The sequence below is a fragment of the Rhodococcus sp. NPDC003382 genome, assembly GCF_053589135.1.
On the sequence record NZ_JBSFRH010000014.1, the window covers coordinates 57085 to 114457 of the forward strand.

Annotated in this window: 53 protein-coding genes (2 of these 53 running past the window's edge); 30 read left to right on the forward strand and 23 right to left on the reverse strand. The window is 69.2% G+C overall.

Features of this window, described 5'->3' with window-relative positions; genetic code table 11:
* The 11 genes from ACWDUD_RS12130 to ACWDUD_RS12180 form a co-directional block, all read right to left on the reverse strand.
* Nucleotides 1–143: the 5' end (the start) of an FMN-binding glutamate synthase family protein gene (locus tag ACWDUD_RS12130; protein WP_197250793.1), read on the reverse strand. 1186 nt of this gene lie to the left of the window's left edge; only the first 143 of its 1329 coding nucleotides appear in the window; its start codon is at nt 141–143; the stop codon falls past the left edge of the window.
* A gap of 46 nt (nt 144–189) precedes the next feature.
* On the reverse strand, nt 190–888 hold the full coding sequence (locus ACWDUD_RS12135) for a GltB/FmdC/FwdC-like GXGXG domain-containing protein (protein ID WP_450109476.1): 699 nt from the start codon (nt 886–888) through the stop codon (nt 190–192).
* A gap of 74 nt (nt 889–962) precedes the next feature.
* Entirely contained in the window at nt 963–1850 is an 888-nt protein-coding gene (locus ACWDUD_RS12140; protein ID WP_450109477.1) for a glutamine amidotransferase, read from the reverse strand.
* 58 nt (nt 1851–1908) lie between these two features.
* Nucleotides 1909–3288, reverse strand: coding sequence for a type III glutamate--ammonia ligase (gene glnT / locus ACWDUD_RS12145; protein WP_450109478.1), 1380 nt, complete (start codon nt 3286–3288; stop codon nt 1909–1911).
* Nucleotides 3289–3489: 201 nt separating this feature from the next.
* On the reverse strand, nt 3490–4638 hold the full coding sequence (locus ACWDUD_RS12150; protein ID WP_450109479.1) for an acyl-CoA dehydrogenase family protein: 1149 nt from the start codon (nt 4636–4638) through the stop codon (nt 3490–3492).
* Between the two features lie 34 nt (nt 4639–4672).
* Nucleotides 4673–6028 carry an MFS transporter gene (locus tag ACWDUD_RS12155; protein ID WP_450109480.1) on the reverse strand — a complete coding sequence of 452 codons (1356 nt, stop codon included), beginning with the start codon at nt 6026–6028 and terminating at the stop codon, nt 4673–4675.
* Between the two features lie 96 nt (nt 6029–6124).
* Nucleotides 6125–6919: a MaoC/PaaZ C-terminal domain-containing protein gene (locus ACWDUD_RS12160; protein ID WP_450109481.1), complete on the reverse strand. Its 795-nt coding sequence runs from the start codon at nt 6917–6919 to the stop codon at nt 6125–6127.
* A gap of 26 nt (nt 6920–6945) precedes the next feature.
* On the reverse strand, nt 6946–7695 hold the full coding sequence (locus ACWDUD_RS12165; protein ID WP_450109482.1) for an enoyl-CoA hydratase/isomerase family protein: 750 nt from the start codon (nt 7693–7695) through the stop codon (nt 6946–6948).
* Complete coding sequence (locus ACWDUD_RS12170) at nt 7692–9077, reverse strand: amidase (protein ID WP_450109483.1); 1386 nt, start codon at nt 9075–9077, stop codon at nt 7692–7694. Before ACWDUD_RS12170 ends, ACWDUD_RS12165 begins: the two co-directional genes overlap by 4 nt.
* The gene (locus tag ACWDUD_RS12175; protein WP_450109484.1) at nt 9070–9831 is read right to left on the reverse strand and encodes an SDR family NAD(P)-dependent oxidoreductase; all 762 of its coding nucleotides are present in this window, start codon (nt 9829–9831) and stop codon (nt 9070–9072) included. The genes ACWDUD_RS12170 and ACWDUD_RS12175 overlap by 8 nt, the downstream gene beginning before the upstream one ends.
* A gap of 51 nt (nt 9832–9882) precedes the next feature.
* Nucleotides 9883–12282 (reverse strand): alpha/beta fold hydrolase, encoded by a 2400-nt coding sequence (locus tag ACWDUD_RS12180; protein WP_450109485.1) that lies wholly within the window; start codon nt 12280–12282, stop codon nt 9883–9885.
* Between the two features lie 186 nt (nt 12283–12468).
* Here ACWDUD_RS12180 and ACWDUD_RS12185 point away from each other — a divergent pair, with 186 nt between their 5' ends.
* The 5 genes from ACWDUD_RS12185 (at nt 12469) to ACWDUD_RS12205 (ending at nt 16197) form a co-directional block, all read left to right on the forward strand.
* Nucleotides 12469–13086, forward strand: a complete 618-nt coding sequence (locus tag ACWDUD_RS12185) for a TetR/AcrR family transcriptional regulator (RefSeq protein ID WP_197250145.1) — start codon at nt 12469–12471, stop codon at nt 13084–13086.
* A gap of 192 nt (nt 13087–13278) precedes the next feature.
* On the forward strand, nt 13279–13659 hold the full coding sequence (locus ACWDUD_RS12190; protein ID WP_197250125.1) for a cupin domain-containing protein: 381 nt from the start codon (nt 13279–13281) through the stop codon (nt 13657–13659).
* A gap of 20 nt (nt 13660–13679) precedes the next feature.
* On the forward strand, nt 13680–14180 hold the full coding sequence (locus ACWDUD_RS12195; protein WP_450109486.1) for a dimethylamine monooxygenase subunit DmmA family protein: 501 nt from the start codon (nt 13680–13682) through the stop codon (nt 14178–14180).
* The gene (locus tag ACWDUD_RS12200) at nt 14180–15175 is read left to right on the forward strand and encodes a PDR/VanB family oxidoreductase (protein ID WP_450109487.1); all 996 of its coding nucleotides are present in this window, start codon (nt 14180–14182) and stop codon (nt 15173–15175) included. The genes ACWDUD_RS12195 and ACWDUD_RS12200 overlap by 1 nt, the downstream gene beginning before the upstream one ends.
* Nucleotides 15172–16197: a heme-dependent oxidative N-demethylase family protein gene (locus ACWDUD_RS12205; RefSeq protein WP_450109488.1), complete on the forward strand. Its 1026-nt coding sequence runs from the start codon at nt 15172–15174 to the stop codon at nt 16195–16197. The genes ACWDUD_RS12200 and ACWDUD_RS12205 overlap by 4 nt, the downstream gene beginning before the upstream one ends.
* Before the next feature lie 68 nt (nt 16198–16265).
* Here ACWDUD_RS12205 and thiD read toward each other — a convergent pair whose 3' ends face one another.
* Complete coding sequence (gene thiD, locus ACWDUD_RS12210; protein WP_450109489.1) at nt 16266–17057, reverse strand: bifunctional hydroxymethylpyrimidine kinase/phosphomethylpyrimidine kinase; 792 nt, start codon at nt 17055–17057, stop codon at nt 16266–16268.
* Between the two features lie 126 nt (nt 17058–17183).
* Between thiD and ACWDUD_RS12215 the strand changes: the two genes are divergently transcribed.
* On the forward strand, nt 17184–19175 hold the full coding sequence (locus ACWDUD_RS12215) for a S9 family peptidase (RefSeq protein ID WP_450109490.1): 1992 nt from the start codon (nt 17184–17186) through the stop codon (nt 19173–19175).
* Between the two features lie 28 nt (nt 19176–19203).
* Here the strand turns inward: ACWDUD_RS12215 and ACWDUD_RS12220 are convergent, their stop codons facing one another.
* Complete coding sequence (locus ACWDUD_RS12220) at nt 19204–19467, reverse strand: hypothetical protein (RefSeq protein ID WP_450109491.1); 264 nt, start codon at nt 19465–19467, stop codon at nt 19204–19206.
* A 76-nt stretch (nt 19468–19543) separates the two neighbouring features.
* Nucleotides 19544–19984 (reverse strand): MarR family winged helix-turn-helix transcriptional regulator, encoded by a 441-nt coding sequence (locus ACWDUD_RS12225; protein ID WP_450109492.1) that lies wholly within the window; start codon nt 19982–19984, stop codon nt 19544–19546.
* 73 nt (nt 19985–20057) lie between these two features.
* Between ACWDUD_RS12225 and ACWDUD_RS12230 the strand changes: the two genes are divergently transcribed.
* From ACWDUD_RS12230 to proB, 10 genes are all read left to right on the forward strand, one after another.
* Entirely contained in the window at nt 20058–20426 is a 369-nt protein-coding gene (locus tag ACWDUD_RS12230) for a cupin domain-containing protein (protein WP_248673546.1), read from the forward strand.
* A 71-nt stretch (nt 20427–20497) separates the two neighbouring features.
* Nucleotides 20498–23188, forward strand: coding sequence for a valine--tRNA ligase (locus tag ACWDUD_RS12235; protein WP_450109516.1), 2691 nt, complete (start codon nt 20498–20500; stop codon nt 23186–23188).
* Nucleotides 23185–24606 (forward strand): bifunctional tetrahydrofolate synthase/dihydrofolate synthase, encoded by a 1422-nt coding sequence (gene folC, locus ACWDUD_RS12240; protein WP_450109493.1) that lies wholly within the window; start codon nt 23185–23187, stop codon nt 24604–24606. The genes ACWDUD_RS12235 and folC overlap by 4 nt, the downstream gene beginning before the upstream one ends.
* Nucleotides 24603–25013 carry a DUF4233 domain-containing protein gene (locus ACWDUD_RS12245; protein ID WP_450109494.1) on the forward strand — a complete coding sequence of 137 codons (411 nt, stop codon included), beginning with the start codon at nt 24603–24605 and terminating at the stop codon, nt 25011–25013. Before folC ends, ACWDUD_RS12245 begins: the two co-directional genes overlap by 4 nt.
* A gap of 18 nt (nt 25014–25031) precedes the next feature.
* Complete coding sequence (ndk, locus tag ACWDUD_RS12250; protein ID WP_420753510.1) at nt 25032–25451, forward strand: nucleoside-diphosphate kinase; 420 nt, start codon at nt 25032–25034, stop codon at nt 25449–25451.
* A 386-nt stretch (nt 25452–25837) separates the two neighbouring features.
* Nucleotides 25838–28996, forward strand: a complete 3159-nt coding sequence (locus ACWDUD_RS12255) for a translation initiation factor IF-2 N-terminal domain-containing protein (RefSeq protein ID WP_450109495.1) — start codon at nt 25838–25840, stop codon at nt 28994–28996.
* A gap of 313 nt (nt 28997–29309) precedes the next feature.
* On the forward strand, nt 29310–29621 hold the full coding sequence (gene rplU, locus ACWDUD_RS12260) for a 50S ribosomal protein L21 (protein WP_197250141.1): 312 nt from the start codon (nt 29310–29312) through the stop codon (nt 29619–29621).
* Nucleotides 29622–29658: 37 nt separating this feature from the next.
* A complete protein-coding gene (gene rpmA / locus ACWDUD_RS12265) occupies nt 29659–29922 on the forward strand; it encodes a 50S ribosomal protein L27 (protein ID WP_197250142.1) in 264 nt (87 codons plus the stop codon).
* A gap of 172 nt (nt 29923–30094) precedes the next feature.
* Complete coding sequence (obgE, locus tag ACWDUD_RS12270; RefSeq protein WP_248673544.1) at nt 30095–31552, forward strand: GTPase ObgE; 1458 nt, start codon at nt 30095–30097, stop codon at nt 31550–31552.
* A 35-nt stretch (nt 31553–31587) separates the two neighbouring features.
* Nucleotides 31588–32688, forward strand: a complete 1101-nt coding sequence (proB, locus tag ACWDUD_RS12275; RefSeq protein WP_450109496.1) for a glutamate 5-kinase — start codon at nt 31588–31590, stop codon at nt 32686–32688.
* Nucleotide 32689: 1 nt separating this feature from the next.
* Here the strand turns inward: proB and ACWDUD_RS12280 are convergent, their stop codons facing one another.
* Nucleotides 32690–33517, reverse strand: coding sequence for an NAD-dependent protein deacetylase (locus ACWDUD_RS12280; protein ID WP_450109497.1), 828 nt, complete (start codon nt 33515–33517; stop codon nt 32690–32692).
* 71 nt (nt 33518–33588) lie between these two features.
* On the opposite strand from ACWDUD_RS12280, the gene ligD reads away from it, so the two are divergent.
* Nucleotides 33589–34551 carry a non-homologous end-joining DNA ligase gene (gene ligD, locus ACWDUD_RS12285; RefSeq protein WP_450109498.1) on the forward strand — a complete coding sequence of 321 codons (963 nt, stop codon included), beginning with the start codon at nt 33589–33591 and terminating at the stop codon, nt 34549–34551.
* Here the strand turns inward: ligD and ACWDUD_RS12290 are convergent.
* From ACWDUD_RS12290 to ACWDUD_RS12310, 5 genes are all read right to left on the reverse strand, one after another.
* Nucleotides 34545–35480 carry a D-isomer specific 2-hydroxyacid dehydrogenase family protein gene (locus tag ACWDUD_RS12290; protein ID WP_450109499.1) on the reverse strand — a complete coding sequence of 312 codons (936 nt, stop codon included), beginning with the start codon at nt 35478–35480 and terminating at the stop codon, nt 34545–34547. The two genes, ligD and ACWDUD_RS12290, sit on opposite strands and share 7 nt — an antisense overlap.
* A 50-nt stretch (nt 35481–35530) precedes the next feature.
* Nucleotides 35531–35926 carry an ectoine synthase gene (locus tag ACWDUD_RS12295; protein ID WP_197256180.1) on the reverse strand — a complete coding sequence of 132 codons (396 nt, stop codon included), beginning with the start codon at nt 35924–35926 and terminating at the stop codon, nt 35531–35533.
* 49 nt (nt 35927–35975) lie between these two features.
* A complete protein-coding gene (ectB, locus tag ACWDUD_RS12300; RefSeq protein WP_197256178.1) occupies nt 35976–37253 on the reverse strand; it encodes a diaminobutyrate--2-oxoglutarate transaminase in 1278 nt (425 codons plus the stop codon).
* A 46-nt stretch (nt 37254–37299) separates the two neighbouring features.
* Nucleotides 37300–37842, reverse strand: a complete 543-nt coding sequence (gene ectA / locus ACWDUD_RS12305; RefSeq protein ID WP_450109517.1) for a diaminobutyrate acetyltransferase — start codon at nt 37840–37842, stop codon at nt 37300–37302.
* A gap of 141 nt (nt 37843–37983) precedes the next feature.
* On the reverse strand, nt 37984–40086 hold the full coding sequence (locus tag ACWDUD_RS12310; RefSeq protein WP_450109500.1) for a RecQ family ATP-dependent DNA helicase: 2103 nt from the start codon (nt 40084–40086) through the stop codon (nt 37984–37986).
* 331 nt (nt 40087–40417) lie between these two features.
* On the opposite strand from ACWDUD_RS12310, the gene ACWDUD_RS12315 reads away from it, so the two are divergent.
* Nucleotides 40418–41965, forward strand: coding sequence for an acetyl-CoA hydrolase/transferase family protein (locus tag ACWDUD_RS12315; protein ID WP_450109501.1), 1548 nt, complete (start codon nt 40418–40420; stop codon nt 41963–41965).
* A 25-nt stretch (nt 41966–41990) separates the two neighbouring features.
* On the opposite strand, the gene ACWDUD_RS12320 is transcribed toward ACWDUD_RS12315, so the two are convergent.
* A complete protein-coding gene (locus ACWDUD_RS12320; RefSeq protein WP_450109502.1) occupies nt 41991–42599 on the reverse strand; it encodes a DUF3515 domain-containing protein in 609 nt (202 codons plus the stop codon).
* 99 nt (nt 42600–42698) lie between these two features.
* Between ACWDUD_RS12320 and ACWDUD_RS12325 the strand changes: the two genes are divergently transcribed.
* Genes ACWDUD_RS12325 through ACWDUD_RS12335 form a run of 3 tightly spaced genes read left to right on the forward strand, consistent with a single transcriptional unit; the run spans nt 42699 to nt 44910 of the window.
* Nucleotides 42699–43658: a thiamine-phosphate kinase gene (locus ACWDUD_RS12325; protein WP_450109503.1), complete on the forward strand. Its 960-nt coding sequence runs from the start codon at nt 42699–42701 to the stop codon at nt 43656–43658.
* A gap of 10 nt (nt 43659–43668) precedes the next feature.
* Nucleotides 43669–44190, forward strand: a complete 522-nt coding sequence (locus ACWDUD_RS12330; RefSeq protein WP_197256170.1) for a gamma carbonic anhydrase family protein — start codon at nt 43669–43671, stop codon at nt 44188–44190.
* 9 nt (nt 44191–44199) lie between these two features.
* Nucleotides 44200–44910, forward strand: coding sequence for a uracil-DNA glycosylase (locus ACWDUD_RS12335; RefSeq protein WP_450109504.1), 711 nt, complete (start codon nt 44200–44202; stop codon nt 44908–44910).
* Between the two features lie 29 nt (nt 44911–44939).
* Here ACWDUD_RS12335 and ACWDUD_RS12340 read toward each other — a convergent pair whose 3' ends face one another.
* Nucleotides 44940–45749: an enoyl-CoA hydratase-related protein gene (locus tag ACWDUD_RS12340; protein ID WP_450109505.1), complete on the reverse strand. Its 810-nt coding sequence runs from the start codon at nt 45747–45749 to the stop codon at nt 44940–44942.
* 89 nt (nt 45750–45838) lie between these two features.
* Complete coding sequence (gene rpmB / locus ACWDUD_RS12345) at nt 45839–46030, reverse strand: 50S ribosomal protein L28 (protein WP_197256166.1); 192 nt, start codon at nt 46028–46030, stop codon at nt 45839–45841.
* Nucleotides 46031–46223: 193 nt separating this feature from the next.
* Between rpmB and ACWDUD_RS12350 the strand changes: the two genes are divergently transcribed.
* The 9 genes from ACWDUD_RS12350 to rnc form a co-directional block, all read left to right on the forward strand.
* On the forward strand, nt 46224–47900 hold the full coding sequence (locus tag ACWDUD_RS12350; protein ID WP_450109506.1) for a DAK2 domain-containing protein: 1677 nt from the start codon (nt 46224–46226) through the stop codon (nt 47898–47900).
* A gap of 41 nt (nt 47901–47941) precedes the next feature.
* Complete coding sequence (gene recG, locus ACWDUD_RS12355) at nt 47942–50281, forward strand: ATP-dependent DNA helicase RecG (protein ID WP_197256162.1); 2340 nt, start codon at nt 47942–47944, stop codon at nt 50279–50281.
* A gap of 215 nt (nt 50282–50496) precedes the next feature.
* Nucleotides 50497–53898, forward strand: coding sequence for a pyruvate carboxylase (locus tag ACWDUD_RS12360; RefSeq protein WP_248673536.1), 3402 nt, complete (start codon nt 50497–50499; stop codon nt 53896–53898).
* Nucleotides 53895–54461: a 16S rRNA (guanine(966)-N(2))-methyltransferase RsmD gene (gene rsmD, locus ACWDUD_RS12365; RefSeq protein WP_450109507.1), complete on the forward strand. Its 567-nt coding sequence runs from the start codon at nt 53895–53897 to the stop codon at nt 54459–54461. The genes ACWDUD_RS12360 and rsmD overlap by 4 nt, the downstream gene beginning before the upstream one ends.
* Entirely contained in the window at nt 54458–54949 is a 492-nt protein-coding gene (gene coaD / locus ACWDUD_RS12370) for a pantetheine-phosphate adenylyltransferase (RefSeq protein ID WP_197256156.1), read from the forward strand. The genes rsmD and coaD overlap by 4 nt, the downstream gene beginning before the upstream one ends.
* Nucleotides 54950–55102: 153 nt before the next feature.
* Complete coding sequence (locus ACWDUD_RS12375; RefSeq protein WP_450109508.1) at nt 55103–55861, forward strand: DivIVA domain-containing protein; 759 nt, start codon at nt 55103–55105, stop codon at nt 55859–55861.
* 107 nt (nt 55862–55968) lie between these two features.
* Nucleotides 55969–56583, forward strand: coding sequence for a YceD family protein (locus ACWDUD_RS12380; RefSeq protein ID WP_450109509.1), 615 nt, complete (start codon nt 55969–55971; stop codon nt 56581–56583).
* A 2-nt stretch (nt 56584–56585) separates the two neighbouring features.
* A complete protein-coding gene (gene rpmF / locus ACWDUD_RS12385; RefSeq protein WP_003939052.1) occupies nt 56586–56768 on the forward strand; it encodes a 50S ribosomal protein L32 in 183 nt (60 codons plus the stop codon).
* A gap of 28 nt (nt 56769–56796) precedes the next feature.
* Nucleotides 56797–57373: the 5' portion of a ribonuclease III gene (gene rnc / locus ACWDUD_RS12390; protein WP_197256191.1), read on the forward strand. Its footprint extends 197 nt past the window's final position; 577 of the gene's 774 nt are visible here — the first part of the coding sequence; it begins with the start codon at nt 56797–56799; its stop codon lies beyond the right edge, outside the window.

Sequence of the window (57373 nt, forward strand, 5' to 3'; positions counted from 1 at the left end):
AGCAGGTCGTCGAAGTGGGGGACCTTGCGCTTGGCACCCCAGCCGCGGATGTCGTAGATGCCGGTCGCGGCGGCGCGCTGGATCTCGTGGATGACGTTGCGGTCGAAGGTGGCCGACTCACGCAGTCCGGGCTGGAAGGTCATGGAAGTCTCCTCGGGGGGTCGAGCGGGCGGAAGTACGTCGGGGTCGTCAGTACGCCGAAGCGTTGTCGACGTGGAAGTGGTAGAGCTGCCGGGCCGAGCCGTAGCGGGTGAACTCGGCCGGGTCGGCGTCGAAGCCGGCCGCGTCGAGCAGTTCCTGCAGTTCGGCGATGTGCTCGGGGCGCATCTCCTTCTTGACGCAGTCCGCGCCGAGCGAGGCGACGCTGCCCCGCACGTAGATCCGCACTTCGTACAGCGAATCGCCCAGGGCCTCACCGGCATCGCCGAGAACGACGAGGCGGCCGGCCTGGCCCATGAAGGCGCTCATGTGACCGATGTTGCCGCCGACGACGATGTCGACGCCCTTCATCGAGATTCCGCAACGGGCCGCGGCGTTGCCTTCGATCACCAGCAGTCCGCCGTGGGCGGTGGCGCCGGCCGACTGTGACGCGTCGCCGGTGACGTGCACGGTGCCGGACATCATGTTCTCGGCGACCCCGACGCCGGCGTTGCCGTCGATGGTCACGTTCGCGTGCTGGTTCATGCCGGCCGCGTAGTAGCCGACGTGGCCGTCGATGCGGACGTCGATCGGCCGGTTCAGTCCGCACGCGAGCGCGTGGGCGCCCTGCGGATTGACGACCTCGACCGAGGCGGGGGCCTCCGTCGCGTGCAGTGCCGCGTTGAGTTCGCGGGTGGTGGTCACCGCCAGGTCGTAGGTGGCGGTCGGGAGCAGTGTGTCGGTGGTCATGGTTGCCTCCGGGGACGAGGTGGGGACGGCGGGGTCGGTGGTCGTTGCGACGGAGTCGGTGGTCACGGCGCCGGTCAGCGTTGCCACACGTAGACCCGGTCCGGTTCGGGTTCGAAGATGTGGGCGTCGGCGATGCCGGGAAGGCCTGCCAGAGCGCGGAATTCCGAGGCCATGGCGACGTAGGCGTCGCACTCGGCGACGATCGCGGGCTTGCAGGCGATCGGATCACGGACCACGGCGAAGGAATCGGAGGTGGAGACGAGCAGGGTGTAGAACCCGTCGAAGCGCTCGCCGAGAAGTCGCAGTGCCTTCTCGAGATCCGCGCCCTCCGCCAGGTGCTTCGCGACGAAGCGCGCGCCGACCTCGGTGTCGTTCCGGCTGTCGAACACCACGCCCTCGTCCTCGAGTTCGCGCTTGATCGACAGGTGGTTGGAGAACGATCCGTTGTGGACGAGGCACTGGTCCGGGCCGACGGCGAAGGGGTGGGAACCCGCTGCGGTGACAGCGGATTCGGTGGCCATGCGGGTATGGCCCACTCCCTGCCAGCCGGACGCGGCCGGCAGGCCGAAATTCTCTGCGAGGACGCGCGGGTCGCCGATTCCCTTGAGGACGGTCACGTCGTCACCGAAGCCGATGACGGTCGCCGTGGGGGCCACGCTGCGGACGGTGTCGGCGAGCAGGGCCGCGGGGACGGGGGCGTGCAGCACGGTGGTCGGTGCCAGGTCGAGCGCACCGACGGTCACACCCAGTGCGTCGCCGACGACCGTGGCGAGATCCGAGGGCGCATCGAGCACCGAGACCGACGATTCGCCGGCGGGGGAGAAGGCCGGGTTGCCGTAGACGGCGACGCCCGCCGAATCCGGTCCGCGGTCCACCATCTGCCCGAGCATTCCGGTCAGCAGGCTGCCGAGTCGGGGTTCGAGCGAGGCGTCCCGCAGATGAAGTCCGACGATTCCGCACATGGTCGTCTCTCCTGTTCGATGGTTCTGTTCGATGAATCCGGAAGAAGCCGAAGGGTTTTCAGAAGGCGGTCAGGTAGCTGTCGATCTCCCACGGAGTGACCGTGTTGTGCCAGTGGAAGAACTCCTCGCGCTTGAGGGAGGCGAAGTAGTCGGAGACATTCGCGCCGGCCGCGTCGAGGGCGCCGGAGACGACCGGGTCGGCCTCGAGTGCGTCCATCGCGTGCAGCAGCGTCATCGGCAGCGTGTCGGTGGATCCTCCGACACCCGGAGTGCCCGGGTCGAGGTTGCGCTCGATGCCGTCGAGGCCGGCGGCGACGGTTGCGGCCGTGGCGAGATAGGGATTCGCAGAGCCGTCACCGCCGCGCAGTTCGACGCGGTTGTGGTCGGGGACGCGCAGGTAGTGCGTGCGATCGTTGCCGCCGTAGGTCGCGTACCGCGGCGACCAGGTTGCGCCGGAGGAGGTGCTGGTCGCGCCGGTGCGCTTGTAGGAGTTGACCGTCGGCGCGATGACGCCCTGCAGTGCGCAGGCGTGCTCGAGGATCCCGGCGATGAAGGAGTAGGCGGTCTTCGACAGGCCCAGGCCGCGCGGGTCGGAGGCGTCGGGGAATGCCGAGGCGCCGTCGCTCCACAGGGACAGGTGCATGTGCATGCCCGATCCCGTGCGGTCGGCGAACGGCTTGGGCATGAACGTGGCGGTCATGCCGCGCTGTTCGGCGAGCACCGAGATCAGGTAGCGCAGGGTCACCACCCGGTCGGCGGTGGTCAGCGCGTCGGCGTACTGGAAGTTCTGCTCGAACTGGCCGTTGCCGTCCTCGTGGTCGTTGGCGTAGTTGCCCCACCCGAGGGTGTTCATCGCCTCCGAGATCGACGTCAGGTGCTCGTACATGCGGGTCACGTCGCGGGCGTCGTAGCAGGGCTGGCGGGAGATGTCGAGCGCGTCGGCAGTGCGCAGCGTCCCGTTCTCGTCCTTGTTGACCAGGAAGTATTCGATCTCGGCGCCGACGTTGACCTCGAGGCCCAGCTCGGCGGCTCGTGCAAGCACGGACTTGAGGATCACACGCGGTGCGTACGGCCACGGCTTGCCCTCGACGTGCGGGTCACAGTGCACCAGCGCGAGACCCGGGCGGACGAACGGGATCGGAGTGAAGGAGGAGGCGTCGGGAATGGCGACGAGGTCGGGATCCTTCGGAACCTGGCCCATCGAGCCGGCAGCGTAGCCGGCGAAGCCGACGCCCTCGGTCTCGAGCTCCTCGACGGATTCGACGGGAACGAGCTTGGCACAAGGCTTTCCGGACAGGGTGGTGAAGACGGCGAGGATGAAACGGGTGCCGGCCGCGTGGGCGAGCTCGGTCAGGCTCGGGGACTCGGATGCCGTGGGGACATGGCCGTTCGTGGACGGGAGGCGCAGCACGGACGTGTCGGTGGCTTCCAGCGTCATGGGGGCTCCTCGGATTCGACTGATGGTTTCACTATAGGAATCGGTGTCGAATACAAGGAAACATGGTACCCATGACGGGAGTGTTACACGAGGGTGAGATTGCCGTGACGGTTGTCGCGACGGGCGTGTGGAGAGCGAAAGAACAACGGCGGGACGGCCGAATGGCCGTCCCGCCGTTGCGGTGTTCGGAAAAGGGGTGCTCTACCGGAGACCGAACGAATTCCCGATGATGTCGCGCTGGATCTCGTTGGTGCCGCCGTAGATCGTGGCGCCGAGAGCGGCTCGTACGTGCTGTGCCATGTCGAACTCGGTGGAGTAGCCGTAGCCGCCCATCATCTGCATGCCTTCGAGGGCAGTGTTCTTCGCGACCTCCGTCGCCTTGAGCTTCGCCATCGACGACGCGCGGGCCAGGCCCTGCGGATCGTCACCGGCATCGGCGCGGTGAGCGACGCTGTAGACGAGCAGACGGGTGCACTCGAGTTCCGTGGCGAGATCGGCGATGCGGTGCTTGATCGCCTGATACGAGCCGACCCGATTGCCGAACTGGATGCGCTCGGAGACGAACGCCAGAGCGTCGTCGAAGGCGCGTTCGGCGACGCCGAGCATCTGCGCGGCGAGGATCAGCCGTTCGGTCGCCAGGCCGGGCATGAGCTGGGCCCATCCCTGGCCGACCTCCCCGACCACCGAGTCGGCGGGCAGCACGCAGTCGGTGAAGTAGAGGTCGTTGACCTCGGTGCCGCCCAGCGTGTCGATGCCCTTGATCGTCAGCCCCGGCGTGTCGGCCGGAACGTGGAACATGGTGAGCCCGTGGTGCTTCTTCTCGCCCCGCTCGGTGCGGGCGACCAGCAGGATGCTGTCGGCCTGATGAGCATTGGTGATCCACGTCTTCTGGCCGTTGATCACCCAGCCGTCCGCGGTGCGCTCGGCGCGGCAGGACAGCGCTGCGACATCGGATCCGGCCTCCGGCTCGGACATTGCGATCGCCAGCGCCGCACCCTCGGCGAGCCGGCCCAGCACCGTCCGCTTGAGCTCTTCGCTCGCGAACTTGGTGTAGATCCCGGCGGTGATGAGGGTCGTGCCGTGCCACGGAACCGGGGCCAGGCCGCGGTGGAGCTCCTCGAGCAGGACGCACAGATCGACGTGGTTGCCGCCGGCTCCGCCGTACTCCTCGGGGATGTTGATCGCAGCCCAGCCGAGTTCGGCGATTCGCCGGTTCAGCTCGAGGCTGTGCCCTTCCCGCCCGCAGTCGGTGAGTTTGTCGCGCTGTTCGCGCGTGCCCACCTCACGGCGGCAGAATTCGCGGACGGCAGCCCCGAACTCGCGCTGCTCCTCGCTGAGCATCACAGTCATGGAAATCTCCTGGTCGAAATGGAAAGGGTGCCGATCAGGCGGGTTCGCCGACGCGGACTCGGGTGTCCCGGGACTCGTCGTCGTGATCGCCCGCCGTTCCGGAGGTGAAATGGCGGCGCATGGAAGCCGCTGCGACGAAGGAGATCACGGCGGTGACGACGAGGATCGCGGCGAGCGGCCACCAGTGCTTCGATCCGTCCGTCGGCACCAGGGCGGCGGCGACGAGCGGCGTGGGTGCCGCCCAGGCGACGCCCGAGAACGCACTGCACAGGGCGACACCACTGTACCGGACCTCGGTGGGGAACAGGTCGGCGGTCATGCTCGACACCACGGCATAGGTGGTGGCGTGACCGAGGACGAGGGCCGCCGAGAACGCGACGATCATCAGCCCCATGTTTCCCGTGTTGAACAGCAGGAAGAGGGGGAAGGCGAACAGGCCCGTGAACACCACGCCGCCGATGAAGACGGTCCACGCCGACAGGCGGTCGCACAGGATGCCGACGCCGACCATCGCGAACAGGTCGATGGTCGCGGCGACCAGCAGGATCATCAGGGTGTCGCTCTTGGAGAACCCGTGGACGTTCGTCGCCATCGTGAGCATGTACGTGGTGATCAGATAGAACAGCACGATCACGCTGGCCTGCAGGCCGATGCCGGCGAGGACTCGACCCGGCAGCGTCCGCAGAACCGTGAGGATGGGGCGGTCCGTGACCGAACCCGTCTCCTTCACCTCGGTGAACTCGCTCGACTCCTCGACACCGAGCCGGATGATCAGGCCGATGACCACGAGAACGAAGCCGGCGAGGACCGGAATCCGCCATCCCCAGGACATCAGCTGCTCGTTGGGCATCCGGGCGACGAAGTACATGACGACGGTCGCCAGAACCAGCGCGAGCGGGCTGGCGATCTGCGGAGCGGATCCGTAGAAGCGCTCCCGGGCCTTCGGCGCGTTCTCGACGCTCATGAGCACGGCACCGCCCCACTCGCCGCCGACCGCGACACCCTGCAGGAAGCGGAGGGCGGTGAGCATGACGGGAGCCCAGATGCCGACCTGCTCCCAGGTGGGCAGCAGACCGATGAGGCCGGTGGAGGCACCCATCACGGTCAGCGTCGTGATCAGCGTCGTGCGGCGGCCCAGGCGGTCACCGAGATGGCCGAAGATGAACGCGCCGACGGGGCGGGCGAGGAAGGCGACACCGAGGGTCGCGAAGGAGGCCAGGATGCCGACATTCGATCCCAGCTTCGGGAAGAAGATCGTCGAGAAGACGAGCGTGGCGGCTGTGGCGTAGATGAAGAAGTCGAACCACTCGACGGTGGTGCCGACGAGACTGGCGAGGAACGCGCGTTTTTGCTGCTTGGTTCCGAAGCTGGAAGCGGCGTGTGCGGTCATGGATGTGCCCTTTCGGCGGGACTTTCCTGTGGAGCGGGGGAGTTTCCTTCTGTAGAGCTGGGGGCTGTAGAGCTGGGGGTCGAACGTGGTGTGCGGTCAGAATTCCGCGTGCCCGCCCGAGAGGACACCGATGTCGCCGATGCGTGCGTCGAAGTCGACGTTCGTGCCGGCGGCCTGTGCCCGGACGGTCAGCGTGGCGTCGGGCAGAACCGGCGCCGCGAAGCGGGCTCGGAGCTCCCGGAGTTCCCACGGCTGGGCTCCGGCGGCCTCGGCGACCGTGCGTGCCGCGATGCCCAGCGTGCACAGACCGTGCAGGATGGGTCGTTCGAAGCCGTAGCCCGAAGAGACCTCCGGGTCGATGTGGACGGGATGCAGATCGCCGGTGAGGCGGTACAGGGCCGGCAGGTTCGCGGCGATGTGGGAATCCTGCCGGAACGGAGCGGATTCGAGATCGATCCGCGGCGCGGAGGGTGCGCGTTCACCGCCCCAGCCGCCCGAGCCGGGCAGGTGGATCGCGTAGGTCGCGGTGAACTGCTCGCACTCGACGGCGATGTCGACGGTCGCCGCGGATCCCTTGTCCCAGACGTCGGCGACGCGGGCACGCATCTCGAGCTTGCCCGAGCGAGGGAAGGGCGCATGGACCGTCAGCTGCTGTGCCGCGTGGAGCGACTTCAGCCGGTCGTAGGCGCCGAGCTCGCCGGCCTCCTCGACTGCCCACAGGCCCAGACCCAGGCCGAAGGTCGGCAGCACGTGCAGGTCCCGCTCGTAGACCAGCGGCAGCTGGTCGGGGCGCGCGCCGACGCACAGCGCGTAGAGGATCGCATCGGATTCGCCGTACGAGACGACACGGCTACCGAGGTCGTAGCCCTTCAGGGAGGCAACTGCGTTCATGAGCTTTCCTTGGGGTGGAGAGGGTGTCAGGAGGCGGAGGCGCCGTGCCGCTCGGAGGCCGCGGCGACGGCCTCGTGTCGAGCGGCGCTGTCCATCAAGCGGATTCGAGTGGCCTGCCATGCGGCGTCGTCGTAGTCTCCGTCGTCGAGTCTGCGGAGCAGGTCCCGTGTCGCGGAGAGGGCGTCCTCCGGGAGACCGACGAGCCGCTCCGCAAGCGTCAGAGCGTGCTCGCGCGGATCCCCGTCCGCGGAATGGGTGGCCAGTCCGCTGCGTACGGCGTCGTCGGCGTCGAATCGTTCGGCGAGCACCAGCAGCCGGGTGACCGTCGTGCGGGGCAGCGTGGCGTGGACCCGGCGGATCGACGCCGGGTTGTACAGCAGCCCGAGTTCGACGGCCGGGACCCGGAACCATGCTCGCGGGCCGACGATCCGGACGTCGCACGAGGTGGCGAGCTCGACACCGGCGCCGACGCACGCCCCGTCGACGACGGCGACGACGGGAACCGCGCTGTTGCGGATCGAGGCGCATGCGTCCTCGAGATCCCGGTCGTAGTCGAGGTCGGCGGAAGTGCCTGTCAGATCGGCGAAGTCCGCGCCCGCACAGAACACCCGTCCCGAACTCGTGAGGACCACGGCACGGATTCCGTCCGACAGGTCGGTGAAGACCCGGCGGAGTTCGCGGAGAAGTTCCCGGGAGAGAGCGTTGCGCCGGTCCGGACGGTCGAGGACGATCTCGAGGACGCCCCCGTGGCGCCGGCAGTCGAGCCCGGCGGTCACGACACCGGCTCCGGGACCGGCCGGGACGCCCAGCGCTCGCGCACCGGAGCGTAGTCGAAACCGAGTGCCGACTCCAGGGACTCCGCGAGGTTCAGCAGGTCGGCGTCGCGGCCGCGAGCGGTGACCAGCTGGACACCGATCGGCAGTCCTTCCGAGGTCCCCGCGGGAAGCGAGATCGCCGGTGTTGCAGCGACATTGAACGGCGAGGTGAAGGGGAAGGCGCCCCACAACCAGTCCGCCTTCTCGCCGTCGATCGTCTTCGGCCGCTGTTCGTGGGGGAACGCAACGGTCGCGACCGTGGGAGTGAGGATCGCGTCGAAGCCGTGCAGGAAGCTGTCGACACGGCGGCGGAAATCACCCAGTGCCTCGCGTGCGAGGGCGACCTCGGCGCTGGTCAGCTGCTCCGCTGCGCGCAGGCTCGCGCGTTCGTACGGGGTGAGCAGTTCCGGACGTTCGAGCAGATGCGCCCGCTCGCGGAGTTCGTCGTCGAGCACGAGGGGCCCGAAGATCTCGTTCCAGCCGTGGATCGGGATGTCGGTCTCGACGACCTCGTGACCGAGATCCGACAGGATGGAGGCGGCGGCCTCGACCGTGCGGACGACGGCGGGATCGACGGGACGTCCGTCCGGACGTGGGCAGAAGGCGATCCGTCGGTTCGGTACCGAGGCACGGGCGAAACTCGTCTCGGCGAGGATCTCGGTCATGATGCGGGCGTCGTCCACCGTCCAGGCGAGCGGACCGGCCGTGACGAAGTCCGTCATCGCCCGGAAGCCGCGCTCGTCCGCACACAAACCGGTGGTCGGCTTGTATCCCACGAGGCCGCTGAAGGCCGCGGGGATCCGGATGGATCCGCCGCCGTCCGAACCGAGTCCGATCGTGGCGAGGCCGGCACCGACCGAGGCCGCCGCGCCGCCACTCGAACCGCCCGGGGTCCGCGTCGGATCCCACGGGTTGCCGGTCTCGGGACCGAGCAGGTTGTCGCTGGTGGCGGACTGGCAGAACTCGGGAACGCTCGTCTTGCCCGGCATCACGGAACCCGCTGCACGCAGGCGGGCGACGGCACCGGAATCCGACCGGGCGACGCGCCCGCGCTGGGTCAGCGATCCGAGGCCGGTCTCCGTGTCCGCGAGGTGGAAGGCGTCCTTGATGGATACCGGGACCCCGAGGAGCGGGGCGCGCTCCCCGCGGGAGTACCGATCGGCCGCGTCGGCCGCCTGGAAACGAGCCAGATCGGCCGTGACCGTCACGTAGGCGCGCACCTCCGGATCGAATCGCTCGATCCGGTCGAGGACCTCCTCGGTGACGTCGATGGGGTTCAGGTCACCACGCGCGTAGGCGTCGGTGAGCTCACGGATGGGCAGGTGCAGCGGGTTCTCAGCCATGCGGGTGCACCCCACCGCTGATGCCGTAGACCTCGCCGGTGACGTAACCGGCGTCGGGTCCGACCAGGAACGACACCAGCCCGGCGACGTCCTCGGGGCGGCCGACACGGCCGACGAGGGAGCGGTTCTCGGCGTAGCCGGAGAAGAACTCGTCCGGGTAGATCTTGCGGAGGAAGTCGTTGTAGATCAGGCCCGGGGTGATGGCGTTGACCCGGATGCCGTGCTTGCCGTTCTCGGCGGCGGCGACGCGGGTGAGGGCGAGGACACCGGCCTTGGCTGCGGAGTAGGCGGCGCCGTGCTCCGTGCTGGTCTCGTAGGCGGCGATCGAGCTGATGTTGACGATTGCGCCGGAGTTGTTCTTCTGCATCACCGGAAGCGCGTAGCGCATGGTGTAGAAGGTGCCGTTCAGGTCGACATCGAGGCAACGCTTCCAGGTCTCGGAGGACATCTCGGCGACGGGCTCGATCTTGCTCCAGCCGGCGTTGTTGACGAGAACGTCGAGGCGGCCCTTCTTCGCGGCGATCTCGGACACGACGGCCTCGACCCGGGCCTCGTCGGTGACGTCGAGGACGTAGCTGTCGAAGTCGCGTCCGTGCTCGCCGGCCAGCTTCGCGGCCAGTTCGTGGCTGCGGCGCTCGTGGACGTCGGTGATGACGACATCGAAACCGTCGGCGGCGAGGCGGGTGGCGATGGCGGCGCCGATTCCTGCGCCCGCGGCGGCGGTGACGAGGGCGGTGGGACGTTCTTGCATCATGGAGCCTTTCGGAAGGACGGTGTTCTGGAAGTGATTGATCGGTGGCGCTTCTCAGGGGAGAAGTCGGCGAAGCGTCTCGATCGACTGCTCGGGCTGGTCCACGAGCATCAGGTGGCCGGCACCGGTGATCTCGGAGTAGGTGGCGTGCTCGATCGCACCGAGGATGATGTCCGCGGCCTTCTTCGGGCAGAAGGTGTCGTGGTCGGCACCGACGATCGCGACCTCGGTCTCGCTCCCGATCCGGGCCAACTCGGGGGTGAGCGGCGACTCGACCAGTGCGGCCATGGCGGTGGAGGCGTTGATGTAACCCTGCGCCCCGCCGACGGCTTCGAGCCGGAAGTCCGTGACGGCGTCGAGGTCGGAGTCCGGGTTGTGCAGGGCAGCAGCGGTATCGGCGCGGAGGGCGGTGCGCTGCTCCTCGGCGTCGGTGCCGCGGAAGAGTTCGATGCGGCCGGCGTAGAAGGCTGCCGCTCCGCGGCCGACGACACTCGAGGTGCCCAGTGCGACGACCTTCGTCACGAGGTCGGGGCGCTCGGCCGCGGCGGAGAGGACGACGGTGCCGCCGAGAGAGAAGCCGACGCAGATCGCGGGACCGGTGACCTCTTCGAGGAAGGCGATCAGATCGTCGCGCAGCTGGGCGAGAGTGCCGGCGGGCGAGCCGACGGTGGTGCGTCCGTGCCCACGGAGGTCGTAGGCGTAGGTGGTCACCGGCAGTCCGGCTTCCTGGACGGCGCGCCAGCTGCGGTGATCTTCGGCGAGTCCGTGGATCAGCACGACCGCGGGGCCCTCACCGGCGCGGGTGTAGGTCACGTCGATGTCGCGGAGCGTGACGGTCTGCGTCGTGAGGTCGACGGTGCTGCTGGTCATATCTTCTCCTGACGAGATCAGTTCTCTGAGAACGTTCTTGCGGATCTTCCCGGCGGGGGTCTCCGGCATGGTGGGCAGAATGCGGATCGACTCCGGCCACAACCTCCGAGGCACGTCGCGATCCGCGAGCCATCCGACGAGTTCGTCGAAGGTCGGGGCGGCGCCGAGCGGCTGGATCACCGCGCAGATCCGTTCACCGAGCCGGTCGTCGGGGCTGCCGACGACGGCCACGCGCGCGACCTGCGGGTGCCCCGAGACGGCGTTCTCGATCTCGACGGGGGAGATGTTGACGCCGCCGCGGATGATGAGGTCCTTGAGACGTCCGGTCAGACGCAGGTAGCCGTTGTCGTCCACGATTCCGGTGTCGCCGGTGCGGAACCAGCCGTCGTTCGTGAACGACTCGCGGTAGAGCTGTTCCTGGCCGATGTAGCCGAGGAAGAGCGACGGGGTACGCATGACGATTTCACCGTCGGTCCCGCGCGGTGCGAGCGTGCCGTCCTCGCGGATCGTCTCGAGCGTCACGCCGGGCATCACCTTGCCACAGGTGTGCGCAACGAGCTCCGTGGAGTCGCCCGGCAGGCTCGAGGTCGCGCCGCCCTCGCTCATCGCCCAGATCGCCGCGATACGGGTGTCGGGCATCTGTTCCTGCGCCAGTTCGATGAGGCTCGGGGCGACGGGGGCGCCGCCGCACAGGAAGATCCGCATCCCGGCCAGCTTGGGTGCTGTGGAATCCCATTCGGTGTCGACGATGTCCTTGAGGAAAGGAGTTGCGGCCACGGTGATCTCGCAGCCGTACTTCTCGACGAGCTCGAGCGCCCGGCGGGGCTTCCAGGCATCCTGCAGGACGAGGGAGGCACCCGTCATCAGCGACATCCGGGCGCCGTGCCAGAAGCCCGTGCTGTGACCGAGCGGGGAGGGCATGAAGATCGGCCGTTCACCGGAGACCTCGTAGCGGTCGATGACCATCCGGTTGTAGGCGCTCAGGCTCGCCTCGGAATGTGCGATCGCCTTCGACTTTCCGGTGGTGCTCGACGAGAACAGCACGTGGACCAGGTCGTCCGGATAGGCCGGGATCGTCACCGGTGCGCCGCCGAAGGTACGCCAGGTGCGGGTTCCGTCACCGTCGACGAGGAGGATCTTCACCTCGCGTCCGAGTTCTTCTGCCAGAACCTCGGATTCGGCGACGAAGTCGCGGCCGCGATGTTCGAGGGGAAGCACGACAACCTTCGCACTCACGAGGTTCGCGGTGTAGGCGATGGATCGGGGGTCGGTGGTCACCGGCAGGGTGCCGGCGATCATCCCGCGTCGCGCGACACCCAGATAGGACGTCATCCACTCGGTCCAGTTGGGCATGCAGACGATGGCGAGATCGCCTTCGCCCAGACCATGGACGGCAAGTTCCTGCTCGACCTCGCCGGCCAGCTCCCACAGTTCGGCGCGGGACAGGGCGTGTCCTCGGTCGTCGCAGACGGCGAGGGCGTGGGGATCGCGCTCGAGGTGGTCGAGGAAGAGTTCGAGGGGAGTCCGGGTGCCGGCGGTGTGGCCCTGCACGACGGTGGCGAGAGTGGTTGCGCGGGAATTCACGGGGGACTCCGTTTCGGTGGAAGCCGGATGAAGAAGCAAAAGAGGCGTCGCGGGAAGGGACGCGATGTCGATGAAACGATTCTGGAGTAGTAACGTGGCTCACGTCAAGAGAGTGACGTCGCTTTTTTGTTAACTCTGATGAACATTGTGTTGAACGGCTACGATGCCCGCAACGAAAGGAGGGACATGTCGCACCTGCCGAACACCACCAAGGGGCGCCGTACCCGCACCAAGCTGCTGGAAGCGGCGCGCTCGGTCTTTGCTCGCGACGGTTACGTCGGCGCCACCATGAGTGGCGTCGCGACGGAAGCCGGGATGTCGCTCGGGGGGTTGTACAGGTACTTCAGTGACAAGGAGGACCTGTTTGCGACGTTGATCGCCGACACGCACGACGATCTGTTCCGTGCCAGTGGTGCGACCGAGCACCGCATCGAGGACGATCCGTACCAGGCGCTGCTCGAAGCGAACACCGGTTACCTGTCTCACTACTACGAAAACCGCGACATCATGCGGACTCTCGTCGAGGCTGCGAGCGTCGACCCGCGTTTCCGCGAGATCTGGTGGTCGATGCGCAATCGGCACATCGACCGGTTCACCACCGTGCTCAAGGTGAAGTGTGGCATGGACACGGTCGGCGGTCTCGACGTGCGGGGCGTGGTCGAGGCCGCCGCGTGCATGGTGGAACAGTCCGCCTACGTCTGGTATGCCCAGGATGCTCTCCAGCGGTCTCCGATGCCGGTCGAGCAGGGAGCGCAGATCGTCACGCGCATCTGGCACCGCGCTTTCTTCGGATCCGGCAACTGACGAACTCTTCGTTCGGGCCGCGGGCTTCATGGCCCGCGGCCCGAAAGTCGTGCTTCCGAGAGGAATCGGTTACACGCGTTAACCGAGCGGCAACCCATCGCTGCGTTTCTTCGCATTATCGTGTGTTTCACGTCAGCGATCGACGTTTCGCCGCACAGCGCGCGTTCGCGCATTCCTTTCCGAGGAGTTCTCATGTCCGAGACCACGACCACAGCACCCGTTTTCCGGGTGACCTCCGGATTCTGGAAGACGCTCCCGCAGATGTCGCTCGACGAATTCCCGGGAACGAAGGGGTACATCGACGACGTCTATCCGAACCCCGACGGATCGGAGATGGCGGCGGGGTACTTCGCCCTCGAACCCACCGAGGCTCCGCTCGACTACATGTACGAGTACGACGAGATGAAGGTGGTTCTCGACGGCGAGTTCCGCCTCGAGAACCTCGACACCGGGCAGGTCGAGATCGCGCGAGCTCGCGATGCGATCTTCTTTCCCAAGGGATCTCGCATCCGCTTCACCACCCCCGAGGGCGCGCTCGCGTTCTACGTCGGCCACCGGTCCTTCGCGCCGTAGGTGATGCGATGAGCGTCTGCATGGATACCACCAGCGTGCCGAGATGGGAGGAAGAGCGGCGCATCGCAGAGGGCGGACGCTCGGTGACCGTTCTGTCCTTCGGTGACGCCGCACTCGCGCAAGCGCGGAGTCTCGTGTCGTCCTTCGGAGGCCGTCGAGTCGGCTGGTTACGACTGCCGGCCGTGTGGGGTGACACCGCGGCGGAGGTCCTGGAACGTCAACTGAGTGCCGCCCGGGTGGGATGGCGACTGGTTCTCGTCGGGCCGGAGGCTGCAGTGCTGTCGGCGCGAGCGGCGGCCGTGGCCGGAGGACTTCTCGACGCGGAGATCCTCCCCGTTCCGATCGACGTGATGACGCGCAGCGTCTACTGCGCGCACTGTCACGCCACGCATCTCGCGGAGGTCGGGATCGGACAGTGCACGACATGTCCGACCTGTGCATCGGAACTGGTTGTATACCACCATGTTTCGCGCCTGCACGGCGCCTATCTCGGCTACATGATCGATGCGGAGGAACTCTGATGACGCTGATGTCGGATGCCTCGGCAGGGTATGCGCGTGCCGAGACGGACCTGTATCTGTCGGTCACCGACACGATCGAATCGTCTCCCACCGTCCGGCACGTTCGCCTGGCCGATCCGGGAGGTCGGTCGTTGCCGTCCTTCACTCCCGGCAGTCACGTCGTCGTCGCGTGCGGCACGGGACCCGACGGGCGAGCGCGGCGCAATTCCTATTCGCTGACCGGTCCCTCGTTCGAACCCGACCACTACGCGATCTCGGTGCGGCTCGAGGAATCCGGACGCGGCGGGTCGCGGTGGATCCACGACCTGCGGGTCGGCGATCGTGTCTCGATCTCCACCCCGCGTAGCGCTTTCGCTCCGGTCCTCACGGCCCGGCACCACGTGCTCGTCGCGGGTGGCATCGGAGTCACCCCGATCCTGTCCCACGTCCGTGCCGCCGTGCAGTGGGCGCGCTCGTTCGAGGTGCACTACGTTTTCCGCGACGGGGACGGCCCCCACCTCGAAGAACTGCGGAAACTCTGCGGGGACCGATTGCGGACCTACGATTCGAAGGATCGCTTCCGTGCCCACGTGGACTCCGTGCTGCTGGATCAGCCCATCGGGGCGCACATGTACGTCTGCGGCCCGTCCGGTCTCATCGACGACCTCGCAACGCGTGCCCGGGCCGTCGGATGGCCCGACGCGCGGGTCCACTACGAGCACTTCGGTGTCGGCGCGCTCGACCCGGGCGCGCCGTTCACCGCGCACCTGCGCCGCAGTGGTCTCGATGTCGTGGTCGACTCCGGCGTGAGCCTGCTCGAAGCACTCGAATCCGAAGGGATCGCGGTACCCAACCTCTGCCGGCAGGGCGTGTGTGGCGAATGCCGCCTGCCCGCTACCGGTGGTGGGATCGACCATCGCGACCTGTATCTCGGTGAGGCGGAGAAGGAATCGGGGGATTGCCTGATGCCGTGTGTCTCCCGCGCGAGCGGAGAGAGATTGGAGTTGGATCTGTGAGTGCAACAATAGATTTCGCGATCCGTGACAGCGGCACCGATCTTCCGGATCGGATTGCACGTTTCCCGTTTCCGTTCGCCCGCGACACCTACCGCTACAGCACCAACGTCGAACCCGCCGGAAGCGTGGTGGAAACTGCTGCGGGCGGATGGGGCAGGCATCCCGTCGACATCGACGGCTGCTACCTCGACGACCTCGCCGAGCGGGAGCGGATCCTCGCCGCCGATCCCACCCGCTTCCAATCCTTGCCGCACATGGAGATCGCGCAGTGGGACGCGATGATCATGCTCATGCGGATGCTCGCCGACGCCGACCCGCGCACGTTCGCGCTCGACCGTGACGGCGCGATCCTGCGCTGGAGCAACCGGGTGCTCGACGTCGAACAGGCCTTCGTCTTCGGTGAGCGGTCCACGCTTCCCGAGTCTCCGCTGCGCTTCATCGGCAGGCAGATCCAGGAGGACGTCGTGTTGCTCGACCAGCGCGAGGGAGCGCTGTGGGGTGACGCCGGCCTGGTGACCTTCGCGGCCGACTGGTCGCTGCGCTTCGACGTCGGCATGAGTTTTCTCCAGATCCACGGTCCGGTACCGCGTGTCCATGCCGAAGGGGTGATCCCGCGCGCGCAACGGTTCCTCATGGGGCTGCAGCCGGGACAGTGCTACCGGCGCACCAACTGGTCGCTCAGCGTCGACCGCCGCCTCGACCAGTCCACCGAGACCTATCCCGAATGGGGCCGGGACCGGCGACTGCTCGCCGAGGGACCTCTCGAAGACGTGGGGCGGCGGCTGCACCTGCGCGTCGAAGTCCAGCACCTTGTGCGCCTCGGTACATCCGGCGCGATCATGTTCCTCATCCGCACGTACCTGCTGCCGTTCGAGGACATCGCCCGGGTGCCCGAATGGGCCGACCGTCTCTACCGTGTGCTCGACGAACTGCCCGAGGACATGGCCGATTACAAGGGCATCACCCGCACCCGCGAGCCGGGCCTGAAGTGGCTGCGCGAATTCGGAGGTGTGCGCCCCTGACCCTCGTGCGTGGTTTCGGTAGCGGTGACTACCGAAACCACGCACGGGCACGGGCTATCCGGGATGGGCTACGCGCCCTGCCACACGGTGTCGAACGGGGTGTTCGCCGACACCCGGCCTTTGATGCCGCGGGTGACGAGGTCCTTCGCGATCTGGACGGCCTGGGCGACGTCGGTGCCCTTCGCGAGTTCGGCGGTGATCGCCGCGGCCAGGGTGCAGCCGGCGCCGGAGACGCGCTCGTTGCCGATCTTCGGTGCCGTGAGCAGCGTGACGTCGGTGCCGTCGAACAGCACGTCGACCGCGTCGTCGCCGTCGAGCTCGACACCGCCCTTGGCGATGACGTACTGCGGGCCCTGGTCGTGGATGCGCCGCGCGGCCTCGATCAGGTCGTCGACGGACGCGATGCTGTCCATGCCGGAGAGGGTCCGGGCCTCGAAGAGGTTGGGGGTCACGACAGTCGCGTACGGCAGGATCTGGGTGCGCAGCGCGTTGTCGGTGTCGAGGGCGGCGCCGGGTTCCTGACCCTTGCAGATCAGGACCGGGTCGAGCACCACGTGCCGCCAGGACTGCCGGCCCAGCGCCTCGGCGACCACGTCGATCGTCGCGGGCGTGCCGAGCATGCCGATCTTCACGACGTCGAGGTTGTGCGCGGCGGTCGCGGCCTGGATCTGGTCGGCGATGACCTGCGGATCGATCGGCACGAACCGGTGTCCCCAGTTGTTCTCCGGGTCGAACGAGACGATGCACGTCGTGGTGCCGAGGCCGTACACCCCCAGCTGCTGGAAGGTCTTCAGGTCCGCCTGCAGGCCGGCGCCACCGGTCGCTTCCGAACCGGCGATGACGAAGGCGAGGTCGACCACAGCAGTGTTCTCCGTTCGAGGTGGGGATGATCGGCAACCAGATTACAACCGGCCGCCACGCCACTTTCCGCACACCCGCCCCGCAGAGTCCCGGAACTGCACGGTCGCGGCACTACTGTGTGCGCCATGACGGCGTTCGACGACCTCGACGACTACCTTGCCCTTCCCCGCGTCACAACTCTCGCGTTGTCTCCGGACGGCACGCGCGTGGTGATCGCACAGTCCACACTCGACGAGAAGTCCACCGCCTATGTCGGCGCGCTGTGGGAACTCGATCCTCAGGGGCAGAACCCGGCGCGCAGGCTCACCCACGGTGCGAAGGGCGAATCGAACCCGGTCTTCACCGCGTCGAGCGACCTGCTGTTCACCGCCGCGCGCGGTGGCGACGACGATCCGGCGTCGCTGTGGCGGCTGCCCGCCGGCGGGGGAGAAGCGGAGCAGATCGCGCAGCGCGCGGGCGGAATCTCCGCGGTGCGCACGGCAACCCGCGCCGATCGCATCGTCGTGACCGCGAACGTGCTGGGCCACTCCGACAGTGACGACGAGCGCATCCGTTCGGCCCGCAAGGACGCCAAGGTCTCCGCCGTCCTGCACACCGGCTATCCCGTCCGCTACTGGGACGCCGACCTCGGCCCGGACCGCCCGCACCTGCTCTCGGTCGGCACCGAGAAGACCCTCGCCGACCTGACGCCCGGCATCCGTGGCTCGCTGCGCAACGCCGACCTCGACATCGCCGCCGACGGCAGCTTCGCCGTCACCACATGGTCGGTACCCGGCCCGCTCGCATCGCGCCGCAGCACGCTCGTGCGCGTCGATCTCGAAACCGGCCTGCGCACCTCGATCGTCGACGACGAGGACGCCGAGTCCACCGCGCCCCGGATCTCCCCGGACGGCACCCACCTGGCGTACCTGCACCAGACCGTCACCACTCCCGAGGATCCGCCGCGGATCACGTTGCGGGTGTGCGACATTGCCACCAAGGAGACGGTGGACACGACCGTCGGCTGGGACCGCTGGCCCACATCGTCGGCGTGGCTGCCGGACGGCTCGGGTCTGCTGCTCACCGCCGACGACCACGGCCGCGCACCGATTTTCGCGTTCACGCTCGGCACCGACGTGCCCGTCCGGCTCACCACCGACGACGCCGCCTACACCGACGTGAAGGTCGCGCCGGACGGCCGGTTCGCGTATGCGCTGCGCGCGTCCTACGAGGCACCCCCGCATCCCGTGCGGATCGCCCTGACCGGCGACGACCGCGGCACCGTCGTGCCGTTGCGGGCGCCGAGCGAGTTGCCGGAGCTTCCCGGACGGCTCACCGAGGTGCACGCCACCGCCGCCGACGGCACGCCGGTGCGCGCCTGGCTGGCGCTGCCCGCCGGGGCGGCGGCCGCTACGCCGGCGCCGCTGCTGCTGTGGGTGCACGGCGGCCCGCTGAACTCGTGGAACACCTGGTCGTGGCGGTGGAACCCGTGGCTGCTCGTCGCCCGCGGCTACGCGGTGCTGCTGCCCGACCCGGCACTGTCCACCGGATACGGTCGCGCCTTCGTGCAGCGCGGCTGGGGTCGCTGGGGCAAGGAACCGTTCACCGATCTCATGACGATCACCGACGCCGCCGAGGCGTTGCCCGAGATCGACTCCGAACGCACCGGCGCGATGGGCGGATCGTTCGGCGGCTACATGGCGAACTGGATCGCCGGGCACACCGACCGGTTCCGCGCGATCGTCACCCACGCGAGTCTGTGGGCGCTCGACCAGTTCGCGCCCACGACCGACGCCGCCTGGTACTGGCAGCGCGAGATGACCCCCGAGATGGCGGTGGAGAACTCACCGCACCTGTACGTCGACAGCATCGTCACCCCGATGCTGGTGATCCACGGCGACAAGGACTATCGCGTTCCCATCGGGGAGGCCCTGCGTCTGTGGTACGAACTGCTGTCCGAATCCGGCCTGCCCGCCGACGACGACGGCACGACCGTGCATCGCTTCCTCTACTTCCCGAGCGAGAACCACTGGGTGCTCAGCCCGCAGCACACCGCGATCTGGTACCGGACGGTCGAGGCGTTCCTGTCCGAGCACGTGCTGGGCCGGCCGATCGACCTGCCGGAACTGCTGGGCTGAGATCGACCGGCTCGGCGGGGTCGAGCGATCAGTGCTTGTGGCCGGCCTTCTTCGCCAGTGAGCCGAGCGTCTCCTGGACGTGGGGCACGGTGTCCTTCACGACCTTCGACACCTGGGGGACGGTGTCCTTGACGACCTTGGACGCCTCGTGCACCTTGTCCTGGACCGCGGGTTTGTGCCACAGGTCCGCGGACTGACCCACCAGCTTGTCGTAGGTGCCTCTGCCCGACTTCGAGCCGAGGACGTATCCGGCTGCGGCCGCGCCCGCCGCCAGCATCAGTGCTCGCATCATCGTGGTCTCCCGTTCGTGTCGACCGGTTGCGGGCTCACGGAGTACCCGATCGGGGGCGGATTCACACGCGGCGCGGTCACCACGCGGGACGCAGTCGTCCCGGCGTGACCACGGTCCGCAGTGCGGTGCCGAGCGCCGCGTAGGTCGCGGGATCGAGCCGGTCCCGCCACTGCTCGACCGCCTCGCGCGCCGCGTCGTCCGCCGCACGCGTGCAGGCCCACCCTCGGTCGGTCAGACGCAGCAGCCGTGCTCGCGCATCGGTGGGGTCCGCTTCCCGCGTGACGTAGCCGCGGTCGACGAGCTGGTCGACGAGCTGTCCGGCGGCCTGCTTCGTGACGCCGAGGTGCTCGGCGAGGTCGGACGCGGTGGCGTCGCCGGAGCTGATCCGGGCGAAGGCGAATCCGTGCGACGGCCGGACGTCGGTGAACCCGCGTGCGGCGACGCCCTCCTGGATGGCGTCGACCAGGTGGCTCGCGGCCCGCAGGACGAGTACCGGGAGATCCGGGAAGTCGGTCATGGACTCATCTTGACAGAAAGGTCAAGAAGCTTGACCATATAGACAAGTAACTTGACTATATGAGGGGGAGAAGATGTCGGTCCTCGGAGCTGCGGACGCCGTCCGGTTCGACGCGCACGGCAGCACGTTCGCGTCCTACGTGGCGTCCCGGAACAGCACACAGCTGTGCGCGTGGAAGCTGACGGTGCCGGCGGGAACGCGCGGCGTCGCCCACCGCCCGAGCCGCGACGAGGTGCTCCTCGTCCTCGACGGAACGCTGCACGTCACCATCGACGGCTCCCGCAACCGCGTCGAACAGGGGAACGTCGCACTGGTGCGCGCCGGTGCCGAGATGATCGTCGACGGCGGACCACGGGAAACCACCGTCTGGGTCACGACCACCCCGGGGCTGACCGCGACCCTGAACGACGGCACGCAACTCACCCCGCCCTGGGCGCAGTGATCGCGACCGGGCGCGGGCCGTCCGGGCGACGGGGCATGTCCAGGCGATTTGTGCGCGGCGCTTAGGATTGCCTGGTGACCAGTGCGCCAGAGAACCCGCAGAATCCCGCCGACGCCCTCCCCAAGAGCTGGGACCCCAGCGCTGTCGAGGCCGAGCTGTACCAGGGCTGGGTAGATGCCGGGTACTTCCAGGCCGACCCGACGAGCGAGAAGCCCGGCTACTCCATCGTGCTGCCGCCGCCGAACGTCACCGGCAGCCTGCATATGGGCCACGCCCTCGACCACACCCTGATGGACGCGCTCACACGCCGCAAGCGCATGCAGGGCTTCGAGACGTTGTGGCTGCCCGGCATGGACCACGCCGGCATCGCCACCCAGACCGTCGTCGAGAAGCAGCTCGCCGCGGACGGGAAGACGAAGGAAGACTTCGGCCGCGAGCAGTTCGTCGAGAAGGTGTGGGACTGGAAGCGCGAGTCCGGCGGCACCATCCAGGGCCAGATGCGCCGCATCGGCGACGGCGTCGACTGGTCCCGCGACCGCTTCACCATGGACGAGGGCCTGTCCCGCGCTGTGCAGACCATCTTCAAGCGCATGTACGACGACGGCCTCATCTACCGCGCCGAGCGCCTGGTGAACTGGTCGCCGGTGCTGCAGACCGCCATCTCCGACATCGAGGTCAAGTTCGAGGAGGTCGAGGGTGAGCTCGTCTCCCTGCGCTACGGCTCCCTGAACGACGACGAACCGCACGTGGTGGTCGCGACCACCCGTGTCGAGACGATGCTCGGCGACACTGCCGTCGCGGTGCATCCCGACGACGAGCGGTACAAGCACCTCGTCGGTACCACCATCTACCACCCGATCACCGAACGGCAGATCCCGGTCATCGCCGACGATTACGTCGACCCGACGTTCGGCACCGGTGCCGTGAAGATCACCCCGGCGCACGACCCCAACGACTTCGAGATGGGTCTGCGGCACAACCTGCCGATGCCCACCATCATGGACAAGGCCGGCAAGATCGCCGACAGCGGAACGCGTTTCGACGGCATGGACCGTTTCGAAGCCCGCGTGAAGATTCGCGAAGCCCTCGCCGAGCAGGGTCGTGTCGTCGCCGAGAAGCGCCCCTATCTGCACAGCGTCGGCCACTCCGAGCGTTCCGGCGAGACCATCGAGCCGCGCCTGTCGATGCAGTGGTGGGTCAAGGTCGAGGCGCTCGCCAAGGCTGCCGGCGATGCAGTTCGTAACGGCGACATGGTGATTCATCCCGCCAGCCAGGAACCGCGGTGGTTCGCGTGGGTCGACCACATGCACGACTGGTGCATCTCCCGCCAGCTGTGGTGGGGTCACCGCATCCCGATCTGGTACGGCCCCGAGGGTCAGATCGAGTGCTTCGGACCGGACGAGACCGCCCCCGAAGGCTGGGAGCAGGACCCCGACGTCCTCGACACCTGGTTCTCCTCGGGTCTGTGGCCGTTCTCCACGATGGGCTGGCCCGAGAAGACCCCTGAACTCGAAAAGTTCTACCCCACAAGCGTTCTCGTCACCGGATACGACATCCTGTTCTTCTGGGTCGCCCGGATGATGATGTTCGGCACCTACGTCGCCGGTGACGACGCGCTGGGCGGCGGCAAGGTTCCGTTCAAGGACCTGTTCCTGCACGGCCTCGTCCGCGACCAGTTCGGCAAGAAGATGTCGAAGTCGCGCGGCAACGGCATCGACCCGCTCGACTGGGTCGAGCGCTTCGGCGCCGACGCGCTGCGCTTCACGCTCGCGCGCGGCGCGAACCCGGGCAGCGACCTCGCCGTCGGTGAAGACCACGCCCAGTCCTCGCGCAACTTCGCCAACAAGCTGTTCAACGCCACCAAGTTCGCGCTGATGAACGGTGCCGTCGTGACCGAGCTGCCCGCCCGCGGCGAGCTCACCGACGCCGACCGCTGGATCCTCGACCGGCTCGAGCAGGTCCGCGTCGAGGTCGACGAGGCCTTCGAGAAGTTCGAGTTCTCCAAGGCCTGCGAGGCGCTGTACCACTTCGCGTGGGACGAGGTCTGCGACTGGTACCTCGAGCTCGCCAAGGTGCAGCTCGCCGACAGTTCCTCGATTGACGGCACCGCCGTCGTCGGCGACCGTGCCGCGCACACCCGGGCCGTGCTCGGCGCCGTGCTGGATTCGCTGCTGCGCCTGCTGCACCCGGTGATCCCGTTCGTCACCGAAACCCTGTGGAAGGTGCTCACCGGGGGTGAGTCGCTGGTCATCGCGTCCTGGCCGACCGCGACCGGGGTGGCCACCGACGCCGACGCGGCCCGCCGGATCGAGGACATGCAGAAGCTCGTCACCGAGGTGCGCCGCTTCCGCAGCGACCAGGGACTCAAGCCGTCGCAGAAGGTCGCTGCGCGCCTGAACGAGATCGACGCCGCCGACCTCGCCTCGCAGGTCCCGGCGGTGCGCTCGCTGGCGCGCCTCACCGAGCCCGAGGACGGTTTCGCCGCGACCGCGTCCGTCGAGGTGCGCCTGTCCCGCGCGACCGTGACGGTCGAGCTGGACACCTCCGGCACCATCGACGTCGCCGCCGAGATCGCGCGCCTGCGCAAGGATCTCGCGGTCGCCGAGAAGGAACTGGCCGGCACGTCCGCGAAACTCGGCAACGAGGCGTTCCTGGCGAAGGCCCCGGCGCAGGTCGTCGAAAAGATCACCGCGCGCAAGCAGATCGCCGAAGAGGAGATCGCCCGTTTCACCGCGCGACTGGCGGAGCTGGGTCAGGCGTGAGCACCGAACGACCCGGGGAACCGTCCCCGGTGGATCTCGCGGAACTGGCGCTGGTCGAGGCCGAACTCGACCAGCGCTGGCCCGAGACGAAGATCGAGCCGTCGCTGACCCGGATCGCGGCGCTCATGGACCTGCTCGGATCCCCGCAGCACAACTATCCGGTCATCCACGTCGCCGGCACCAACGGCAAGACGTCGGTGACCCGGATGATCGACGCCCTGCTGACCCGCCTGCACCGGCGTACCGGCCGCACGACCAGCCCGCACCTGCAGCTCGCGACCGAGCGGATCAGTATCGACGGGGTGCCCGTCTCGCCGCGCACCTACGTCGACACCTACCGCGACATCGAGCCGTACGTGCGGATGATCGACCAGCAGTCCGAGGCCGCGGGCGGTCCCCGGATGAGCAAGTTCGAGGTCACCACCGCGATGGCGTTCGCCGCGTTCGCCGACGCTCCCGTGGACGTCGCGGTCGTCGAGGTCGGCCTGGGCGGCCGGTGGGACGCCACCAACGTCGTCGAGAGCCAGGTCGCGGTGATCACGCCGGTCGGCATCGACCACACCGGTTACCTCGGCGAGACCCTCACGGAGATCGCGGGGGAGAAGGCCGGGATCATCAAGCGGGCCCGCCCCGACGACCTGGTGTCGCGGGAAACGGTCGCGATCATCGCGCAGCAGGAACCCGAGGTGATGGAGGTGCTGCTGCGTCAGGCGGTCGAGGCCGACGCCGCCGTCGCGCGGCAGGGTTCGGAGTTCGCCGTGCTGCAGCGGCAGATCGCCGTCGGCGGCCAGCAGCTCGAGCTGCAGGGTCTCGGCGGCGTGTACAGCGACATCTTCCTGCCGCTGCACGGCGAGCACCAGGCGTTCAACGCGTCGCTGGCGCTCGCCGCGGTCGAGGCGTTCTTCGGGGCCGGACCGGACCGGCAGCTCGACGCCGACGCGGTGCGCGAGGCGTTCGCCTCGGTGGTGAACCCCGGCCGGCTCGAGCGCGTCCGCAGTGCGCCGACGGTGTTCCTCGACGCCGCCCACAACCCGCACGGCGCGAAGGCGCTCGCGGCCGCGCTGGCCGCCGAGTTCGACTTCCGCAAGCTGGTCGGCGTGGTCTCGGTGATGGCCGACAAGGACGTCCGCGGTCTGCTCGAGGCCCTCGAGCCTGTGTTCGACGAGATCGTGGTCACCCACAACGGTTCGCCGCGTGCCATGGACGTCGACGACCTGGCCGACCTCGCCGTCGCCCTGTTCGGTGACGAGCGGGTGGTGACGGCTGCGACACTGCCCGACGCGATCGAAACGGCGATCGCGATCGCCGAGGAGGTCGCCGAGCCCGGTGAGGCAGTATCGGGAGCGGGCGTCGTGGTGACCGGCTCCGTCGTCACTGCCGGTGCCGCCCGCAGTCTGTTCGGAAAGGACCCCGCGTGAGCAACGAAAACCCGGCCGGGAAGGATCCTGAGATCCGGCCTCCGGCGAAGGACCCGTGGAAGGGTTTCCGCGGCGTCATGGCCGGGACACTGGTGCTCGAGGCGATCGTCGTGCTGCTCGTGCTGCCGGTCGTCGCCGCCGTCGGCGGGGGTCTGGACGCGTTCTCCGGCACCTACATCATCGTGCTGGCGGTTCTGATGTTCCTCGGCGCAGGGGTGCAGGGCCGCTCGTGGGCGATCCCGTTCAACCTGGGCCTGCAGGTGCTGACCCTCCTCGGCTTCTTCGTCGACCCGGCGCTCGGCGCCGTGGGCGTGCTGTTCTCGGTGGTCTGGGCGTACCTGCTCTACCTGCGCAAAGACATCAAGGAGCGGGAGGCGCGGGGTCTGCTCCCAGGCCAGCGCGAGTGAACCTCTACGCTGTTCGGCGTGACTGAACGGACTCTGGTACTGATCAAGCCCGACGGCGTCGCACGCCGTCATGTCGGAGAAATCCTCTCGCGCATCGAGCGCAAGGGCCTCAACATCGTGGCGCTCGAGCTGCGTACCGCGACCGAGGAGGTCGCCGCGGCCCACTACGCCGAACACGAGGGCAAGCCCTTCTACCCGGGTCTGATCGAGTTCATCACCGGTGGCCCGCTGGTTGCGGCGGTGCTCGAAGGCCCCCGCGCGATCGCGGCGTTCCGGCAGCTCGCCGGCGGCACCGACCCGGTCGAGAAGGCCGTTCCCGGTTCGATCCGCGGTGACCTGGGCCTCGACGCCGGGGAGAACCTCGTGCACGGCTCCGATTCGGTCGAATCGGCCGAGCGTGAGATCGCACTCTGGTTCCCGGAGCTCGCGAACGCCTAGTCGTTCGCCGAAGCGGACAACAGTCGACGGCGCCCTTCGGGGCGCCGTTGGCGTATCCGGGCATTCCTGTGTGGGATACTGGGGAAGGTTGCTCCATACGAACGAGTGCGGAGCGACCGACGACATCACGGAACGATGCCCGACATCGCTGTGGCCGAGAAACGCAGGAGACACCTCGCTCGGCGGCATGCTGGATGTTCCGGCGCTCGATTCGCGATCAAGCCAGGCACCGCTCGGCCGTGCAGTGAAAACGGGCACCGGACGACCGCGCGATGCGAGACCGGAGACCTCGCGCCAGAGGGCGCGAGCACACAGACTGCGCCCCCGCGTGGCCGCGTCACATCGCCGACGGTGATGGACGCGCCCGGGGGTCTTAGGAGACCTACGTGGCAGATCAAGTGCCGCCGAACGACAATTCCACCGAAGCCGCAGCGGAGCTGCCCGCGAAGATTCGCGTGCACGCCCTCGCCAAGCTGCTCGGACTGACCAGCAAAGAGGTCATCGCCAAGGCCGCGGAGTTCGGCCACGAGCTGCGCAGTGCGCACTCGACGCTCCACCGTGACGCCGCGGAGCAGATACGCGACGCGCTGGTCGCGCCCGCCCCGGCGACGGACGAGACCGCTCCCGCTGCGGAGGCCGAGGCTGCCCCGGTAGCCGAGCCCGAGGCTGCGCCGGAACCCCAGGCGGAGGCTGCGCCGGCAGTCGAGGCCGAGGCCGCGCCGGAACCCGAGGCCGCGCCGGAACCCGAGACCGCGCCGGAACCCGAGACCGAAACGCACCTCGCCGGTCCCGGTTCCCTGTTCACCGCTCCCGTGCAGGACACCCCGCTGTTCGAGGTTCCGCAGCCCGCGCCGACCGTCGAGCCGATCGTGGAAGCACCGCTGTTCCTGCAGCCGGACCTGACGGCTCCGGTCGAGAGCACCCCGCGCCGCCGTCGCACCCGTCGCGGTGCCGAGACCCCGGCCGAGCCGGTCGTCGAGGCGGAGGAGAGCGCAGAGACCGCTGTCGAGGAAGAGCCCGCCGAGACCACCGCCGAGGCCGAAGAGGAACATCCCCGTCGTCGCCGGCGTGGGCGTCGTGGCCGCGGTCGTGGCCGCGGTGACAGCGCCGAGGGCGGAGAGACCACCGAGGAATCCAAGGCCGCCGAGGAGACGGAGGCCGCCGAGGTCTCCGAGACCGGGGAAACCCGCGGCGGGACCGAAGCGGAGACAGGTGCCGAGGTCACCGAGACCCCGGCCGCCGAGGCCGCGGAGGAAGCCGCCGAATCCGAAGAGGGCGTCTCGGAGGAAGAGCAGGGCGAGGGCACGTCCCGTCGTCGCCGCCGCCGTCGCCGCCGCAAGGGCAGCGAGGCCGCGGACACCACCGTCGAGGACGACTCCGTCCCCACCGTCATCCACGAGCGCGAACCGCGCAGCAAGTCCCGTGCGGTCAAGGACGAGGTCCAGGGCATCACCGGGTCGACCCGCCTGGAAGCGAAGCGGCAGCGTCGCCGCGACGGCCGCGAGGCCGGCCGCCGCCGCCCGCCGATCCTCACCGAGTCCGAGTTCCTCGCCCGCCGCGAATCCGTCGACCGCGTCATGGTCGTGCGGGAGCGGACCGACGGTGCGCACGCCGGCATGACCCAGGTCGCGGTGCTCGAGGACGGCATCCTCGTCGAGCACTTCGTGACCAGCGCCAACTCGGCATCCATGGTGGGCAACGTCTACCTGGGCCGCGTGCAGAACGTGCTGCCCTCGATGGAGGCCGCGTTCATCGACATCGGCCGCGGCCGCAACGGCGTGCTGTACGCGGGTGAGGTCAACTGGGAGGCCGCCGGCCTCGGTGGCAACTCCCGCAAGATCGAGCAGGCGCTCAAGCCCGGCGATCAGGTCGTCGTGCAGGTCAGCAAGGACCCGGTCGGGCACAAGGGTGCTCGTCTGACCACGCAGATCAGCCTCGCGGGCCGCTTCCTGGTGTACGTGCCGGGCGGATCGTCGACCGGTATCAGCCGCAAGCTGCCCGACACCGAACGCAAGCGTCTCAAGGAGATCCTGCGGGAGATCGTCCCGGCCGACGCCGGCGTCATCATCCGCACCGCCGCCGAGGGCGTCAGCGAGGAGGAACTCGCGCGGGACGTGACCCGGTTGCAGACGCAGTGGGCCGCCATCCAGGAGCAGGCCGAGAAGGCCAAGTCCGAGGCGTCCGGCCAGCCCAAGACGCTGTACGAGGAGCCGGACCTGCTCGTCAAGGTCGTCCGCGATCTGTTCAACGAGGACTTCTCCAAGCTGGTCATCGAGGGCGACAAGTCCTGGCGCACCGTCGAGAACTACATCCGCACCGTGGCGTCGGACCTGCTGCCGCGCGTGGAGCAGTACGACAACCCGGGAAGCGTCGACGTCTTCGCCGCCCACCGCATCGACGAACAGCTCGCCAAGGCGCTCGACCGCAAGGTGTGGCTGCCGTCCGGTGGCACGCTCGTCATCGACCGCACCGAAGCCATGACGGTCGTCGACGTCAACACCGGCAAGTTCACCGGTGCCGGCGGCAATCTCGAGGAAACGGTCACCCGCAACAACCTCGAAGCGGCCGAGGAGATCGTGCGGCAGATGCGGCTGCGCGACATCGGCGGCATGATCGTCGTCGACTTCATCGACATGGTGCTCGAATCGAACCGTGACCTGGTGTTGCGTCGCCTCACCGAAGCGCTCGGACGCGACCGCACCCGTCACCAGGTCTCCGAGGTGACGTCGCTGGGCCTGGTCCAGATGACGCGCAAGCGGCTCGGCACCGGTCTGGTCGAGGCGTTCTCGACCACCTGTGAGCACTGCCACGGTCGCGGCATCATCGTCCACTCCGACCCGATCGAGTCGAAGCCGGCCGAGGATTCCGGGCGCTCGAAGAGCGAGGGCGGATCGCGCCGCAAGCGCGGCCGTGATCGCGCGGCGAGCCAGGAACCGCAGCAGCCTGTGGAACCCGCGGCACACCACCATGTGACCCCGGAAGAGGCAGCGGCGCGCCGGGCCCACCCCGTCGCGCTGGCGATGGCCGCCCACCACGCGACCGAAACCAACGGCGAGCAGGTTGCCGAAGCGGCCGAGCACGCTCCGGAACCGGTCGCAGCCGAGGTCGCACCGACCGAGGCCGTGACGACCACCGAGGCTGTCGCCGAGCCGGTCGCGGCCGCCGCCGACGTGGCGACCGCCGCCGCGCCGGCCGAGGAGACAGCCGAGGAGGCCGAGGTCGCCGAGGCCGTGGCGCCTGCGCCCGAGCCGGAAGCCCAGGCGGCTGAAACACAGGCAGCGGAAGCACAGGAGCCGGTGGCGCCGCGTCGTCGCCGGGCCCGCCGGGTCTCCCGTGCCGCCGCTGCACCGGCCGGCGACAGCGAAGGCGCCGGCACCGTGTTCGTCATCCCGACGCCCACGGTCGTCGAGGAGCCCGTGGCGGCACCGGCTCCGGCCGTCGCCGCCGGAGACGGCGAACCGGCGGCCGTGGCCGTGGAACGCCGGCCTCGCCGCCGGCGCGCCGCCGGCCGGCCCGCGGGCCCGCCGGTCGACGCCGAAGCGTAGGAATCCGAGGCGTAGGAAACCGTCACCGGCCCGTTGTGTGCGGGTCGGTGACGGCGGCTGCCGGGGCGCCGGGCGTTGTCCGACACGGCCCGGGCGTCGTTCGACACAGTCGGGTGTCGCCGGTTTGACCCTGGCAGTCACCTTCCCGTAATCTTGCACAGTCGCTACTCGCGATAGAGCCGTGCTGCGCCTGGATTCCGGGAAATCCGAGAAATCGGGCAAGCTTGCGGGCTCCGAGTCAGCAACCACACAGACCAGTCGCGCTGCACACCGTGGCGCGAGCACGTTCGAACTAGCAAGGGGTAGCCGTCCGATGGCAACGTACGCGATCGTCAAGACCGGCGGTAAGCAGTACAAGGTCGCTGAGGGCGACCTCGTCAAGGTCGAGAAGATCGAGGGTGAGCCCGGCACGGCTGTCTCGCTTGCTCCGGTCCTCGTCGTCGACGGGTCCGAGCTGACCACCGACGCCGACAAGCTGGCCAAGGTCTCGGTCACCGGTGAGATCGTCGAGCACACCAAGGGCCCGAAGATCCGCATCCACAAGTTCAAGAACAAGACCGGTTACCACAAGCGCCAGGGCCACCGTCAGAAGCTGACGGTCGTCAAGGTCACCGGCATCAAGTAACTCGAGACTTCCAGCTTCAACCCCAGGAGGGTTCGTCATGGCACACAAGAAGGGTGCATCCAGCTCCCGTAACGGTCGCGATTCGAACGCGCAGCGACTCGGCGTCAAGCGTTTCGGCGGCCAGGCCGTCAACGCCGGCGAGATCCTCGTGCGTCAGCGCGGCACCCACTTCCACCCCGGCGTGAACGTGGGACGCGGCGGCGACGACACGCTGTTCGCCCTTGCTGCCGGCTCGGTCGAGTTCGGCACCAAGCGCGGTCGCAAGACCGTCAACATCGTTCCGGTCGCGGCAGACGCCTGATCTGCCGTCCGATTCGGACGCTGCGAGGGTGTCCCTCGCGACATACTCCCAGTAGGGGCGGACCAGGGTCGCATACCCGGTCCGCCCCTACTGTTTTCGTTTACACCCCTGATTTTCGTATACACCCCGATGCCGGATGTCATCGGTTCTTCGGACGGAGAGAGGTCCACCCATGTCCCGCTTCATCGACCGGGTGGTGCTGCACGTCAGCGCCGGCAAGGGCGGCAACGGTTGCGCCTCCGTCCATCGCGAGAAGTTCAAGCCGCTCGGCGGCCCCGACGGCGGTAACGGGGGCAACGGCGGCGACGTGATCCTCGAAGTGGACGGCAACGTGCACACGCTGCTCGACTTCCACTTCCACCAGCACGCCAAGGCCACCAACGGCGCGCAGGGCGCGGGCAGCAACCGCGACGGCGCGAACGGCGCCGACCTGGTGCTCAAGGTGCCCGACGGCACCGTCGTCCTCGACTCCGACGGAAAGGTGCTCGCCGACCTCATCGGCGTCGGCAACCGGTTCGTCGCGGCGAAGGGCGGCCGCGGTGGTCTCGGCAACGCCGCGCTCGCCTCCAAGGCCCGCAAGGCACCCGGCTTCGCGCTGCTCGGCGAGGAAGGCGAGGAACGCGACCTCGTCCTCGAACTCAAGTCCGTCGCCGACGTGGGCCTGCTCGGTTTCCCGTCCGCGGGCAAGTCGTCGCTGGTGTCGGTGCTGTCCGCGGCGAAGCCGAAGATCGCCGACTACCCGTTCACCACGCTGGTCCCGAATCTCGGTGTCGTGCAGTCGGGCGACACGACCTTCACCGTCGCCGACGTGCCGGGCCTGATCCCGGGCGCGAGCGAAGGCCGCGGCCTGGGCCTGGACTTCCTGCGGCACATCGAACGCTGCGCGGTGCTCGCCCACGTCGTCGACTGCGCGACCCTCGAGCCGGGCCGCGACCCGATCTCCGACATCGACGCACTCGAAGCCGAACTCGCCGCCTACCAGCCGGCGCTGTCGGGGGACAGCAGCCTCGGCGACCTCGCCGACCGGCCGCGGATCGTCATTCTCAACAAGGCCGACGTGCCCGACGCCGCCGAACTCGCCGAGTTCGTCACCCCGGAACTCGAGGCCCGCGGCTGGCCGGTGTTCACCATCTCGGCGGTCAGCCGTGAAGGTCTGCGGCCGCTGACGTTCGCGCTGGCCCGGATGGTCGAGGAGTACCGGGCCGCGCATCCGCCGGCGGCACCGAAGCGTCCGGTCATCCGGCCGGTGGCCCGCGACGAATCCGGCTTCAGCGTCATCGCCGACCCGGAGACCCCCGGCGGTTTCATCGTCCGCGGAACCCGGCCGGAACGTTGGGTGCGGCAGACCGCGTTCGACAACGACGAGGCCGTCGGCTACCTCGCCGACCGGCTCGCGCGGCTCGGCGTCGAGGAAGAACTCGTCAAGCAGGGCGCCGAACCGGGCTGCTACGTCACCATCGGCGACGTCAGCTTCGAATGGGAGCCGCAGACCCAGGCCGGTGTCGACATCGTGCCCACCGGACGCGGCACCGACGCGCGGCTCGACCAGGTCGACCGCGTCAGCGCATCCGAGCGCCGTCACGCGAAGAAGGTCCGTCGCGGTCTCGCCACCGACGACGACGAATTCTAGATCGGCGCCCACCCGAAAGGCAGGCCAGAACCACCGTGAGCGACACCCGCGAGGTCATCGCTTCCGCACGCCGCGTAGTCGTGAAGATCGGCTCGTCGGCCATCACCAGCGTGGTCGGCGGCCTCGACCGTGACCGCCTGGACCGGCTCGTCGACGCGATCGAGGCCCGCATGCAGGCGGGATCGGATGTCACGGTCGTGTCCTCCGGGGCGGTCGGCGCCGGTCTCGCGCCACTCGGGCTGACCAGCCGGCCTCGCGACCTGGCCACCAAGCAGGCCGCCGCCAGCGTCGGCCAGCTCGCGCTCGCCCACGCGTGGGGCACGTCCTTCGCCCGCTACGGCCGCACCGTCGGTCAGGTGCTGCTCACCGCGGACGACATCGGCCGCCGGACCCAGCACCGCAACGCACAGCGCACCCTGGACCGGCTGCGGGCGCTGCACGCCGTTCCGGTCGTCAACGAGAACGACACGGTCGCGACCACGGAACTGCGGTTCGGCGACAACGACCGGCTCGCCGCGCTCGTCTCGCACCTCGTCGGGGCCGACGCGCTGATCCTGCTGTCGGATGTGGACGGTCTCTACGACGGTGATCCCCGCAAGGGCAGCGCCACGCTGATCCCCGAGGTCACCAGCCCCGAGGACCTCGACGGGGTCGTCGCCGGATCCGGCGGCGCACTCGGCACCGGCGGGATGGCGTCGAAACTGTCCGCGGCGCGCCTGGCCGCCGACTCGGGGGTGCCGGTGCTGCTCACCGCCGCCTCGCAGGCCGATCGGGCGCTCAAGACCGCGGACGTCGGCACCGCCTTCGCGGCCCGCCCGGACCGCATGTCCGCCCGCAGGTTCTGGGTGCGGCACGCCGCCGACGTCCACGGTGAGCTGCACCTCGACGCCGGGGCGGTCCGCGCTGTCGTCGAGCGGCGGCGTTCGCTGCTGGCCGCCGGCGTCACCGGCATCAGCGGAACGTTCCACGCCGGGGACGTCGTCGGGCTGGTCGGGCCGGACGGGCGGACGGTGGCGCGCGGCGTCGTCGCCTACGACGCGAGCGAACTGGACTTCATGATCGGCTTCTCGACGCAGAACCTGCCGCCGGATCTGCAGCGGCCCGTCGTGCACGCCGACGACCTCGCCCGCCTCTAGGTCAGGAAGCCGCCTGCAGCGGAGCCGCGGCCAGGGCGGCGAGGGTTTCCGAGCAGCCCGCCTCGACCCGCACATCCGCGAAGCGATCGCCGCGGGTGCGGCCGCGATTGACGATCGCGACCGGCTTACCGTCCGCGGCGGCCCTCCGCACGAACCGCAGCCCGGACTGCACCGTCAGCGAACTGCCCGCCACGAGCAGCGCGTCGGCCTCGTCGACGAACGCGTACGCCCGCTCGACGCGGTCGCGGGGGACGAACTCCCCGAAGTACACGATGTCGGGTTTGAGCATCCCGCCGCACCGCACACAGTCGACGATCCGGAAGTCGTCGGTGTTCTCGACCACCGCATCCGCATCCGGCGCCACCTCCGAACCCGTTGTCGCGTGGACGTGCTCGAGGAATCCGGGATTGGCGGCGGTCAGCAGTTCGGAGAGCGTGAACCGCGAGATGCGATGGTCGCAGGCGAGGCAGCGCACCTGCGCGTAGGTGCCGTGCAGGTCCACCACGCGGCGGCTGCCGGCCTTGGTGTGCAGCAGGTCCACGTTCTGGGTGATCACCCCGAGCACCGTGCCGCGACGCTCCAGTGCGGCGAGTGCGCGATGCCCGTCGTTGGGGCGGGCGGCGTCCATGTGACGCCAGCCGATGTGATTTCGCGCCCAGTAGCGGCGGCGGAACACCGGATCGCCGACGAACTGCTGGAAGGTCATCGGGTTGCGCGGGGGAGAGGTCGGGCTCCGGTAGTCCGGGATGCCGGAATCGGTGCTGAGTCCGGCGCCGGTCAGAACCGCGACCCGACGCCCGGCCAGCAGCGAGTGCAGTTCGTCGATCACGTCGTCCACGGTAGCGCGCCCGATCCGCGCGTTCCGTCCCGCGCGGCGCCGGCAGTGAACACAATGGACCGATGGCACCGACAGGCAAGTCGTCCGACGCCGTCGAGCTGGTCGTCGGCGACCGGACCGTGCGCCTGACGCATCCGGACCGGGTGTACTTCCCGAAGACGGGCGCGACGAAACTGGACCTGGCGCAGTACTACATGGCGGTCGGCGACGGCATCGTGCGGGCGCTGCGGGAACGGCCGTGCATGCTGCACCGCTTCCCGGACGGGCTCGACGGGGACAAGGTGCACCAGAAGCGCCTGCCGCGCGGCGCCCCGGACTGGGTGCAGACCGTGCAGGTCCACTTCCCGCGCTACGACCGCTACGCCGACGAACTGTGCGTCACCGATCTCGCGGACGTGGTGTGGGCCGTGCAGATGTCGACGGTCGAGTTCCACCCGTGGAACTCGCGGCGCGCGGACGTCGAACGTCCCGACGAGTGGCGCATCGATCTGGATCCGATGCCGCAGTGCGATTTCGATACCGTGCGGCGCGTCGCGGGTGTCGTGCACGAGGTGCTCGACGAACTGGGCGCGACCGGGTGGCCGAAGACGTCGGGTGGTCAGGGTCTGCACGTGTACGTGCGGATCGAACCGCGGTGGGAGTTCGGTGATGTGCGCCGGGCCGCACTCGCGTTCGCGCGGGAGATCGAGCGGCGGGCTCCGAAGGACGTCACCACCACCTGGTGGCGCAAGGACCGGGATCCGACGAAGCTGTTCGTCGACTACAACCAGAACGCGCGCGACCACACGATTGCCGCGGCGTACTCGGTGCGCGGGGTCCCGGAAGCGACCGTGTCGACGCCGGTGCGGTGGGACGAGATCGACGACGTCGACCCCCGGGACCTCACGATGCGGACGGTGCCGGACCGGTTCGCGGAACTGGGCGATCTGCACGCCGGGATCGACGACGCGGTGTTCGCGCTCGATCCGCTGTTCGAGTGGGCGGACCGGGACGAGGCGTCCGGTCTCGAAGAGCCGGATCAGTAGCCCGCGCTGGTGTCGATGACTGCGATGAGTTCGGCGCCGGAGGCGAAGCGGGTGACGTTCTCGACGACGTGTTCGACGAAGGCGGGCACCCGTAGCGCGGGCGGGTTCGAATCGTGCGGGGTGATGATCGCGTTCGGCAGCGACCACAGGGGATGGCCGTCGGGGAGGGGTTCGGGATCGGTGACGTCGAGACCGGCACCGGCGATCGTTCCGGTGGAGAGGGCGTCGACGAGCGCGTCGGTGTCGACGAGCGATCCGCGGGCGACGTTGACGACCCACGCCGTCGGCTTCATCGCCGCGAACTGACGGGCACCGACCAGCCGCACGGTCTTCGCGGTCGCGGGGGCGGCGATCACGAAATGGTCTGCAGCGGGCCAGAGTTCGTCGATCCGTTCGACCGGGAGAGTCTCGGTGGCGCCGGGGACCGGACGGCCGCTGCGGGTCACCGCGAGCGAATGTGCGCCGATGCCGGCCAGCATCGGGATCAGCGCCCGGCCGATACCGCCGGCGCCGACGATGCCGACGGTCGCGCCGCGCAGTGTGCCGAGAAGCGGGTAGAACTCCGTCGGCGTCCACGACGACGCGGCCAGGTGGGCGGGCAGTGCCCGCACTCCGGCGAGGAGCAGCGCCAGGGCGTGCTCGGCGACCGTGGCGGCGAAGGCTCCGGCCGCGGAGGTCCAGGTCGGCTGCGGATGCGCCTTCACGGTGCCGCCCTCGAGCCACTGCTCGACCCCTGCGGCGGGCAACTGCACCCAGCGCACCGACTGGGGTAGCGACGCCGGGAACTCGGCGGGTCCACCGGTCCACACCAGCGCGTCGGGTTGCTCGTCGAGCCGGCACGGCACGCCGCCGCCGCGCACGATCGCCTCCTCGAACGACACGTCCGGGGCGGGACCGACAGCGATGCGGGGCGGACGCGTGAAGGTCATGGTTCCGACTCTATTCGCGCGCCCGCCCCGGGTCATCCCTCGTGCTGTGCTCAGACGACCTCGACGAGCGGGTAGACCCCGTTCTCGTCGTGGACTTCACGTCCGGTCACCGGCGGATTGAACACGCACAGCATCCGCATCCGGGTGTCCGGTTCGACGCGATGCCGCTCGTGGCCGTTCAGCAGGTACATCGTGCCCGGCGCCAGCGGGTACACGGTGCCGGTCTCGAGGTCGGTGAGGGTGCCGGTGCCCTCGACGAGCCACACCGCCTCGACGTGGTTCGCGTAGTGGAACTCGTTGACGGTCCCGGCCTGGATGGTGGTCTCGTGGAAGGAGAATCCGACGCGGTCGCCGCCGAGCACGATGCGCTTGCTGCGCCAGTTCCCGTTCTCGGCCTCGACGTCGCGATCGGTGCCGGTGATTTCGTCGGTGGTGCGTACGATCATGAAAAATCCTCTGCTGTAAAGACTTTCGCTTCAGGGTTGCGGCTGTGGATCAGGCGCAGACCTTCGCGGTGGCCTCGGCGATGATGTTGAGCCCGTACTCGAGCTCGTCGTCGGTGACGGTCAGCGGCGGCAGCAGCTTGACGACCTCGTCGGACGGTCCCGCGGTCTCCGCGAGCAGACCCTCCTCGAACGCGAACGCGCACACCTTCTGCGCGTCGCTCGGATCGTCGAACACCAGACCCTGGACGAGACCGCGACCGCGGGTCGATACGCCGTCGAACATCGTCGCCAGGTTCATGAACGTCTGGCGGATCCGTTCCCCCTTCCGCAGGGTGTCGCGTTCGAGGCGATCGTCGGACCAGTAGTGGTCGAGGGCGGCCCGCGCGGTCACGAACGCGGGGTTGTTGCCGCGGAACGTGCCGTTGTGCTCGCCCGGGCCCCACACGTCCAGTTCGCGCTTGAACAGGGTCAGCGCCAAGGGAAGTCCGTAACCGCCGATCGACTTCGACAGGGTCACGATGTCCGGCGTGATGCCCGCGGCCTCGAAGGAGAAGAACGGTCCGGTGCGGCCGCAGCCCATCTGCACGTCGTCGACGATGAGCAGGATGCCGCGCTCGGTGCACAGATCGGCCAGCGCGCGCAGCCACTCGGGGCGCGCGACGTTCACGCCGCCCTCGCCCTGCACGGTTTCCACGATCACCGCGGCCGGCCGGTTCAGGCCGCTGCCCGAATCGTCGAGGACGCGCGAGAACCAGTGGAAGTCCTCGGTGGCGCCGTCGAAGTAGCCGTCGAACGGCATCGGGGTCGCGTGCACGAGCGGCACACCGGCGCCCGCGCGCTTCATCGAATTTCCGGTCACCGACAGCGAGCCCAGCGTCATACCGTGAAAAGCGTTGGTGAAGTTGACGATCGACTCGCGGCCGGTCACCTTGCGGGCCAGTTTCAGCGCTGCCTCGACGGTGTTGGTTCCGGTCGGGCCGGGGAACTGCACCTTGTAATCAAGTCCGCGCGGATCGAGGATCGTGCGTTCGAACGATTCGAGCAGTTCCCGCTTGGCCACGGTGTGCATGTCCAGGCTGTGGGTGATGCCGTCGTTCATGATGTAGTCCACGAGCGCGGTCTTGAGCACCGGGTTGTTGTGCCCGTAGTTCAGGGCGCCGGCGCCGGCGAAGAAGTCGAGGTAGTCCTTGCCGTTCTCGTCCCGCAGCCACGAGCCCGATGCGGTTTCGAAAACCGTGGGCCAGGAGCGACTGTAGCTGCGTACCTCGGATTCGAGATTCTCGAAAATGTCGGTCCGAGAAATTTCACGCTGTTCCAGGATGGTCATTTCTGCGTGCTCCTCCTGTTTTGAATTGTGATCGGGACCGAAAATTTCAGTCGCCGATTGTGTAGAGATCTTCGGGCAGGTGGGAATCGGGGAAATCGTCCGCTGCGAACAGATCGGTGCGCGTGATATAGGTGCCGCGCTGCTGGGCGACGGCCGTGAACAACGCAATGGAGGCCGAGTTGTCCGGACTGATGGTGGTCTCCAGGCGGGTCACACCGCAGTGGCGGAGCCGGTCCAGGAGTGTGTGCAGCATCCGGGCCGCCACGCCGCGTCCCCGCTGATCTTCGTCGACGGCGACCTGCCACACGAACAACGTGCCGGGCGCCTCCGGGCGGCGGTAGCCTGTGACGAACCCGACCGGCCGGTCGAACTCGTCGGTCGCGACGATCGAGGTCGCGGCGTAGTCACGGCACCACAGCACATAGGCATACGAGGAATTGACATCGAGCACCCGGGAATCGCGAGCGATTTCCCAGATCCGAATTCCGTCTGCGATGCGAGGTGTCCTGAACTGCAATTCGGCCGGCGTTCGCAAGCTCGGTTCGGCCGGTGCGAGGGTCGGGGTACTTCTCTCCGTAACGGGCGTCATAAGTAATGGCAACGTAACAACCACGTGTGCCGAAATCACGCGCGTCGCGGAAATCGATCTTCGGAACCCCCGGTTACACGCAGGTAAGAGCACTCGAGTGAGATGGGCCACATCGTGTAGCGATCGGTGCGGCCCCGCCGATTACTTCGGGCTCGCCAGCGCGAACGGGAGCACCGCTTCGGCGCCCGCCGCGCGCAGCGTCCGCGCCGCCATCGTCAGCGTCCACCCCGTGTCGGTGACGGCGTCGACCAGCAGCACCGGACCGTCGACATCCGTGAGGTCCGGCGGGATCCACGCATCGACGAGCGCGGCGATGCGATAGGCGGAGTTCGCCGCCGTCACCGGCGGCCGCCCCGGACGGGACCGCAACGTGCCCAGATCCCGCAGGCGGCCGATCCGGGCCAGACCCGCGGCCAGCGAGCCGACGAGCAGCGGATGCGCCTCCGACTCCACGGCCATCACCGCGACCGGGCGCTGTGCCCAGTCCCACGCGGCGAGCACCGAGATCGCGGCCCGCATGAGCTCGTCCGGGGCGGGGGCGTCCGGACCGTCCAGCAGTGCGCGCAGTCGTGGACCCCACCCCAGGTCGGACAACCGGCCCAGCACCCGCCCGGGTTCGGGTCCGTCGGTGATCCGCCCGGACAGCGACACCCCCAGCTTCGCCATGCCCGTCGGCCACTGCTTGCGCGGCGCGAGATCGACACCCGGCCGGTCCAGGCGCGCCACCGTCTGCGCCACACCGGCTTCGTCCACGTCGGTGCTCCAGCGCGGGCCGCAGCAGTTGTCGCACCGGCCGCAGCCCTCGGCGGAGGTCGTGAGCTCCGGGTCGTCGAGCTGCCGGCGCAGGAACAGCATCCGGCACTCGGTGGTGCGTTCGTATTCGAGCATCGCGGCCTGCTCGGCGGCCCGCGCCTCCTCGAGCCGGGCGTAGCGCGGCGCGTCGTAGTGCCACGGCTGCCCGGTCGCGACCCAGCCGCCCTTGACGCGGCGCACCGCACCGTCGACGTCGAGCACCTTGAGCACCATCTCGAGCCGCGACCGGTTCAGATCCACCAGCGGCTCGATCGCCGGCGTCGACTGCGGACGGTCGGTGTCGAGCACCTCCACGACCCGGCGCACCAGCGCCTCGTCGGGGAACGCGACCGACGCGAACCACTTCCAGATCTGCTGATCCTCGCGACCCGGCAGGAGAACGACCTCGGCACGGTCGGTGGAGCGGCCCGCGCGGCCGACCTGCTGGTAGTAGGAGATGGGGGAGGACGGTGCCCCGAGATGCACCACGAACCCCAGGTCCGGTTTGTCGAAGCCCATGCCCAGCGCCGACGTCGCCACCAGCGCCTTGACGCGGTTGTTCAGCAGATCCGCCTCGAGTTGCTCGCGTTCGGCGGTGTCGGTCTGCCCGGTGTACGCGGCGACGGCGTAACCCCGCTCGGCGAGCAACGCCGCCAGATCCTGCGCCGCCGACACGGTCAGCGCGTAGACGATGCCGGAGCCGGGCAGCTCACCCAGATGCTCGGCCAGCCACGCCGCGCGGCGTGCGGGCTCGTCGATCCGGACGACCGACAGGTGCAGCGACGGGCGGTCCAGGCCGCCGCGCAGCACCAGCGTTTCCGCGGTGCCCTCGCCGACGCCGAGTTGGGCGGCCACGTCGGCCACGACGCGGTCGTTCGCGGTCGCGGTCGTGGCCAGCACGGGGATGCCCTCGCCGAGTTCGGCGACGAGCGTGCGGATCCGTCGGTAGTCCGGGCGGAAGTCGTGCCCCCAGTCGGACACGCAGTGCGCCTCGTCGACGACGACGAGACCGGCATCGCGGGCCAGGGCGGGCAACACCTGATCGCGAAAGTCGGGATTGTTCAACCGTTCCGGGCTGACCAGCAGGACGTCGATCTCACCGGACGCGATGCGCTCGTGGATCTCGTCCCACTCGGTGACGTTGCCGGAGTTGATCGTCGCCGCCCGCACCCCGGCGCGTTCGGCGGACTCGACCTGGTTGCGCATGAGCGCCAGCAGCGGCGAGACGATCACCGTCGGACCGTGCCCGTGGGCGCGCAGCAGTTTGGCGGAAATGAAGTACACCGCGGACTTTCCCCACCCGGTGCGCTGCACCACGAGCGCGCGGCGCCGTTGCACCACCAACGCCTCGATCGCCGTCCACTGGTCCTCGCGCAGGCGCGCGTGCGGGCCGGCCAGTTCGCGCAGGAGTCGTTCGGCCTCGTCACGCAGATTCGTCGTCGCGATACTCATGCGGACCATCGTGCCGGAACGGGGTGACACGGGAACGCCGGACGGTGGCTCCCGGTGCCGGTGGGGCGGTGCCGCGTCGAACGCACGGCCCGGCGCGGTGAACGGTCACAACCATGCGACGAGCGCGCAACGATCCTACGATCGCGCTTCTGATAACAGACCAGCCGGTCGCCCCGATGGCACGCAGTGCCGCAATTGTAGAAGCTGTTGCGCAGCAGTAGGTTACGCCCATCGCGTGTCCTTGGCCGGGCTCGGGGGCAGGCGAGTGGTGTGGGTCCCTCGGGCCGGAAGAATGTGACGGGCCTTTCCCTGCGGCGGCTAATCTGGGCGCATGAACGGGCACCACCTTCTTTCCGATGTCACGTCGGAGTCGAACCGAATTCACCACTCCGCGTTTCGGAACAAGATCGTTTCTGCCGAGGAGGCGGTGCGGTACATCCACCCCGGCGACACGGTCGCGATCAGCGGGTTCGGCAGTGCCGGCACTCCCAAGGCCGTCACACCCGCGCTCGCGGAGCGGATCCGGCACGCCCGCGCCGGCGGTACGGACTTCACGATCAACCTTCTCACCGGCGCCTCCGTCGCCGCCGAGACCGAACGCATGCTCGCGGAGGTCGACGGCATCTCGCTGCGCATGCCCTACCAGTCCGAGGCGACGGCACGCCGCTCCATCAACTCCGGTGGCATGGACTACCTCGACATCCACCTGTCCCACGTGGCCCAGCAGGTCTGGGAGGGGTACTACGGGCACATCGACGTCGCGGTCATCGAGGTCTCCGGCATCACCGAGAGCGGTGAACTGATCCCGTCGACGTCGATCGGCAACAACAAGACCTGGCTCGACGTCGCCGAGAAGGTCGTCCTCGAGGTCAACTCCTGGGTGCCGGACGCGATGAACGGGATCCACGACGTCTACTACGGCACCGCGCTGCCCCCGAACCGCAAGCCGATCATGTTGACCGGCGTCGAGGACCGCATCGGCCAGCCCACCCTGCGCGTCGATCCGGCCAAGGTCGTCGCCGTCGTCGAGACCAACCTGCGCGACAGCGCGATGCCGCTGACTCCGCCGGACGCCGTCAGCAAGACGATCGCCGGGCACGTACTGGACTTCTTCGAGTTCGAGGTCTCCAAGGGACGCCTGCCCGCCGATTCGCTGTTGCCGCTCCAGTCCGGTGTCGGCAACGTCGCCAACGCGGTGCTGCAGGGCCTCGACGCCGGACCGCACAAGGGATTGACCTGCTATTCCGAGGTCATCCAGGACGGGATGCTGCACCTGATCAAGCACGGCACCGTGAAATACGCGTCCGCGACGTCGCTCGCGTTGACTGCGGAGGGTGTCGACGAGCTGGTGGCCAACATCGACTTCTACCGGGAGCACATCGTGCTGCGGCCGCAGGAGATCAGCAACCACCCGGAGATCGTCCGCCGACTCGGCATCATCGCCATGAACGGCATGCTTGAGGCCGACATCTACGGCAACGTCAACTCCACCCATGTCATGGGAACCAAGATGATGAACGGCATCGGTGGTTCCGGCGACTTCGCTCGCAACGGCTATCTGTCGATGTTCCTGAGCCCGTCGACCGCGAAGGGCGGCAGCATCTCGGCGATCGTGCCGATGGTGCCGCACGTCGACCACACCGAGCACGACACCCAGGTGATCGTCACCGAGCAGGGCCTCGCCGATCTGCGCGGGCTGTCTCCGCGTCGCCGCTCACGCGTCGTCATCGACAACTGCGCCCACCCCGACTACCGGGACGCGCTGCACGAATATGTCGCGCGTGCCGAGGCCGAAGCCGGCGGGCACACCCCGCACCTCCTCGGCGAGGCACTGTCGTTCCACCAGCGGTTCGTGGAAACCGGGTCCATGCTCCCGTGATCGTCCACCCGCGCCGGTCGGTGGATCAGTTTCCACCCACCGGCGCGGGATCGATCTGCTGCTGCGGCAGCGACTCGGTGAGCGCGGCCGACACCTCCTGCAAGGGGGACGGTCCGGACCCGTTCGGCACCGTCAACGCGACGTAGACCGGCCGGTCCACCGCGAACCACGTACTCGCGGCGATGCCCTCGGCTTCGCCCGACACCTCGAACCACTGCACGCCGTCGACGACCTGCAGCGCCGCCGCCGCATCGAATTCGGCGGGACGATCCAGACCGCACCGCAGCACCACCGGTTCCGCATCGGCGGTCTGCCAGGCCGCGGTGCCGGGCGGAGCGGGATCGACCAGTTCGGCGCGCGTGTAGTCCCCGAGCTTCTCGGGCAGTGCCGCGAGCAGGTCTGCGCACTCGGCGGATTCGGCCTGCGGCGCGGGAACCGGTCCGAGTGCGAGCGGGCCGAGCACCGGATTGCGGTCGATGATCACCGCGGCGACGACGACTCCGGCGAGCAACGCGACCGGCAGTGCGATGGCCGTCGCGATCACCGCGGGATGGCGGCGTTCCTCCTCGGCCACCTGCGCGTCGGCACCGGCGGCGTCGGATTCGGGTTCGGGAGAAGAATCGGATTCGATCATCAGGTCCATCTTCGGGAGCGGTAGCGTGACCCGAACCTATCAGTGCCTGTCACGGCACCGGACCGCACCGGCCGGAGCCGGAAGGAGACTTCTGCCACCGTGCCCGACCCCACCGGCCCCACCGTCGCCGAACTCGGCGAATTCCCCGTCATCGATCGCGCGACCGCCGGCCGTCGCCAGCCCGCGACGACCCTGGTCGGGCCGGGACACGATGCAGCACTCGTCGCCGCGTCCGACGGCCGGGTCGCCGTTTCCACGGACATGCTCGTCGAGGGCAGGCACTTCCGGCTGGACTGGTCGAGTCCACAGCAGGTCGGACGCAAAGCTGCGGCGCAGAACGGCGCGGACGTCGCGGCGCTCGGCGCCCGCCCGACCGCGTTCGTCGTCGCACTCGGGTGCCCGCCCGGTACCCCCGTGGCCGTGCTCGAGGGGATCTCCGCCGGTCTGGGGGAAGCCGCCGAGGAGATGGGCGCGGGGGTCGTCGGCGGCGACCTCGTGCAGGCCGATCAGGTGATCGTCTCGGTGACGGTGCTCGGCGACCTCGAAGGCCGGGCGCCGCTGCTGCGCACCGCGGCCCGGCCCGGTGACGTCGTCGCGCTGGCCGGCACCCTGGGCCGGTCCGCCGCGGGGTTGGCGCTGCTGCTCGCCGGGCACGACGGTCATCCCGAGCTGGGGGAGGCCCACCGCGTTCCGGCCCCGCCGTACGCAGCGGGGCCGGCGGCGGCGCGGGCGGGTGCGCGCGCCGGGACCGACATCTCGGACGGTCTGCTCGCCGATCTCGGGCACATCGCGGCCGCGTCGACCGTGGCCATCGACGTCGAGTCGGCCCTGCTCGAACCGGGCGGCGATCTGCGCGCTGCCGCGGCGGACTTGAACGCCGATCCGTGGGAGTGGGTGCTGACCGGGGGAGAGGACCATGCGCTGGCCGCGTGCTTCCCGCCGGAGGTGGCGCTTCCCGAGGGCTGGCACCGCATCGGCTCGGTGCGTGCGGGGACGGGCGTCACCGTCGACGGCCGCGACCACGCGGGTCCCGGCGGCTGGCAGAGTTTCTCGAGATAGGTTTCTGCGTATGGCTGTCTATGCGCTCGGCGATCGTGTCCCCGATATCCACCCCGATGCGTGGGTGCACCCCGATGCCGTGGTGATCGGCAATGTCACCCTCGGTGCACACGCCTCGGTGTGGCCGACGGCGGTGCTGCGCGGCGACTACGGCTCCATCACGGTCGGTGAGTACACCAACATCCAGGACGGAACGATCATCCACACCACGGCGATCCAGTCGACGATCATCGGCGCCCGCTGCGTGGTCGGGCACAACGCCCACATCGAGAGCGCCACCATCGGCGACGGTTGCCTCGTCGGCTCCGGGTCGCTCGTGCTCAACGGCGCGACGCTCGGTGCCGGATCGCAGGTCGCCGCCGGCGCGCTCGTCCCGCCGCGGTTCGAACTGCCGGAACGACGCATGGCCATGGGCGTGCCCGCCAAGGTCCGGGAGGGCTTCGAGCTCCCCGAGGGCAGCTTCGAGGAGAACGCGAAGATGTACGCGGCGAACGCCGACTACTACCGCACCGCGTTGCGCCGCATCGACTAGGGGAAATTCGTGACGGACCAACTCGCCGATCCGGACACTCCCACCGGGCCGCGACCGCTCGCCGAGGTCGTCGAGGCAGGCTGGGCGCAGGCCCTGGCACCCGTCGCCGACGACATCGCGGCGATGGGGCAGTTCCTGCGCCGAGAGAACGCGGCCGGCCGCGGCTACCTCCCGGCCGGCAGCAACGTGCTGCGCGCCTTCACCCAGCCGTTCGACCGGGTGCGGGTGCTCATCGTCGGACAGGACCCCTACCCGACGCCGGGTCATGCGGTGGGCCTGAGCTTTTCCGTCGCACCCGACGTGCGGCCCGTGCCGCGCAGCCTTGCCAACATCTACCGCGAATACACCGAGGACCTGGGCCTGCCGGTGCCGGCGAACGGCGACCTGACGCCCTGGGCGGAGCAGGGTGTGCTGCTGCTCAACAGGGTGCTCACCGTGCAGCCGGGGCAGCCCGCCTCGCATCGCGGCAAGGGATGGGAGGTCGTCACCGAGCAGGCGATCCGGGCGCTCGTCGCGCGCGGCACGCCGCTGGTGGCGATCCTGTGGGGCCGTGACGCGGCGACCTTGAAGCCGATGCTCGGGAACGTGCCCACCGTCGAGTCCGCGCACCCGTCGCCGCTGTCCGCATCCCGCGGATTCTTCGGCTCGCGACCGTTCAGCCGCGCGAATGCTCTCCTCGAACAGCAGGGCGGCGAGCCGGTGGACTGGCGCCTGGCCTGACCACCGGCCCGCGCCGGATCGGTTCTGTTTCAGCGGTTCTGTTTCAGCGAGGCGAAATCGGGGCGGCGCTTCTCGACGAACGCGTCCGCACCCTCGAGACCCGTCGGCGACACCGCCGCCGCCGAGATCGACGCGAGTTCGGCGTCGAGCTGTTCGGCGAGCGTCCGGTGCTGGGAGTCCGCCACCAGGCGGCGGATGCCGGCGTAGGCCGCGGTCGGGCCGTTGGCGAGGGTCCGGGCGACGCGCAGCGCCTCGCTCTGGATCTCGTCGTCGGCGACGAGCCGGCTCAGCAGGCCGAGGCGCACCGCCTCGTCCGCGGCGACCACCGCGTCCGTCAGGATCATCTCGCGGGCCCGGGCGACCCCGACCACCCGCGGCAGCGTCCAGGACATCCCGCCGTCCGGCGTGTATCCGATCGACGGGTACGCCGGGCGCAGCTTCGTCGACGGGCCGCCGAGCGCGATGTCGGCGTGCAGCACGATGCTCATCCCGGCACCGGCGGCCCAGCCGTGCACCGCCGCGACGACGGGCACACCCACGGCGTCGAGGGCCAGCACGAACTCGTGGAATCGGCCGGCGATGTCGGCGACGTGCGCGCTGCGGTCCTCGGCGGCGGCGAATCCCCGCACGTTCCCACCCGCGCAGAAGTTGGCGCCTTCACCCACCAGCAGGACGGCGCCGACCTCGGGTCCGGCGGCACGCAGGGCGGCGGTGCCCTGATCGACTCCGGCGGGGGACAGCGAGGTGCCGTTCTCGGCGGTCGCCACGGCGATGCGCAGCACTCCGTCGGTCACGCTCACGTGCGAGGCGGAGGTATCGGTCACAGAAGTTTCGGTCACCTTCGGCACACTAGCCGCCGGGCCGAACCTCACAAAACGGCAAATACCCCCGGCGACGGACGCCGGGGGTATTCGTGGTCTCGGCTCGATCAGCCGCGAACGACCTTGCCCGCCTTCAGGCAGGAGGTGCACACGTTGATCTTGCGGGTGTTGCCCGGGGCAACCTGGGCACGCACGCTCTGGATGTTCGGGTTCCAGCGACGATTGGTACGCCGGTGCGAGTGCGAGACCGACTTCCCGAAGCCGGGGCCCTTGGCGCATACGTCGCAGACGGCAGCCATGTCGCGAACTCCTTGTTATGTAGTGGATATTGTCATTCTTGTCCTGCGAACACGGGAAACTGTCGTCGCCCGTGCGAGGCAACCCTGCAAGCGTAGCGAATGCGGCAGCCGATGACCAAACCGGCCGCCTTCCGGCCGCACGGTTACCCTTTCGGCATCGGAAATCGGCGGGTTGCGGAAGAGGTGTCCACAGTTGTTCGAAGCGGGGGACGTGGTGGACGCACAGACGCTGCGCCGCTGGGCGGAGCTCGGGCTCAAGGCCATCGAGGAGCGTCACGACGAGATCAACGTCCTCAACGTCTTCCCCGTCCCGGACGGTGACACCGGCACGAACCTGCTGATCACCGTGCGATCCGCGGTGGAGGGTCTTCGCGCCTCCGGTACGCAGCAGACGGCAGCCGGGGTCCTCGACGCCCTCGCGCGCGGCGCGTTCACCGGAGCCCGCGGCAACTCCGGGGTGATCCTCGCGCAGATCCTGCGCGGAATGGCCGACGCCACCGCGACCCAGGCGCAGCTCGATGCGCCCGGGATCGCCCACGCGCTGGACCGCGCGGCCGCCGCGGTGATGCGGGCGCTGAGCACCCCCGCCGACGGGACCATCGTGAGCGTTCTGCACGCCGCCGCGACCGGCGCGTCCCGGATCGGTGCCGACGCGACACCCGCGGACGTGGCGCTCGCCGCCGCCGACGCCGCCGCGGCCGCACTGCAGCACACCGTCACACAGCTCGACGTCCTCGCGGAGAACGGCGTCGTCGACGCCGGTGGCCTCGGCCTGCTCATCCTGCTCGACGTGTTCGTCGAGGTCGTGACCGGCGAGCGACCCGACCGCCGCCTCACCCTCACCACCCGGCCCGTTCCGCCGGTGCGGTCCGCCGCGCGCCCGGACGCCTCCCGGCACGACGACCCGGCCGCGGACGACGACACCGCGCAGGACTACGAGGTCATGTACTTCGTGGGCGACACCGACGACGAGCGGATGGCGACGCTGCGGACGCGGCTCGACGCACTCGGCGACTCCGTCGCGGTGGTCGGCGACGGCGCCGGCACCTGGACCGTGCACGTGCACTGCTGCGACGCCGGTGCGGCGGTCGAGGCGGGTCTGGCGGCGGGAACCGTCCACCGCATCGAGATCACCTGTTTCGCGCTCGACGCGGTGCGCCGGGACAACTGCAGCCGGGACAACTGCGATGGGCACGGGGAGCCCCCGGCCTCGCCGGGCCGGGCCGTGCTCGCGGTCGTGGAGGGCGACGGCGCCGCCGAGCTGTTCGAGGCCGAAGGGGCCGTCGTCGTCCGGGCCGACCGCCCGATGACCATCCCCGGGTTGCTCGACGCCATCCGCGCGGTCGACGCACCCGAGGTGCTGGTGCTGCCCAACGGTGCGCTCAGCGAGCAGAACCTCATCGCCGTCGGGGCGGCGACCCGCGACGACCATCGGTCGGTGATGTTCCTGCCGAGCTGGTCGATGGTGCAGGGGCTCGCGTCCCTCGCCGTGCACGACGCCGGACGGGACTCGGTCGACGACGCGTTCACGATGACCGAGGCCGCCGCGACGACCCGCTGGGGCTCGCTGCGCATCGCGCAGGAACGCGCCCTGACCTGGGTGGGAACGTGCGAACCCGGCGACAGCCTCGGTTTGTCCGGCCACGATGTCGTAGTCATCGAGCATGATTTGGTGGCAGCGGGCGCGTCGCTCCTCGACAAGGTCCTCGCCGCGGGTGGAGAACTCGTGACGATGCTGGTCGGGTCCGGTGCTCCCGAGGGCCTCGCCGAACAGCTGACCGCCCACCTCGACGCGCACCATCCCGAGGTGGAGGTCGTGGTGTATCACGGGGGACAGGGCAGCGACCTGCTGCAACTCGGCGTCGAGTAGACGCCGAACCGGGCAGAAGCGGACACGGCGAAAGGACGGCAGTGGCGACACTCGCGGACCGACTCGATCATCTTCTCGGACGCAAGACCGCCGACGCCCTGTTCGACGCGTTCGGCATGTCCACCGTCGAGGATTTGCTGCGCCACTACCCGCACCGCTACGCGACCCAGGGCGCCGAACTCGGCGACGCGCAGCCGGAGGAAGGCCAGCACGTCACGATCATCGCGCGGGTCGAGAAGGCCGACGAGGTGCGGATGAAGAGCCGGCCCGGGACGCGGCTCGCGGTGGTGCTGGTTTCGGACCGGCAGAAGATCGACGTGACGTTCTTCAACCCGCACAAGGTCAAATACAACATCAAGCCCGGCGTGCGCGGCATGTTCTCCGGCACCGTGAAGTACTTCCGGGACAAGTGGAGCCTCGCCCATCCGAGCTACGTCATCCTTCCCGAGCCGCGCGACGCGGAGGTCGGGGGAGCGACACCCGCGCCGACCCGGGTCCGCGGGGCGGGCGCGCTGGCCGGGATGGCCCGCAGCGCGCAGGGCAGCGACGGCATCGACATGTCGATCTTCGACCGGGCGCTGATCCCGATGTACCCGGCGACCCGGGACGTCGAGTCGTGGACGGTGATGCGCTGCGTGCGGCAGATCCTCGACCAACTCGAGGTCGTCGACGACCCGCTGCCGGACTGGGTGCGCCGCGAGCACGGCCTGGTCGGCCTGGACGAGGCGCTGCGCACCATTCATCTGCCCGACACGAAGGAGCAGGTGACCGCCGCACGGGCCCGGTTGCGTTTCGACGAGGCCACCGCTCTGCAACTGGTGCTCGCGCGCCGCCGGCACGACGTGGCCGTGCGCACCGCGCCGGTCTGCGCGCCCCGCGACGACGGCATCGCCGCCGAATTCGACCGGCGCCTGCCCTTCGAACTGACCACCGGTCAGCTCGCCGTCGCCGGCGAGATCGCCGCCGACCTGTCGGTGGCGCACCCGATGAATCGGCTGCTGCAGGGCGAGGTCGGTTCCGGCAAGACCATCGTGGCGTTGCGGGCGATGCTGCAGGTCGTCGACTCCGGACACCAGTGCGCACTGCTCGCGCCGACGGAGGTGCTCGCCGCGCAGCACGCCCGGTCGCTGACCTCGATGCTCGGGGACCTGGCCGCCGCCGGTGAGCTCGGCGCCCACGAACTCGCGACCAAGGTGACGCTGGTGACCGGCTCGATGTCCGCGGCCCGCAAACGCCAGGCGCTGCTCGACACCGTCAACGGCGACGCCGGCATCGTCATCGGCACCCACGCCCTGATCCAGCAGGGCGTGGAGTTCTTCGACCTGGGCCTCGTCGTCATCGACGAACAGCATCGCTTCGGGGTCGAACAGCGGGACGCACTGCGCAACCGCGGCCGTGACGGTGCGAGCCCGCACGTGCTGGTGATGACCGCGACCCCGATTCCGCGGACGATCGCGATGACCGTCCTCGGCGACCTCGAGGTCTCGACCCTGACGGAACTGCCGCGCGGGCGCTCACCGATCGTGAGCCGGGTCGTGCCGGCGAAGGTGCATCCGAGCTGGGTCGACCGCGCGTGGGAGCGGATCGGCGAGGAGGTCGCGGAGGGGCGGCAGGCCTACGTCGTGTGCTCCCGGATCGGGGACGGGGACGCGGACGAGGACGCCGACGCCGATTTCTTCGTTCTCGAGGACGCGGAGCCTGCGCGCGGTACGAAGAGCCGTGGTGGAAAAAGCGGCGGCAAGGGGGCGCGGGCCGGTGCCGAGCCGCCGGACACGAAGTCGGTGCTGCAGCAGTACGAGGAGCTGTCCACCGGCCCGTTGAGTCACCTGCGCGTCGGGTTGCTGCACGGCCGGTTGCCCGCGGACGAGAAGGACGCGGTGATGCGCGACTTCGGCGCCGGGAAGATCGACGTGCTGGTGTGCACGACCGTCGTCGAGGTCGGTGTGGACGTGCCCAACGCGACGGTGATGGTGATCGTCGACGCCGACCGGTTCGGGGTCAGCCAGCTGCATCAGCTGCGCGGTCGCGTGGGGCGAGGCGGACATCAGGGGCTGTGCCTGCTCGTCACCGACAGCCGCCCGGGGTCGCAGGCGATGATGCGGCTCGACGCGGTGGCCGGCACCACCGACGGGTTCGCGCTGGCACAACTCGACCTGCAGCAACGTCGCGAGGGCGACGTGCTCGGGGTCGCGCAGTCCGGCACGGCGTCGACGCTGCGGCTGCTCTCGCTCGTCGACGACGTGGAAGTCATCGCCGCCGCGCAGGCGTTCGCGCGTGCGGTCACCGACGAGGATCCGGGCCTGGACGAGCATCCCGGACTCGCGCGGATGGTCACCGCGGCCCTGGACAGCACGCGGGTCGAATACCTCGAGAAATCCTGAGCCGCGCGCCCGGCGGAACACCTGCGGACGAGGTAACGTTCCGCGCACAGCAGGCGTGATCCGGCTGTGAGGTAAAAACGAGAGCACCTTCCGTATTACCTGCGGGTTACCGGTACGCGGAACTGCATCGTTTCAGTCTTGCCACATTCGTTCCACATCCCAGAATGTGGGACGGGGGTGAAAATCGGCATGTTGCGGCAGGGTACGTTCGTCCAATGTTCTCGAAAGTGCTTGTCGCCAACCGTGGCGAGATCGCGATCCGCGCCTTCCGTGCCGCCTACGAACTGGGTGCCGGGACCGTCGCGGTGTTTCCCTACGAAGACCGCAAGTCGCTGCATCGGCTGAAGGCGGACGAGTCGTACCAGATCGGTGTCGAGGGACATCCCGTCCGCGCCTACCTGTCGGTCGAAGAGATCGTCTCGGCCGCGAAGTCCGCGGGCGTGGACGCGATCTACCCGGGCTACGGATTCCTGTCCGAGAATCCGGACCTCGCCGCAGCCTGCGCGGAAGCCGGCATCACCTTCATCGGCCCGCCCGCCGAGGTGCTGGAACTGACCGGCAACAAGGCCCGCGCGATCGCCGCCGCCAAGGCGGCCGGTCTGCCGGTGCTTGTCTCGTCCGAGCCGTCGTCCGACGTCGAGGCGCTCCTCGCCGCCGCCGAGGACATGGAGTTCCCGGTGTTCGTCAAGGCGGTCGCCGGTGGTGGCGGACGCGGCATGCGCCGCGTCGCCGAACGCGCCCAGCTGCGCGAAGCGATCGAAGCCGCCTCGCGTGAGGCCGACGCCGCGTTCGGTGATCCGACGGTGTTCCTCGAGCAGGCCGTCGTCGACCCGCGCCACATCGAGGTCCAGATCCTCGCCGACAAGCACGGCAACGTGATGCACCTGTTCGAGCGGGACTGCTCGGTGCAGCGCCGGCACCAGAAGGTCGTCGAGCTGGCGCCGGCCCCGAACCTGCCGGAGGAGCTGCGGCAGAAGATCTGCGCGGACGCGGTGGCGTTCGCGAAGGAGATCGGCTACGAGTGCGCCGGCACCGTCGAGTTCCTGCTCGACAAGCAGGGCCGCCACGTGTTCATCGAGATGAACCCGCGCATCCAGGTCGAGCACACGGTGACCGAGGAGATCACCGACGTCGACCTCGTGCAGGCGCAGATGCGCATCGCATCCGGTGAATCCCTGTCTGATCTGGGTCTGTCGCAGGACACCGTCACGATCCGCGGAGCGGCGCTGCAGTGCCGCATCACCACCGAGGACCCGGCCAACGGCTTCCGGCCCGACACCGGCCGCATCACCGGCTACCGCACGCCCGGCGGCGCCGGTATCCGCCTGGACGGCGGCACCTCCGTCGGTGCCGAGGTCTCGGCGCACTTCGACTCGATGCTGGTCAAGCTCACCTGCCGCGGGCGCAACCTCGAGGCCGCCGTCGCGCGGGCCCGGCGCGCGGTCGCCGAGTTCCGCATCCGCGGCGTCGCCACGAACATCCCGTTCCTGCAGGCGGTGCTCGACGATCCGGACTTCCGGGCCGGCAACGTGACCACCTCGTTCATCGAGGAGCGTCCGCAGCTGCTGACGCTGCGTTCCTCCGCGGACCGCGGCACCAAGATCCTGCGGTACCTCGCGGACGTGACGGTCAACAAGCCGCACGGCCAGCGCCCCACCACGGTCTACCCGCACGACAAGCTCCCCGCGATCGACCTGACGGCCGCGCCGCAGGCCGGGTCGCGGCAGCGGCTGCTCGAACTCGGTCCCGAAGGCTTCGCGCGTGCACTGCGCGAGCAGAAGGCCCTCGGCGTCACCGACACCACCTTCCGCGACGCCCACCAGTCGCTGCTCGCCACCCGGGTGCGCAGCAAGGACCTGCTCACCGTCGCCGGGCACGTCGCGCGGATGACCCCGGAACTGCTGTCCATCGAGGCGTGGGGCGGTGCCACCTACGACGTGGCGCTGCGCTTCCTGCACGAGGACCCGTGGGAGCGGCTCGCGGCGCTGCGTGAGGCGATCCCGAACATCAACCTGCAGATGCTGCTGCGCGGTCGCAACACCGTCGGCTACACGCCGTACCCGGAGGCGGTGACCCGGGCGTTCGTGCAGGAGGCGGCGAGCACCGGCATCGACATCTTCCGGATCTTCGACGCCCTCAACAACGTCGACCAGATGCGACCGGCGATCGACGCGGTCCGCGAGACCGGCACCACGATCGCCGAGGTCGCGCTGTCCTACACCGGCGACCTGTCGAACCCGAACGAGACGCTCTACACGCTCGACTACTACCTGAAGCTGGCCGAGCAGATCGTCGAGGCCGGCGCGCACGTGCTGGCGATCAAGGACATGGCCGGGCTGCTGCGCGCCCCCGCCGCCGCGACCCTCGTCTCGGCGCTGCGCAGCAACTTCGACCTGCCGGTGCACGTGCACACCCACGACACCCCGGGCGGTCAGCTCGCCACCTACCTGGCGGCGTGGCAGGCGGGCGCGGACGCCGTCGACGGCGCGTCGGCGGCACTGGCCGGGACCACCAGCCAGCCCGCGCTGTCCGCGATCGTCGCGGCCGCGGCGAACAGCGAGTACGACACCGGCCTGGACCTGCAGGCCGTGTGCGATCTCGAGCCGTACTGGGAGGCGCTGCGGAAGGTGTACGCGCCGTTCGAGTCCGGGCTGCCCGCCCCGACCGGCCGCGTGTACACGCACGAGATCCCGGGTGGTCAGCTGTCGAACCTGCGTCAGCAGGCCATCGCGCTGGGCCTCGGCGACCGCTTCGAGGACGTCGAGGCCGCCTACGCCGGCGCCGACCGCCTTCTGGGCCGGCTGATCAAGGTCACCCCGTCGTCGAAGGTCGTCGGCGACCTCGCGCTGCACCTCGTCGGTGCCGGTGTGTCCGTCGACGACTTCGCCGCCGATCCGGGTCGCTTCGACATCCCGGATTCGGTCGTCGGATTCCTGCGCGGCGAACTCGGCACCCCCGCCGGGGGCTGGCCCGAGCCGTTCCGCAGCAAGGCCCTGGCCGGCCGCGGCGAACCGAAGGCCGAAGCGCAGCTCGCGCCGGAGGACGAGAAGGCGCTCGGCGGCAGCTCGCTCGAGCGTCGCAGCACCCTCAACCGGCTGCTGTTCCCGGCCCCGACCCGCGAGTTCGAAGAGCACCGCGACGCCTACGGCGACACCTCCGAACTGTCGGCGAACCAGTTCTTCTACGGCCTTCGCCAGGGTGAGGAGCACCGCGTCAAGCTCGACAAGGGCGTCGAACTGCTCATCGGCCTCGAGGCGATCTCGGACGCCGACGAACGCGGCTTCCGGACCGTGATGTGCATCCTCAACGGACAGCTGCGTCCGGTCTCCGTGCGCGACCGGTCCATCGCCAGCGAGGTCCCGGCGGCGGAGAAGGCCGACCGGAGCAACCCCGGACACGTGGCCGCGCCGTTCGCCGGCACCGTCACCCTCGTCGTCGGTGAGGGCGACAAGGTCGCCGCGGGTGACACCGTCGCCACGATCGAGGCCATGAAGATGGAAGCGGCGATCACCGCGCCGCGCGGTGGGCAGATCACCCGCCTCGCGATCGGTGGTGTCCAGCAGGTCGAGGGTGGCGATCTGCTGGTGGTGGTGTCCACCGAGGAAAGCGCCGAGTGACACGGATCGTCGCGGGCCGGGCCGGGGGGCGGCGCCTGAAGGTGCCGCCCCGCGGTACCCGGCCCACCTCCGAACGTGTCCGCGAGGCAGTGTTCAGTTCGCTCGATGCGCGGATGGACCTGGACGGGGCCGCGGTACTGGACCTCTACGCGGGATCCGGTGCCCTCGGTCTCGAGGCCCTGTCGCGGGGCGCCGCGCACGTGCTGCTCGTCGAGTCCGACGCCAAGGCCGCGGCCGTGGTCCGGCAGAACATCGCCGAGGTCGGGCTGCCCGGGGCCGTGCTGCGCGCGGCACCGGTGTCGACCGTGCTGGCCGGCACCCCGGACCGCGTCTACGACCTCGTGCTGGCGGATCCGCCGTACGCGATCGACGAGGACGCCGTGTCCCGGGTGCTGACCGCTCTCGTCGACGGCGGATGGGTCGGGGACGGTTCGGTGGTCGTGCTCGAACGGTCCTCGCGGTCACCGGAAACGGTGTGGCCGGAAGCCCTCGAGGCGGGGCGCGTCCGCAAGTACGGGGAGACCCGGATCGAGGTCGCCACCTGCTACGGTTCTGAATCATGAGCAGCGCCGTCTGTCCTGGATCCTTCGACCCTGTCACCAACGGACATCTCGACGTCATCAGCCGAACCGCACTGCAGTTCGACGAGGTCGTCGTCACCGTGTTGGTCAACCCGAACAAACAGGGCATGTTCACCGTGCCCGAGCGCCTCGAGATGCTGGCCGAGGCCACCTCGCATCTCGGCAACGTCCGCGTCGACGCCTGGCAGGGTCTGCTCGTCGACTACGCGAAGGCAAACGGCATCACCGCGATCGTCAAGGGGCTGCGCGGCGCCAACGACTTCGACTACGAGCTGCAGATGGCGCAGATGAACCACAAGCTCACCGGCGTCGACACCCTGTTCGTCGCAACCAATCCCGCGTACAGCTACCTGTCGAGCTCGCTCGTCAAGGAGGTCGCGACCTACGGCGGCGACGTCGCGGACATGCTGCCCGCGACGGTGCACAAGCGGCTGCTCGCGCGGATCGCCGAACGGGCCGCGGGCAAGTAGTCCGGATCACGTCCGCCGGATAACGGTTTCGACAACACGGGCACCGGGTTCGCCGACACGCCCCCGAGGGTCGCGCCGCACCGCGCCACCTGCGGCAGACTGGCAGCGGGCCGCGGCCGCACCGGCCGGACCGGACGAGGAATGGGGTTGGGCGTGTATCGGGTTTTCGAGGCACTCGACGAACTTGTCGCGATCGTCGAGGAAGCACGTGGTGTGCCGATGACCGTGAGTTGCGTGGTCCCGCGAGGGGACGTTCTCGAACTCCTCGACGACGTACGGGACGCGCTGCCCCGCGAGCTGGACGACGCGCAGGACGTCCTCGACCACCGTGACCGTCTGGTCGGCGACGCGCGGGCCCTGGCGGACAAGACCGTCGGCGACGCCGACGAAGAGGCGCGGGAACTGCTCGAGCGGGCCCGGGCGGACGCCGACCGCATGCTCGCCGACGCGAAGGCCCAGGCCGACCGGATGGTGCAGGAGGCGCGGGCACACGCCGACGAACTGGTCCAGGACGCGCGCGCCGAAGCCGACGACACCGTCGCCGAGGCCAAGCGGCAGTACGAGGCCCTCACCGGCCGGGCCCGGGCCGAGGCGGACCGCATGATCGAGTCCGGGAAGGCGTCCTACGAGCGGGCCGTCGCGGACGGTGAAGCCGAGCAGGCACGGCTGGTGTCCCAGACCGAGGTCGTGCAGGCGGCGCACGCCGAGTCGGCGCGGGTGATCGACAGCGCCCACGCGGAGTCGGACCGGTTGCGCACCGAATGCGACGAGTACGTCGACGGCAAACTCGCCGATTTCGAGGAGATCCTCAACACGACGCTTCGCTCGGTCGGGCGGGGCCGGCAGCAGTTGCGCACCGCCGGGGCCCCGGACTACGCGGAGGCGGACTGGCGCGCCGAACGCCGCCGCTGAACTCGCGCACCGGGCGGATTTCCCTGTGGCGCGCCGCGTCGCGTACCATTGAGGGGTTGCCCAGTACAACTGACGGCTTCGTGCCGTCGATCCGAAAGCGAGTTGCCGTGTCTTCCCGTCATCACAGTGCGTCTCGTCCCGCCCGGGACGAGGGTCTTGTGCTGGACGTGATCTCTCTCGGCCGTCGCCCGGGCTCGATGCGAACGGTGAGCCGGGTCGTCCCGTCGCCCTCGCGTATCGGTCTCGACCTCGTCGCGATCGAAGAGGGCACGGATGTGGAACTCGATCTGCGGCTCGAGGCGGTGTCGGAGGGCGTGCTCGTGACGGGCACCGTCCGCGCCGAGACCGTCGGCGAGTGCTCGCGGTGCCTCGAGCCGTTCACCGGCTCGGTTGGCCTGTATCTCACGGAGTTGTTCGCCTACCCGAACAGCGTCACGGAACAGACCACCGAGGAGGACGAGGTCTACCGGATGGTGGACGACGAGATCGACCTGGAGCCGGTCATCGTCGACGCCGTCGGACTGGAGCTTCCGCTGCGGCCGTTGTGTAGCGACGACTGCGCGGGACTGTGCCCGGAATGCGGCATTCGCCTGGCGATTGCGGAATCCGGGCACGGGCATGAAATAATCGATCCTCGCTGGGCTGGGTTGGCAGCTGCCATCGGCGCAGGATCCGAAGAACCCAGCAGTGCACCTGACAGCAAGAACAACGAGGAGAAGTAGACGTGGCCGTCCCCAAGCGCAGAATGTCGCGTTCCAACACCCGGTCGCGGCGCAGCCAGTGGAACACCACTGCGCCGACCCTCGTCACCTGCCCGAACCGCGGCTGTGGCGAGAAGAAGCTGCCTCACGTGGCGTGCCCGTCGTGCGGCACGTACAACGGCCGTCAGGTGACCGCTGCCGTCTGATTCGGTAGGCATCGTGGCGAACAAGTCGATGAATACACCGTCCGTGGGCGGCGAGGAGGATCACGCATCTCTCCTCGCCGCCCTCGGCGTGACACTGGACCCCGAACTGCTGCGGCTGGCGCTCACGCACCGGTCGTACGCCTACGAGAACGGGGGACTGCCGACCAACGAGCGCCTCGAGTTCCTCGGCGACGCGGTTCTCGGCCTCACCGTCACGGAAAAGCTCTACCTCACGCACCCGGACCGGTCCGAGGGCGAACTCGCCAAGATCCGTGCGAGCGTGGTGAACATGCACGCGCTCGCGGAGGTCGCCCGTGGTCTCGGCGAGGGTGGTCTCGGTGTGCACCTGTTGCTGGGCAAGGGTGAGGAACTGACCGGCGGCCGCGACAAGGCCAGCATTCTCGCCGACGGCATGGAATCGCTGCTCGGCGCAGTCCATCTCGAACACGGCATCGACGTCGCGCGCAGCGTCGTGCTCCGGTTGTTCGCCGATCTCCTCGAGCGCGGTCCGCGGCTCGGAGCCGGACTGGACTGGAAGACCAGCCTGCAGGAACTCACCGCCGAACGCGGTGTGGGTGTCCCCGTCTACGAGATCTCCGCGACGG

Coding starts and splice junctions, on each gene's coding strand:
- ACWDUD_RS12185 (WP_197250145.1), top strand. CDS start 12,469: ATGTCGCACCTGCCGAACACCACCAAGGGGCGCCGTACCCGCACCAAG.
- ACWDUD_RS12150 (WP_450109479.1), bottom strand. CDS start 4,638: ATGACTGTGATGCTCAGCGAGGAGCAGCGCGAGTTCGGGGCTGCCGTC.
- ligD (WP_450109498.1), top strand. CDS start 33,589: ATGGCACCGACAGGCAAGTCGTCCGACGCCGTCGAGCTGGTCGTCGGC.
- ACWDUD_RS12160 (WP_450109481.1), bottom strand. CDS start 6,919: ATGAACGCAGTTGCCTCCCTGAAGGGCTACGACCTCGGTAGCCGTGTC.
- ACWDUD_RS12155 (WP_450109480.1), bottom strand. CDS start 6,028: ATGACCGCACACGCCGCTTCCAGCTTCGGAACCAAGCAGCAAAAACGC.
- ACWDUD_RS12220 (WP_450109491.1), bottom strand. CDS start 19,467: ATGATGCGAGCACTGATGCTGGCGGCGGGCGCGGCCGCAGCCGGATAC.
- ACWDUD_RS12330 (WP_197256170.1), top strand. CDS start 43,669: ATGGCTGTCTATGCGCTCGGCGATCGTGTCCCCGATATCCACCCCGAT.
- ACWDUD_RS12315 (WP_450109501.1), top strand. CDS start 40,418: ATGAACGGGCACCACCTTCTTTCCGATGTCACGTCGGAGTCGAACCGA.
- ACWDUD_RS12310 (WP_450109500.1), bottom strand. CDS start 40,086: ATGAGTATCGCGACGACGAATCTGCGTGACGAGGCCGAACGACTCCTG.
- ACWDUD_RS12140 (WP_450109477.1), bottom strand. CDS start 1,850: ATGTGCGGAATCGTCGGACTTCATCTGCGGGACGCCTCGCTCGAACCC.
- ACWDUD_RS12230 (WP_248673546.1), top strand. CDS start 20,058: ATGTCGGTCCTCGGAGCTGCGGACGCCGTCCGGTTCGACGCGCACGGC.
- ACWDUD_RS12135 (WP_450109476.1), bottom strand. CDS start 888: ATGACCACCGACACACTGCTCCCGACCGCCACCTACGACCTGGCGGTG.
- ectA (WP_450109517.1), bottom strand. CDS start 37,842: ATGACGCCCGTTACGGAGAGAAGTACCCCGACCCTCGCACCGGCCGAA.
- ACWDUD_RS12295 (WP_197256180.1), bottom strand. CDS start 35,926: ATGATCGTACGCACCACCGACGAAATCACCGGCACCGATCGCGACGTC.
- ectB (WP_197256178.1), bottom strand. CDS start 37,253: ATGACCATCCTGGAACAGCGTGAAATTTCTCGGACCGACATTTTCGAG.
- ACWDUD_RS12175 (WP_450109484.1), bottom strand. CDS start 9,831: ATGATGCAAGAACGTCCCACCGCCCTCGTCACCGCCGCCGCGGGCGCA.
- ACWDUD_RS12170 (WP_450109483.1), bottom strand. CDS start 9,077: ATGGCTGAGAACCCGCTGCACCTGCCCATCCGTGAGCTCACCGACGCC.
- coaD (WP_197256156.1), top strand. CDS start 54,458: ATGAGCAGCGCCGTCTGTCCTGGATCCTTCGACCCTGTCACCAACGGA.
- rpmA (WP_197250142.1), top strand. CDS start 29,659: ATGGCACACAAGAAGGGTGCATCCAGCTCCCGTAACGGTCGCGATTCG.
- ACWDUD_RS12320 (WP_450109502.1), bottom strand. CDS start 42,599: ATGATCGAATCCGATTCTTCTCCCGAACCCGAATCCGACGCCGCCGGT.
- ACWDUD_RS12190 (WP_197250125.1), top strand. CDS start 13,279: ATGTCCGAGACCACGACCACAGCACCCGTTTTCCGGGTGACCTCCGGA.
- obgE (WP_248673544.1), top strand. CDS start 30,095: ATGTCCCGCTTCATCGACCGGGTGGTGCTGCACGTCAGCGCCGGCAAG.
- ACWDUD_RS12200 (WP_450109487.1), top strand. CDS start 14,180: ATGACGCTGATGTCGGATGCCTCGGCAGGGTATGCGCGTGCCGAGACG.
- ACWDUD_RS12215 (WP_450109490.1), top strand. CDS start 17,184: ATGACGGCGTTCGACGACCTCGACGACTACCTTGCCCTTCCCCGCGTC.
- ACWDUD_RS12360 (WP_248673536.1), top strand. CDS start 50,497: ATGTTCTCGAAAGTGCTTGTCGCCAACCGTGGCGAGATCGCGATCCGC.
- ACWDUD_RS12195 (WP_450109486.1), top strand. CDS start 13,680: ATGGATACCACCAGCGTGCCGAGATGGGAGGAAGAGCGGCGCATCGCA.
- ACWDUD_RS12290 (WP_450109499.1), bottom strand. CDS start 35,480: ATGACCTTCACGCGTCCGCCCCGCATCGCTGTCGGTCCCGCCCCGGAC.
- ACWDUD_RS12225 (WP_450109492.1), bottom strand. CDS start 19,984: ATGACCGACTTCCCGGATCTCCCGGTACTCGTCCTGCGGGCCGCGAGC.
- glnT (WP_450109478.1), bottom strand. CDS start 3,288: ATGACGCTGGAAGCCACCGACACGTCCGTGCTGCGCCTCCCGTCCACG.
- rpmB (WP_197256166.1), bottom strand. CDS start 46,030: ATGGCTGCCGTCTGCGACGTATGCGCCAAGGGCCCCGGCTTCGGGAAG.
- rplU (WP_197250141.1), top strand. CDS start 29,310: ATGGCAACGTACGCGATCGTCAAGACCGGCGGTAAGCAGTACAAGGTC.